Origin of the sequence: Variovorax sp. YR266 (assembly GCF_900107295.1) — a bacterium.
Lineage (GTDB): Bacteria > Pseudomonadota > Gammaproteobacteria > Burkholderiales > Burkholderiaceae_C > Variovorax.
On sequence record NZ_FNPM01000008.1, the window covers coordinates 337,795 to 391,842 of the forward strand.

The following is a 54,048-nucleotide window of genomic DNA, read 5'->3' on the forward strand; positions in this document are numbered from 1 at the left end:
GTGACGCAGGCCTTCGAACGCTTCAAGCGCGACCGTGCGCAAGAGGTGCCCGACGTGCCGTTCCAGATGCTGACTGCGCTGGAGCTGGATACGCAGGCATGGGCGCAGATCGCACAGCGCGGTTCGTGGCAGATGGTGCGTCAGAACCTGAACACCTTTGCCCGCCACGGCGTGTTCGCACTGCCGGGCCTCGCGGAAGCGGTGGCTGCCAAGCTGCGTGATCCGCAAGCGGTGGCCAAGGCCCGCGTGCTGCCGTACCAGTTGATGGCGGCCTACACCGCAACCGGCACCGAGGTGCCCCAGATGGTGAAGGAAGCGCTGCAGGACGCGATGGAACTCGCGCTGGCCAACGTGCCGGTGTTCGAGGGCCGCGTGGTGGTGTGCCCTGACGTGTCGGGCTCGATGAGCTCGCCTGTGACGGGCCACCGCGGCTCGGCGACCACTGCGGTGCGCTGCATCGACGTGGCCGCGCTGGTTGCTGCCGCTGTGCTGCGCCGCAATGCGGATGCGCGTGTGCTGCCCTTCGAGACGAAGGTGGTGTCGTTGCAGCTGAATCCTCGCGATTCGGTGATGACCAACGCAGCCAGGCTGGCGGCGGTGGGCGGTGGCGGTACTTCGTGCAGCGCGCCGCTGGCGTTGCTGAACCGCGAGAAGGCGCAAGCCGATCTGGTGGTGCTGGTGTCGGACAACGAATCGTGGGCCGACCCTGCACGTGGCCGCGGTACCGCGACCATGCAGGAATGGGCGGCGTTCAAGGAGCGCAACCCGAAGGCCCGGATGGTCTGCATTGACATCCAGCCATACGCGACCACCCAGGCGCAGGAGCGTGACGATGTGCTGAACATCGGCGGCTTCAGCGACGAAGTGTTCAAGCTGCTGGCGGTGTATGCCGCGGGTGGCCTGGGCGCCGACCACTGGGTGGGTGTGATCGAGGAGACCTCGATCTGAAAGAAAGGAGGGTGTCGCGGGCTCGGCTCGCGGCACCACCCGAGAAATTGATTGATGTCGTCGTCCGGCGAATGCAGATGTGAGTACATCCAACCATGTTTCCCTCACATCGAACGTTAGTCGCCGGACGGGGGCAAAGGGTTGAAGTGCGAATGCAGGCAGGACTACATCTGGACGCCCGGGGGTCGAACCCCAACACCAGTTCGCTGGTGGGCATGTCTTGCCATCCTCGTCGCACTCTTTTTTTGCAGCGAATGCTGACGGAACTACAGACTCCTAATCTCGTGGTCGCGGGTTCGAATCCCGCCGGTCGGAAGACCGTAGCTCAGTGGTTAGAGCACGCCGTTTCGTCGATTCTTGTCGCTGCTTTTTGTTTTGAGGTGAATGCAGGCGGGTTTACAGGTAAGAGCGTCATGGTCTTGGCCATGAAGGTCCCGGGTCCGAGTCCCGGTCTGTTTCGGCAGATAGCTCAGTTCACAACCCGCCGCTCCTGGTCACCTCTTTTTGTTTCGGGCACGCAGGCACAGAAGGGAGCGCCACTGCCAAAAATGTTGATATTGCCGGCAGCCTGGGTAAGACCAGGTACGGCGGGAAAGTCGGTTGACGAGCAAGGTTGAGGATGCAGGTGCTGGCTCCGATGACGGGTCTGTCACTGGCGCGCGTTTCCAATCGTCGACTGGGCCATCGGACTCAAGAACCATGGTCGCCGTATTGATGCGGGTTCGAATCCCGCCGTGTCCACCAGTTGGTCGTAAAGAATAGATAGATAGACAGAGAGAAAAGAAATGGAACAGAACTACAACCTCCACGAAGTCGAAAACGGCGTGCCCGTGAAGATGTGGACCCGCGGCGTGCCCGTGGAAGCCGAAGCGCAGAAGCAGCTCGAGAACGCAGCACGCCTGCCTATCGTGTTCAAGCACATCGCGGCCATGCCCGACGTGCACTACGGCATCGGTGCGACCGTGGGGTCGGTGATCCCGACCTTCAAGGCCATCATCCCGGCCGCGGTGGGCGTGGACATCGGTTGCGGAATGATGGCGTGCAAGACCACGCTGCATGCCAACGACCTGCCCGACAACCTGGGACCGCTGCGCGGCGCGATCGAGAAGGCCGTGCCACACGGTTCTAACCCCAAGCGCATGGGCCGCGATAAAGGCTCGTGGGAAACGCCACCGAACGAAACCGACGTGGCGTGGGGTGCGCTGAAGGACGAGTTCGACGCAATCTGCGAAGACTACCCGCGCCTGAAGAACACCAACAACCACAAGCACCTGGGAACGCTGGGTACGGGCAACCACTTCATCGAGGTGTGCCTGGATGAAGCGGGTTCCGTGTGGTTCATGCTGCACTCGGGTTCGCGCGGCGTGGGTAACGCCATCGGTACGCACTTCATCGAGCTTGCCAAGAAAGACGCCGAGCTGCACCAGCGCAACCTGCCCGATCAGGACCTGGCGTACTTCGAGGAAGGCGCCCAGTACTTCGGCGACTACGTGCGTGCGGTGGGCTGGGCCCAGAAGTTCGCGCGTGCCAACCGCGAAGTGATGATGCAGCGCGTGGTCGCGGCCGTGCGCAAGGTCATCACCAAGCCTTTCGAGGCGCACGTGGAAGCGGTGAACTGCCACCACAACTACGTGAGCCGCGAAACGCACTTCGGTGAAGACGTGCTCATCACCCGCAAGGGCGCGGTGAGCGCAAAGGCCGGTGAGCTGGGGATCATCCCCGGCAGCATGGGCGCCAAGAGCTTCATCGTGCGCGGAAAGGGCAACCCCGAGAGCTTCATGAGCTGCAGCCACGGCGCTGGTCGAAAGATGAGCCGTACCAAGGCGAAGAAGCTCTACACCGTGGCCGACCAGATCGCCGCGACCGAAGGCGTGGAATGCCGAAAAGACGCCGACGTGATCGACGAGATTCCGATGGCCTACAAGGACATCGACGCGGTGATGGATGCGCAGAAAGACCTGGTGGAGGTGGTTTACACGCTCAAGCAGGTTGTTTGCGTGAAAGGTTGAACGTGATGCTGTAGGAGGGGAAAGGGGCCGCGACAAGCGGGCCCGCCTTCGTAGCGTCGCATTACGAAGGTTCGAAGAAAAATGAAGAGCAACAAACAACGCCGCGCCGAGATCAAGGCGCATCGCCTCAATCGCGCTGTCGCACAGGCTGCACGCCTGCGCGCGCAGGATGTCCGACCGCTGCGGGCCGACGACGAATACTCGCCTGGACGAGAGCTGGCGGATCGGCTCGTTTTGCAGCTGCATAACAACACGTATGGAATGCTGCCCGCCTTCTACGTAGCGCGCCCTTTCACCTGCCGCGATTGCGGTGCCGAAGAGGTGTGGACCGCCAAGCAACAGAAGTGGTGGTACGAGGTAGTGCACGGCGCCATCGATAGCCGGGCGGTGCGTTGCCTTGCATGCCGCCGCGCGCGTCGCCAGTGCTTGCGGAACACCGAGCCGGGCGCGAACCTTCTGCGCGAGCAGACGGATCGCCTGCGTGCGTTGGGCGCAACGAAGCCGAATGCGCAAGCCGAAGCCGAAATCGAAGCCGCACTGCAAAGCAAGTGGTGGAGCCTGCGTGTCGTAGCGATTCAGACGCTCGGTCGTTGGGGAGGCGCGGAGAATCTCGCAAGGCTCCATGCGTTCATGGCGGCCCGTCCGGAAGGCGGACGCCGATACTTTGGTTGGGAGCGGGTCGCTGCGGACGCCGCGAGAAGCGCACTGATGTACAGGGAACGATCGACGTGATGATGAAACTGACTTTCCTGGGGACCTCCTCAGGCACCCCCACGCGCCACCGCAACGTCTCCGGACTCGCCGTGCAGACGGGGCTCAACGCCGACTGGTTCCTGATCGACTGCGGCGAGGGCACGCAGCATCGCGTGCTGCAAACGCCGCTGTCCTTGAACGACCTGGTCGCCATCTGCATCACGCATGTGCACGGCGACCATTGCTACGGCCTGCCGGGCCTGCTCGCGAGCGCGGGCATGGGCAAGCGCACGAAGCCGCTGAAGCTGATCGCGCCGCTGCCGGTGTGGGAGTGGTTCGAGGCTACGCGCGCACTGACCGACCTGCATCTGCCCTACGAGGTCGAGCACGTGGATCTCGAAGACCAGCCGCTGGTATACGAGGCGCCCGGTGTGCGCATCGACCGCCATGTGCTGCGGCACCGGGTGCCGAGCCACGCCTACCGCGTGCAGGTCGAGACTCGTCGTTCACGGCTGAAGGCCGATGCGTTGCGTGCCATCGGCCTGCCGCCAGGGCCCGCATGGCGCGCGCTGCAGACCGGCGAAGACGTGCCCTTCAACGGCGAGGTGCTGCGCAGTGCCGACTATGCAGACACGCAGGTCGACACAGCGACCGCGGTGCTGGGCGGCGACAACGCCGAGCCCGCGCTGCTGCGCGATGCCTGCAAGGGCGCGCAACTGCTGGTGCACGAAGCCACCTTCACGCAGGACGCGCTCGACAAGGTCGGCCCCGGGCCGATGCACAGTTCCGCGCGCCTGTTGGCCGAGTTTGCGCAAACCGTCGAAGTGCCGAACCTGATCCTCACGCATTTCAGCGCGCGCCACCAGAACGAAGAGGGTATGACGGCGCTGATGGCCGAGGCGCAGGCGCACTACAGCGGCAATGCGTTCCTGGCCAATGACCTGGACGTGTACGAGCTCGACAGTGCCGGCAAGGTGACAGTCACGCGGGCCTGACGAGAGAAAAGAAGAAAGAAGAATCGAAGATGAGTACCGAAGAAGAATTCCTGCGCTCCGCCCACCCGATCGAGCCCGCCATGCGCGCGCAGATCATGGAGGCCCTGCGCGACATCGAAGCGAAGCACGACGTGACTGTGCTCTTCGCCTGCGAATCCGGCAGCCGCGGCTGGGGCTTTGCCTCGCCCGACAGCGACTACGACGTGCGCTTCATCTACGTCAACCGCCTGCCGTGGTACCTCACGGTGACGCCGCGCCGCGACGTGATCGAGGTGCCGATCAGCGGCGACCTCGACATCAACGGCTGGGACCTGCGCAAGGCGCTAGGCCTGATGCGCGAGTCGAACCCGACGCTGCTCGAATGGCTGCGCTCGCCCATCGTGTACCGCGACGACGTGGTGGCGATGCCGCGTTTCCGCGCCCTGTCGGAGGCGGTGTTTTCCAACGCGCGCGGCTGGCACCACTACAGCTCGATGGCAAAGAAGAACTTCCGCGAGCACCTGCAGGCCGACGAGGTGCGCTACAAGAAATACCTCTATGTGCTGCGCCCGCTGCTGGCCGCGCGCTGGATCCGCTCGCAGCCCGGCGTGCCGCCGATGCGCTTCGCCGACCTGGCGCAGCGCACGCTCGACCCGGCGCGCGATGCGGCGCTGATCGACGAGATCAACGCGCTGCTCGAAGTGAAGATGCGCGCGGGCGAAGCCGCGACCAGCCCGCGCTGGCCCGGCATCCACGCGTTCATCGAATCCGAGCTGGCGGCCAATGCGGCGGAGCCGGTGACGCCGCTGCCGCAGGCCGAAGAGGCCGGCCTCGATGCATTCCTGCACGAGACGGTGCTGCGCTTCGAGAAGGCAAAGACGGAGGCCGCACATGATTGAACTCGACGGTTCGCAAGGCGAGGGCGGCGGCCAGATCCTGCGCACCAGCCTCGCGCTGTCGGTGGTCACGGGCCAGCCGCTGACCATCGAGAAGATCCGCGCGGGCCGCGCCAAGCCGGGGCTGATGCGCCAGCACCTTGCGTGCGTGAACGCGGTTGCCGAAATCAGTGGCGCGCAGGTTGAAGGCGCGGAGCTGGGTTCGCAGTCGCTGCGCTTCCAGCCCGGCCCGGTGCGCGCGGGCGAGTACCGCTTCGCCATTGCCAGCGCGGGCAGCTGCATGCTGGTGCTGCAGACCGTGCTGCCACCGCTGCTGCTTGCTGGCGCGACCAGCCGTGTGCACCTGAGCGGCGGTACGCACAACCCGATGGCGCCGCCCTTCCATTTTCTTGAACGTGCCTTCGCGCCGCTGGTGCGCCGCCTGGGCGCGGACCTGCAACTGACGCTGCGCCGCTGCGGCTTCTATCCGGCCGGTGGCGGCGAGGTCGAGGCGACCGTCGTGCCGGCGGCCGGCGCGCTGCAGCCCTTCGATCTGATGGCGCGCGGCGCGCACCAGTCGAACTACGCCGAATGCCTGGCGCCCGGCTTGCCGCGCCACGTGCCGACGCGCGAGCTCGATACGCTGGGCGGCGCGATGGGTTGGTCTGGCGAGCAGCTGCGCTTCGGCACGGTGCGCCAGAACGAAGGCCCCGGCAATGCGCTGATGGCCACGCTGGCGTACGAGCACGTCACCGAGGTCTTCACGGCCTTCGGCGAGAAGTCGCTGAGCGCCGAGCAGGTGGCGCACTGTCTGGTGAAGGAGCTGCGCGCGTTCCAGAAGAGCGAGGCCGCGGTCGGCCCGCACCTTGCGGATCAGCTGGCGTTGCTGCTGGCGCTCGCGGCGTGGCAGAGCAAGAAGGCCTGCGCCTTTACCTGCAGCGAGGTGACGGAGCACACGCGCACCAACTGCGCGGTGATCGAGCGCTTTCTGCCGGTGCGCTTCGCGATCACCGAGAGCCGTCAGGCTTCGACTGTGCAGGTCTCGCCGGGCTAGCTCAGGCCAGCGGCGTTGCGTTGGCGTACAGGCGCAGCAGCATCGCGCGCAGCGTCTTCACTTCCGCCGAGCTGAAGTCCGAGGTGGCCACCGCCTCGTAGTGCTGCGCGAGCGGAATCAGCTCGCAGGTCAGCGCGAGGCCGCGCTCCGTGAGCGCGATGCGCACCGCGCGCTTGTCGGTGTCGCACTTCTCGCGCGCCACCAGTTCGTTCGCCGCCAGCCGGTCGACGATGCGCGACAGCGCCGACAGATCGGTCGACGCGTGCGTGGCCAGTTCAGACAGTGTCTGCCGCGGCGTGTGCTGCAGCGACGCACACACGCGCCATTCGCTGAGGCTGAGTCCGTAGGGCTTCAATGCCTTCGCAAAGGCATTGCCCATGCGCGCGCCGGCGCGTGCCAGCAGGAAGGGAATCGCCTTCTCGAGGTCGTGATCTTGGGGCAGGGTTTTCATCTAGACATGCTTGAACAATCAAGTATATAGTCCGCCGCAATTGCTTGAATAATCAAGCAAATACGGAGACGATCATGAGCCTGAAGCCATCCCGCAGAGCTGCCCTCGTATGCGCCATCGCACTGTCTTTCCTGGGAACGACGCCACTGGCAAACGCTCAGGGAACGGCTGCCAAGTGGCCCCAGCAGGCGGTGCGCTTCGTGGTGCCGTTCCCCGCAGGGTCGGCGCCCGACGTGCTGATCCGCCATGTGGGCGCCAAGCTCGGCGAGAAGTGGGGACAAGGCGTGATCGTCGACAACAAGCCCGGCGGCAGCGGCGTGATCGGCATGAACGCGATCCTGGCTGCGCCTGCCGATGGCTACACCTTCGGCTTCGTGCAGGGCTCGGCGATTTCGGTGGCGCCCAGCACCATCAAGGGTGTGACCTACGACTTCAACCGCGACTTCGTGCCGGTCACGCTCGCGGCTGTCGCGCCTTTCATGCTCGCAGTACCGGCCAATTCGCCCTACAAGACGCTCGCGGACTTCATCGCCGCCGCACGCGCCAAGCCGCAGGGCATCGAGGTGGCAGACAACGGCCGCGGCACCGCGCCGCACCTGGCTTCGGCATTGCTTGGGCTGCAGTCGGGCGCGCAGTTTCTCGAAGTGCACTACCCGGGGGGCGCGCAGGCCATGCAGGCCACGCTGGGCGGTCAGACGCAGATGATGGTCGAGACCTACAACGTGGTCGCCGGCAACGTGCAGGGAGGGCGCATGCGCGTGCTGGCCAGCATGGGCGACCGCGTTGAGGCCGGGCTGGAGCAGTTCCCGCTCGCGAGCAAGACAGTGCCCGGTGCGGTGGCGCATGGCTGGTTCGCCGTCATCGCGAAGAAGGGCGTTGACCCGCAGGTGCTCGCGAAGCTCAACAAGGACATGAACGAGGCGCTGCTGTTGCCCGACGTGGTGGCCAAGTCGCGCGAGCTGGGCACCTACCCGCGCCCTGGCACCCCCGAACAGCTGGCGCGCTACATCGCCGACGACCGCAAGACCTGGCAGGACGTGCTGGACAAGCTCAACATCAAACCGGAGTGATTTCCCCATGAAGAACAAGATTGCGCTCGAAGAGCATTTCGCGATCGACCTGACGATCGGCGACTCGCAGGTATACGCCCGCCCCGAGGTATGGCAGGGCCTGAAGAGCAACCTGCTCGACTTCGAGCAGCAGCGCCTCGAGCAGATGGACGAGTGGGGCACCGAGCTGTCGATCCTCTCGCTCAACTCGCCGGCGGTGCAGGCCATTCCCGATGCGAAACGCGCCGTCGAAGTCGCGCAGCGCGCCAACGACGTGCTGGCCGAGCAGACGAAGCGCCATCCCACCCGCTTCGGTGGGTTCGCGGCGTTGCCCATGCAAGACCCCAAGGCGGCCGCGCGCGAGCTGGAGCGCTGCGTGACGCAGCTGGGCTTCCACGGCTTCCTGGTCAACGGCTTCTCGCAGGTGGGCGACGAGAACACCGTCGTCTATTACGACGACCCGCGCTTCACCGATTTCTGGGCCGTCGCCGCCGCATTGAAGAAGCCTTTCTACATGCACCCGCGCGACCCGCTGCTGAGCCGCGAGCCCATCTACGAAGGCGCGCACTGGCTCACCGGACCCACCTGGGCCTTTGCGGTCGAGACCGGCCTGCATGCGCTGCGCATCATGTCGAGCGGCCTGTTCGACCGGCACCCCGACCTGCAGATGATCCTCGGCCACTTCGGCGAGGGCATTCCCTTCAACATCTGGCGCGTTGACCACATCCTGCGCAAAGGCCGGCGCGGCATGCCCTGCGACAAGGAAATCGGCGACTACCTGCGCAGCAACGTGCACATCACGACCAGCGGCAACTTCCGCACGCCCACGCTGCTGTCGACGATGCTCGAAGTGGGGGCGGACCGCATCATGTATTCGGTCGACTACCCGTTCGAGAAGCATGAGGACGCGGCCCGCTGGTTCGACAAGTGCGAGATCAGCGAGAACGACCGCCAGAAGATCGGCCGCGACAACGCGCGCAAGCTGTTCGGATTGAAGTGACATGCGCACCGTGAAAGACACCCGCCCCGTGCTCGTGGCCGGCGGCGGCATCGGCGGGCTCGCCGCTGCGCTGGCGCTGGTGCGCGAGGGCTATCGCGTGAAGGTGATCGAGCAGGCCGGCCAGATCGGCGAGATCGGTGCCGGCATCCAGCTCAGCCCCAACGCCTTCGCGGCTTGCGACGCGTTGGGCGTGGGCGAGCATCTGCGCGCCAAGGCGGTCTACACCGAAGAGATGGTGATGTTCGATGCCATCGACGCGAAGCGCGTGGCGAGCATCTCGTTGTCCGATCGCTTTCGCGAGCGCTTCGGCAACCCCTATGCGGTGATCCACCGCGCCGACATCCATGGTGCGTTGCTCGAAGGCGTGAAGGCCACGACAGAAGGCATCGAGTTCCTCACCTCGACCAAGGTCGTGCACATCGAGCAGGACGACGCAGGCGTGACGCTGATCGATGCGGAGGGCGGCCGGCACGAAGGCCAGGCCGTGATCGGCTGCGACGGCGTGCGCTCGGCGGTGCGCCAACAGTACGTGGGCGACAGCATCCGCGTATCGGGCCATGTGGTGTTTCGTGCCGTGATCGACACGGCCGACTTCCCCGAGGCGCTGCGCTTCACCGCGCCATGCATCTGGGTCGGGCCCAACTGCCACCTGGTGCACTACCCGTTGAAGGGCGGCGACAAGTTCAACATGGCGGTCACCTTCCACAGCGACCAGCCCGAGGAGTGGGGTTCGATGGACGGCGACCCGGCGGAGGTGCAGCGCTACTTCCGCCCGACCTGCGAGCAGGTGCAGCAGCTGCTGCGCATTCCGAAAGCGTGGAAGCGCTATTCCACAGCCGACCGCAACCCCATCGAGCAATGGACCTTCGGCCGCGCCACGCTGCTGGGCGATGCGGCGCACCCGATGGTGCAGTACCTGGCGCAGGGCGCGTGCATGGCCTGCGAGGACGCCGTGACGCTGGGCCTCGCGCTGCGCCGCGAAGAGGGCGACTGGCCGCGCGCGCTGGCTTTATACGAACGCTCCCGCGTTGCCCGCACCGCGCGTGTCGTGCTCTCGGCCCGCGAGATGGGCCGCATCTACCACGCCAAGGGCGTCGAGCGGCTGGTGCGCAACAGCATGTGGACGGGCAGGCCGCAGGAGCGCTTCTACGACGCGCTCGAATGGCTCTACGGCTGGACGGCCGCCAACTGCCTGGGCGACGAGAAGGCCGCGTGAAATTCAAGGAAACGACATGACGACAAACGAACCCTTTCGCGGCTGGACCGTGGCCGCCCGCGTGCTGATGGCGGTGATCTTCCTGGTCGCGGGTGTGCGCAAGCTCATGACCTATGGAGCGACGCTCGGCTACTTCGCCAAGCTCGGCATCCCGCTGGCCGACGTGGTGCTGCCGTTGACCATCGCGCTCGAGATCGGCGGCGGGCTGCTGCTGATCGTTGGCTGGCGCGTGCAATGGGTTGCCGGTGCGCTGGCCTTGTTCACGCTGGCCACTGCCTTCGCAGCGCATGCGTTCTGGGCCGCCGACGCGGCGCAGTTCAATGCGCAGCTCAACAATTTCCTGAAGAACGTGGCCATGGCCGGCGGGTTCCTGCTGCTCATCGTTCAGGCGGGCGCTGGCGAGAGGGCTGCTGGCAATCGGGGCTGAGCGGAAAACTCCTTTCCGTTCCTGTCGTTGAATGAGTAGGCGGCCCGGCGGGACACTCGCCCGGCGGGCCGCCGGCGTATCGTGATGCCCGGCATCGGCCGTTCATGAACATTCGAGAGACAGACAGGAAAAAGCCATGACCACACCATCGTTCGTCTACACCAGCGTGCCCCAGCGGGTGGTGTTCGGCGCGGGCTCGCTGCAGCACCTGGCGCGCGAGATCGACCTACTAGGTGCGCGCCGGGCCCTGGTGCTGTCCACGCCCGAGCAGCGCCCGCAGGCCGAGCGCGTGGCCGACATGCTGGGCGCACACGCGGCCGGTGTGTTCGACCGTGCCGTGATGCATGTGCCCATCGAAACGGCGCGTGAGGCGCGGGAAGTGGCCGCCCGGCTGGGCGCGGACTGCGCCGTGGCCATCGGCGGCGGTTCCACCACCGGGCTGGGCAAGGCCATCGCGCTCGATTCGGGCCTTCCGATCCTCGCCATCCCGACCACCTACGCGGGCTCCGAGATGACGCCGATCTACGGCATCACCGAAGCCGGCATGAAGAAGACGGGCAAGGATTTCAAGGTGCTGCCGCGTACCGTCATCTACGACCCCGAGCTTTCGCTGGGCCTGCCCGTGGGCATGAGCGTGACCAGCGGCATCAACGCCATCGCGCATGCGGCCGAAGGGCTCTACGCGGTCGATTCGAATCCGATCATGGACCTGATGGCGCAGGAAGGCATTGCAGCACTGGGCCGCGCGTTGCCGGTGATCCGTGCCACGCCCAAGGATGCGAGTGCCCGCAGCGACGCGCTCTATGGCGCCTGGCTCTGCGGCACGGTGCTCGGCAATGTCGGCATGGCGCTGCACCACAAGCTGTGCCACACGCTGGGCGGCAGCTTCAACCTGCCGCATGCCGAGACCCACACCATCGTGCTGCCGCATGCGCTGGCCTACAACGCCGAAGCGGCGCCGCAGGCCATGGCGCGTATCGCGCAGGCGCTTGGGGGAAGCACTGCCGCGCAAGCCGTGTACGACCTTGCACGCGACAACGGTGCGCCGGTTGCGTTGCGCGACATCGGCATGAAGGAATCCGATCTCGACCTGGCCTGCGAGCATGCGCTGAAGAACCAGTACCCCAATCCGCGCCCTCTGGAGCGCGATGCGATTCGTGCCTTGTTGCAGAACGCGTGGGAAGGTGTGCGGCCCTGATTTGCGGCAGGGCCGCGTCGCCGCTTACAGGCCGGCCTGGCGCGTGAACGACACCGTCGGCTTGCTGTAGGCCGAGGGCACCTGGTCGCGGTAGAACGCGCGGCGGTCCAGGCTTTGCAGCGGGTCGTGAGCGGTGGCCACGGCCTGGTCGCGCACCGCATTGCGGTCGAGCGTGGAGTTGACGGCCAAAGTGCCTTCAGCGGCGCTGTCGGAGTAGGGGTTGCCGGCGCGCGCGGCAGCCAAGGCTTCGGCCTGCACGTCCATGCGGCTGGCGGACGAGGTGATGGCGTGCACGCCTTCGTAGGCTTCAGCGTGCGCGCCTGCTGCGCCAAGCATGGCGAATGCGGCGGCGGAGATGGCGATGAGTTGCTTGGTGTTCATGATGCGAGTCCCTTTGACTGTCAGTGTGGGCGGCGGACATTCGTCGTTGCCACGGGATGCAGTGTGAAACCGCATCGTGGTTGGCGCTGTGCGTTTGCGCACCGCTTTCGGCAACTACAGAGGAGCAGCGCTGTGCGGTGCGTAGAGCACCGCAAGAGGTTCGGAGCGTCCCCGCACGGTGAGCGTTTCGATCGCGCCCATGGCCTCCGCAACACCGGCCTGCTCGGCCGCGAACAGCGAGACGACGAGGCGCGATGCGGCCGTCTTCGAGTGGTCCTGCAGCCGGCTCGCGGTGTTGACCACTTCGCCTATAGCGGTGAAGGTGGTCGTCTCCAGGTAGCCCACTTCACCCACCGCCGCACGGCCCGCATGCAGGCCCATGCCGAACTCCAACCGCTGGCCGAACTGCGCCTCGAAGCCTTCGCTCCATGCATCCATGCGCTGGCCGATCAGCTCGGTCGCGTGCAGTGCCTGCCTGCAGGCGGTGGGCAGGTCGCATTCGAGCCCGAAGATCGCCATCACGCTGTCGCCGATGAACTGGTTCGGCACGCCGCCGCTTTCGCGCACGGCCGCGCCGACGGTGGCGAAGTAGCGGTCGAGCACATAGGCCAGGTCGAAGGGCCACTGCCGCTCCGACAGGCCCGACCAGCGCCGAAGGTCGACGAACAAGATCGCCACGTCGCGCTCGCGCCCGAAGCTGCCGACCGGCGCGGGCCGGCCTTCATTGGGCAGTGGCGCGAACAGCGGCGTGACCTCGACGTCGCCGCGCGGGCGCAGCTGGCAGGCCAGGCGCACGTCGGCCGGCGCGCGCACGCGTTCGAGCGTGCGCTGCTCGTCGCGGCCGGGTTCGCCGATGTGTTCGACCGGGCCGGCCACGCGCACGCGGCAGGTCGAGCAGCGCGCCCGTCCGCCGCAGATCGACACATGCGCGATGCCGTGCGAGCGGCTCGCTTCCAGCACGCTCCAGCCGCGCGGCACCTGCACCGTGCGGCCGGGGTAGCGCAGCGTGACCGATGGCTGCCGCGACCAGCGCGCGAAGCTGTTGCGCCCCCAGCGCGCCCCCAGCAGCGCGACCAGCGCCAGCCCGTAGAACCACTTGATGCTGCCTTCGGCCGTATTCAGCGCCTTGCCCTGTTCGGGCGTGGGAAGCACGGTCGGCGGCACGCCGCTCCACTGGAACTCGCGCCCCATGGAGACGAAGCCCATCGCCGCCGTCAGCGGCAGCACAACCGCAATGGCCAGCAGCAGGTGGGAAAAGCGTCGCCAGGCCGGCTGCGCCCGCAGTGCGAAATGCAGGCCCAGGCAGCCGTGGACCCAGGCCGCCAGCATCATCAGCAGCTGTGCGGCCGCGCCCTGCCAGTCCCACAGCCCCCAGACCACGCGCACATACGAGCCCTCGATGCCATAGGCCAGGTAGGCGCCGCGCATGGCAGTGAGGTGCGTGGCCAGCAGCAGCGGCAGCGCAAAGCCCAGCAGTACGCGCAGGCCTTCGAGCGGCGGCATGCGCAGGGTGCGGCGCTCCCACAGGGCGACCACGGCCAGCGCCAGGTGGGTGGCGGCCGCGCCGTACAGCAGCACGGTGCCTGGCAGGCTGTGCCAGAACTTCTGCACGCCGCGCAGCACGGTCTCGGCTGCGGCAAAGGAATAGATGCCCAGCGAATGGTTCAGCAGATGCGCCGTGATGTAGGCCATCAGCACCAGCCCGCTCGCCCAGCGGAGATTGCGCCGTGTCGGCGGTCTCAGGGAAAAAGGGGGAGCGTGAGGGGAACGTCTGTCCATGAACGGGTTCGAAGCGGCACCCGAGCATAATCCGCGCGCCTCTACCTAGCCCTGGCATGGCCAAACCTGAACTCACCCCTCGCTCCAGCCTCGCGCTGCGCCAGATCGCGCTGCTCGAAGGCCTTTCAGACCAGCGCCTGGACCTGCTGGCCCAGCAATGCCTGTGGCACAGCGTGGAAGCCGGCAAGCCCTTGCTGCTGCGCGCCGAGCAGCAGGGCGACCTGTTCCTGCTGGTCTCGGGCCGGGTGCGGGTGACGACCTATTCGGCCAACGGCCGGCAGGTGACCTTCCGCGATTCCGAAGCCGGCGAGCACTTCGGCGACATCGCCGCCATCGACGGTGGCCCGCGCTCCGCCGACGTGGTCACGCTCGAACCCAGCGTGGTCGCCAGCCTCGACCGCGCCGCCTTCATGGCCCTGCTGCACGATGAGCCGCTTGTGGCCCAGCGCGTGATGCTGCGGCTGGTGTCGCTGGTGCGGCAGTTGTCGGAGCGCGTCATCGACCTGAGCACCCTCGGCGTGCAGAACCGGCTGCATGCCGAGTTGCTGCGCCTGGCCCGCACCGCCGGTATCGACGGCAACCAGGCCCGGCTGGAGCCGGCTCCCAAGCATGCGGCGCTGGCCAGCCAGATCAGCACCAACCGCGAGCAGGTCACCCGCGAGCTGAATGTGCTGGTGCGCAACGGCGTGCTGCGCAAGGACGACAAGGCCCTGCTGGTGGCTGACGTCGCCCGCCTGGAGCTGATGGTCTCCCAAGTGCGGGGCGACGCCGGCTGAGCCGGAAGACGCTCAGTTCCAGCGACCCTTGACGCCGCCCACGCTGAAGCGGCCGGCACCCAGCAGCACCACCGTCAGCGCGCCGAACAGGTACAGGCCCTGCAGTTCCAGCGCCCAGCCGCCCTGCTTGGTCAGCGAGAACAGGTCGGCCATGTGCACCAGGCCGAAGGCCACCAGCATGTTGATGACCACCACGGCGGCGGCCGCGCGGGTGAAGACGCCCGCGATCATCAGCAGCGGCGCGACGATTTCGCCCACGTACACCAGGTAGGCCAGCCCACCCGGCAGCCCGGCCTTGGCCAGCATGCCGCCGATGAAGCCCACGCCGGCCGACAGCTTGAAGATGCCGTGCAGCAGCACCAGGAAGCCGATCGTCACGCGAATCAATAGCTTGCCGGAGTCGTCCAGCGCGGCGGGGGAGAGGGTGGAAAGCGGCGATGCGATCGGCGCACGCGGGGTGTTGGCGGCTGCGGCCTGGGTGTTCATGGCAGATCCTTGCTTGGTGGAAAACGGTGGTCCGCCGCGGAATGCGACGGTTGCGGTTCCAGTTTGCGAGGCCGCCGAAATGCGGGATGTGCGTTTACGCACATGTTTTGGCGAAAGGCCGTTTTGCCCGGTCAGTGGCTGCCGAAGTGGCCTGTCCACTTTCTTTCGTAGTCCATTTTTGCGAAATGCGCCGCCATGAAGTCGATGAAGCTGCGCACCTTCGCCGACAGGTGCTTACGGCTCGGGTATGCCAGGTTGATCGTCAGGTGCGGCAGGTCCCAGTCGTCCAGCGTGGGCACCAGCCGGCCGGCCACGATGTCTTCGTAGACGATGTAGGTCGGCTGCACCAGGATGCCCATGCCATCGAGCGCGGCGGCGCGCAGCACCTGGCCGTCGTTCGATTCGAGCAGGCCCGTCACCGACACCGTGTGCGTCTCCCCGCCACGGCTGAAGCGCAGCTCGTTCGGGTTGTTGGCGTAGGTGTAGATCAGCAGCTTGTGCTGCTTCAGCTCGTCCAGCGTCTTCGGAAAACCGTGCTGCGCAAAGTAGCGCGGCGATGCCGCCAGGACGCGCCGCGTCTCGCCGAGCCGGCGGATCGTCACGTTCGAATCGGGCTCGTACTCGCGCGTGCGGATCGCCACGTCGATGTTGTTGTCGATCAGGTCGAAGTAGCGGTTGGCGGCCTCCACGTGCACCGTCACGCCCGGATAGCGCTGCGTGTATTCGCGCAGCAGCGGAGCGATGTGATGGATCGAGAAAGAAAGCGAGGCCGTCACGCGCAGCGTGCCCGTCGGGTTGAGCGCGGTGGCGTTCACCGTCGACTCGGCGTCCGCCAGGTCGGCCAGGATGGTGCGGGCGCGGCCGCAGAACTCGCGGCCGGTGTCGGTGAGGTACAGGCGGCGCGTATTGCGCTCGACCAGCCGCGCGCCCAGCCTTTCTTCGAGCGCACTCAGGTGGCGGCTCGCGGCGGCGTTGGAGAGGCCCAGCGCCTCGGCCGCGCGGCTCAGGCTGCCGGCATCGGCGATCTGCACGAGCAGGGCGATTTCGGTCCAGCGGTCCATGGGGTGGTGTCTCCGGGCTTGTTTTTCAGGGCCGGACGATTTTGGCGCAGGGCAGGCTCGACCGTTCCGCTGGGCGGAAAAATCATTTGCACCCTGGTGCTTTCGTGTGAGCGGCGTGCGGCCTACAGTGCGCCGAGACAACATGGAGACAGCCACGATGCGCAACCTCAACCAGGACAACATCACCCAGGCCGTGCTCGCGCGCTTCGCCGATACCCCCAGCCCGCGCCTGCACGAGATCATGACCAGCCTGGTGCAGCACCTGCACGCCTTCGCCCGCGAGGTGAAGCTCACCGAGGACGAGTGGTTCCAGGGCATCCAGTACCTCACCGCCACCGGCCAGAAGTGCGACGACAAGCGGCAGGAGTTCATCCTGCTGTCCGACGTGCTGGGCCTGTCGATGCTCACCATCGCGATGAACAACGACAAGCCGGCCGGCTGCACCGAGGCCACCGTGTTCGGCCCCTTCTACTTCGAGGGCGCGCCCGAATACGAGCATGGCGACGACGTGGCCAACGGCGCTGTAGGCGCGCCCTGCGACGTGTTCGCCACGGTGTGCGGACTCGACGGCGAGCCGGTGGCCAATGCGGTGGTCGACGTGTGGCAGGCCGACGAAGGCGGCCACTACGACGTGCAGCACCAAGGGCTGGACCACGCAGAGAACCGCGGCCGCCTGCGCACTGCGGCCGATGGCTCGCTGCATTTCCGCAGCGTGCTGGCCGAGGCCTATCCGATCCCGGTCGATGGGCCCGTGGGCGACCTGCTGCGCGCGACCAAACGCCACCCGTGGCGGCCCGCGCATCTGCATTTCAAGATCGAGGCGCCGGGCTACGAACGGCTCATCACCCACGTGTTCCGCGACGGCGACCAGTGGCTCGACTCCGATGCGGTGTTCGCGGTGCGGCAGTCGCTGGTCGCGCCATGGAAGAAGCAGGACAACGGCCGCTGGCGGCTGGACTTCGACTTCGTGCTCAACCCGTTGAAGCAGCCTGCCTGATCCAAACAAAAAACAATGAAGGAGACAACGCAAATGACAGATACCCTGCAGCAGGAGCTGCTGATCCGCCGGATGATCGAACGCTGGGCCGTGTGGCGCGACGCTGGCGACTGGGAGCGCTTCGCCACCGTTTGGCACCCCGATGGCGTGATGATGGCCACGTGGTTCCAGGGCCCGTACACCGAGTTCATCCGCGTCACGCAGGAGGGCTGGGCCAAGGGCGTGAGCATCCTGCACTTTCTGGGCGGCTCGGCCATCGAGGTGGCTGACGAGCGCGCCATCGCGCAGACCAAGATGACCATCTCGCAGCGCGGCATGGTCGAGGGCGTGCTGTGCGATGTGGTGTGTACCGGCCGCTTCTACGACTTCGTGGAAAAGCACGGCGGCGAATGGAAGCTGCTGCACCGCCAGCCGATCTACGAGAAGGACCGCATCGACCCGGTGGACCCTGCCGCCACGGTGAAGCTCGATGCAGCCGTGCTGGCCGACCTGCCCGAAGGCTATCGCCACCTTGCCTACATCCAGCAGCGCATCGGCTACACGGTGAAGCTGGACATGCCGATGCTCAAGGGGCCGGCGGTGGAGGCGCTGTACCAGCGCGGCGCGCGCTGGCTCGCTGGCGGCGCACTCGAGCGCTGAACGGCCATGGACACCACACTCGACCGCCGCAGCGTCATGGCTGCGGCGCTGGCGATGCTCGCCATGCCGAAACTCGCGCTTGCACAAGACTGGCCTTCGAAGCCGCTCAAGCTCGTAGTGCCGCAGCCACCCGGCGGCGGCTTCGACTTTGTCGGCCGGCTGCTTGGCGAGCGTCTGTCGCGCGCACTGGGCCAGCCCGTGATCGTCGACAACCGCTCGGGTTCCGGCACGGTGGTCGGCACCGACTTCGTCGCCAAGGCGCCGGCCGATGGCTACACGCTGCTGGTCGGCTCGGTGTCGAACCTCGCGCTCAACATGGGGCTGTACAAGAACCTGCCCTACGACTCGCTGCGCGACTTCGAGCCGCTGGGGCTGGCCGTGGCCTACAGCTACACGCTGATGGCGCGGAAAGACCTGCCGCAGGCCACGCTGAAAGACGTGGTGGCGTTTGCCAAAGCCAACCCGAAGAAGCTCAACTACGCATCGGCGGGCAACGGTTCTGGACAGCATGTGATCGCGGCGGCGCTGTGGCAGCAGGCCGGTGTGGAGCTGACGCACGTGCCGTACCGCGGTGCGCAGGCGGCTTACCAAGACCTGCTTGGCGGTCGGGTCGATCTGTTCTTCGACCTTTCGCCGACGGCGCGGCCGCAGGTGGTGGCTGGCAATGCGAAGGCGCTTGCGGTTTCGGGTACATCGCGGCTGCCGACGCAGCCTGACGTTCCCACCATTGGCGAGACCGGCGTGGCGAAGCTGGAGCTTGAATCTTGGTTCGGCCTCTTCGCACCGGCGAAGACACCGCCGGCGGTGCTGGAGCGACTGCGTGCCGAGCTTGCAAAGGTCATCGCAATGCCTGAGGTGATGGATTCGTTCGTGAAGGCCGGTGGCAAGCCGCTCGCGCTGTCGCAGGCTGACACGCACGCGCTGGTGCGCAAGGACGTGGAGCGTTGGAGTCGCACGGTGCGTGAGCTGGGTATTCAGCCGGAGTAGATCGTTTTGGTTGCTCGGCTGTGTGTTGTGTTCGGGGTGCGTGCGAATGGCACCGGGTACTCCCCTCCGCGAATGTCCCCCGGCCTGCGGCCTCCTCCTTTATTTCGCTGCGGGGAGCACCCGGTGCCATTCGCAGATGGACGCGGTCGTAGTGCTGGCCGATCAACCTCAGCGCTAAACGATCACGTCGATGGGGTGCCTTGCGCAGCGAAATAAAGGAGGAGGCCGCAGGCCGGGGGACATTCGCGGAGCAAGGTACCCCGTCGGCGTGAGCGCACCCCAATCTAAAGGCCTGCTACGCTAGCGAAGCCCGCCGCCCCGGTGGGCTTTTTTCTGCGCTTCTTCTGCCCATGGCCTTTCCCCTCATCACCGACCCGCATTTCTATGCGGTCGCTATTCCCGCCGTGCTGCTGCTCGGCATCAGCAAGAGCGGTTTCGGCGCGGGCTTCGGTTCGCTCGCGGTGCCGATGATGGCGCTGGCCGTCACGGTGCCGCAGGCAGCCGCCATCCTGATGCCGCTGTTGCTGCTGATGGACGTGCTGGGCCTGGCGGCGTTCCGGCGCGACTTCGATCGCTCGCTGCTGAAGTTTCTGATTCCGTTCGGGCTGCTGGGCACGGTGATCGGCACGCTGCTGTTTCGCATGCTGTCGGCGCACACGGTGGCGGGCATCGTCGGTGTGTTCACGTTGCTGTTTCTGGCGCAGCGCCTGCTGCTTCCGCCCAAGCCCAACGATCCGCTGCCTTCGCGCGGCGTGGGCGCGGTGCTGACCACGGTGTCGGGCTTCACCAGCTTCATTGCGCATGCGGGCGGGCCGCCCATCAATGCCTATGTGATTCCGCTGCGGCTCACGCCGGTGGTCTTCACGGCCACCATGGCCTACTTCTTCTTCGTGGTGAATCTCAGCAAGTGGATTCCCTATGCGTGGCTCGGCCTGCTCGACTTTCGCACGCTGGCCACGTCGCTGGTGCTGATGCCGCTCGCGCCCCTCGGCGTGTGGGTCGGCATCCGCATCGCTCGGCGCATCGATGCGACGTGGTTCTATCGCTTCGTGTACCTGGGCATGTTGCTCACGGGCCTGAAGCTCGTCTATGACGGCTTCCTGGCCTGAGCGTGTCGGGCGAGGTCAGAGTTCGACGATGCTCTTGAAGCCACCGAAGATCATCCGCTTGGCATCGAAGGGCATGGTCTTCGGGTCCATTGCCGCGATGCGCGGGTCGGCCATGACCTTCGCGTTCACCGTGTCGCGGTGCTTGCGCGACTTGTAGACGATCCACGAGAAGGCCACGGTCTCGTCGGTCTTCAGCTTCACGCTCTGCGGAAACGAGGTCAGCTTGCCGGGCTTCACGTCGTCGGCGATGCACTCCACGTATTCGATCGCGCCGTATTCCATCCAGACCTTGCCGGCCTTGCGCGCCAGCTTGCGGTAGGCCTCGACGTTGGCGGTGGGAATGGCGACGATGAAGCCGTCTACATAACGAGCCATGGGTGTTCTCCTGAATAAAGAGTGGAACCGTTGAAGAAAGAAAACCGGCGGTTGCATGGCGTGTTGCCGCTCACGATGCCGCCGTCCCCCGGGGTGCTCCTTTTCCGTCAGCCTTTTCGTTGTTCTCCATTTGCCCAGGCATGACTGTGCGAAGCAGCAAGGCCCCGATCAAACCCGCCGCCGCCGCGAACACGGCGCCGACGAGAAACGCAAGGTTGTAGCCACCGGTGAGGGCCAGCGGCATCTGCGCGCCGGCCGCTTCCATCGATGCGCTGCGCGCTGCCGCGGCGCTGGCCAGCACGGCCAGGCCCAGCGCGCCGCCCATCATGAAAGAGGTGTTGACCACGCCCGAGGCCAGGCCCGAATCGGACGGGCTCACCTCGCTCATGGCCGCCAGCAGCACCGGATTGAAGGCCATGCCCGCGCCGAGGCCGAGCAGCATCATCCCGGGCAGCACGTCGGTCACGAAGCTGCCGTTGACCGGCGCGCGCGCGAACAGTGCCAGCCCGATGGCCGCGAGCCAGAGCCCGGCGGCCAGCGGTTTGCGAATGCCGAAGCGCATCACGATCTTGGCCGACAGGCCGAGCGAGAACACCGCCATGATCACGTTGGCCGGCAGGAAGGCCAGGCCGATCTGCATGGGCGTGTAGTTCAGCACCAGCTGCATGTACAGCGCCGAGATGAAGAACCACGCGAACATTGCCGCGGCCCACAGCACGCCGACCACGTTGGAGACCGACACGCTGCGCAGCTTGAACAGGCCCAGCGGCATCAGCGGATGCTGCACACGCGACTCGATGCCGATGAAGATGGCCAACAGCACCACGGCCGCGCCGAGCAGGCTCACCGTTTGCGTGGAGCCCCAGCCGGCCTCGTTGCCGTTGACCACGCCGTACACCGCGAGCATCAGCGACAGCGTGACGGTGATGGCGCCCGCAACGTCGAGCTTCTCGCCGTGCGCATGGCCGCGCGCGCTGGGCAGCAGCGCCACGCACAGCGCGTATACCGCAACGCCGATTGGCAGGTTCACCAGGAAGATCCAGTGCCAGCTCAGCGTGCTCGTCAGCAGGCCGCCCAGCAGCACGCCGATGCTGCCGCCGCCCGCGCACACGAAGCCGTACACGCCCATGGCTTTTGCGCGGTCGGCCGGTTCGGTGAAGAGATTCATGATGAGCGAGAGCGACACGGCAGAGACCACTGCGCCGCCCAGGCCCTGCACCGCGCGCGCCGCCACCAGCAGGCCCTGCGAGGTCGAGACCCCGCAGGCCAGCGATGCCAGCGTGAACAGTACCAGGCCCGCGAGGAACACGCGGCGGTGGCCGTACAGGTCGCCGAGCCTGCCGCCCAGCAGCAGGAAACCGCCGAAGGTCAGCATGTAGGCGTTCACCACCCAGACCAGCGAGGTCTCGGTGAAGCCCAGGTCGGTACGGATCGAGGGCAGCGCCACATTCACGATGGTGGTGTCGAGCACGATCATCAGAACGCCGAGGCACAGCACCATCAATGCGAGCCAGCGCTTTCGGCTGTCGAGTTGGTTGGTCATGGGAAGTGCAATTCCTGTAGAGCGATGGGAGGAAGGGTCAGACCAGCGGCTTCCCGCCGTTGATCAGCCACGGCGTGCCGAAGCGGTCGGTCACCATGCCGAAGCCTTCGACCCAGAAGGTCTTCTCGAAGGGCATGGAGACCTTGCCGCCGTCGGCAAAGGCGTCGAACACGCGGCGCGCTTCGGCGACGGTATCGAGCGTCAGCGCGACGCCGAAGCCCTTCATGCCTTCGTACGGCTGGCCGGGCATGGAGTCGGAGGCCATGAGCATGCCGTCGCCGTAGGCCAGGGAGGCATGCATGATGCGCTTCTTCGCCTCGGGCGGGAACTGCTCGGTGTCGGGTGCTTCGCCGATGGTCATCATCATCTGCATGGTGCCGCCGAGCGTCTTCTCGTAGAAGCGCATGGCCTCTGCTGCATTGCCGTCGAACGTGAGGTAGGCGTGGATGGGGGACATGAGGTTTCCTTGTGGGGTTACTTTTCGGTGGCCGTCTTGAGATTGGCAAGGCCTGCTTCGAAGTCCTTGCCGATCATCTGGTCCATGTTGAAGAAGATGCCCATGAGCTTTGCAACGTAAGGGCTGGGGCCATGCATGGCCCAGGTGACCTGCGTCGCATTGCCCTGAGGCTGGAGTGTGAATTCGGCCGTGTTGTGGCCTTCGAAGGGCTTGATGAAGTCGAGCTTGATCGCGACCTTCGACGAAGGCGTCGACTCCACGATCTCCATGCTCCCGGCGCCCGCCTTGTCGTTGCCCTCCCAGGCGTAGGTTGCGCCCTTGCCGCTCGCCGTGCCGCCGAAGGTGCGCTTCATGGCGGGGTCGAGCTTCTCGTAGGGCGACCATGCGCTCCAGCGGTGGAAGTCGTCGATCAGCGGAAAGATCTTGTCGGCCGGCGCGTCGATGCGCGCAGTGCGTTCCACGCGGAAGGTGTCGGGCCGGGTGGCGGCGAAGATCAGCAGTGCGGCGATCGCGAGCACGATGACGAGGGCGATTTTCTTGAGCATGTCGGGAGCTTTCTCGGGAGATGGATGGAGCGTGCGGGAATCAGGTGGGGTGCGCGACGACCAGCAGCCAGCCCACGCCGAAGCGGTCGGTCAGCATGCCGAAGTTCGAGGTGAAGAAGGTCGGCATCAGCGGCTGCATGACCTGGCCGCCTTCGGCGAGTGCGTTGAACCACTTGACGACTTCGGTGTCGGTGTTGGCGGTGAGCGCGAGCATGATGCCCTCGAACTTCGCTTGTCCCGAGCAGCGGCCATCGGAGGCCATCAACTCGGTGTCGCCGATGCGAAACACCGCGTGCATCACCTTGTTTGCATCGGGCGTGCCGCCGGCGCAACCGGCTTCGGCGTTCTCTGAAGGGGCTCCTGCAGGCGCTTCGCTGTAGCGCATGAGCTGCACGACCTCGGCGCCTAGCGCCTTCTTGTAGAAGCCGAGCGCTTCGTCGCAGCGGCCTTCGAACGAGAGGTAAGACTGGACTTTCATGGCGATTCCTTTGGATTGAAGAGGTGACTCGGAGGCCCCCGGTGTCATGGGCCGCAAACAATCGAATTACTTTGTGTACACCGTCCACAAAGAATAGCAGGGATAATGGACAGTGTCCACATGGAATTGCAATGAAGCTCAACAACGTCCCCGACAGCCTGCCACCCGCCCGCAGCACTTATCGCCACGGCGACCTGCGCCGGGCGCTGCTGGACGCGGGCATTGAACTGGCGCGCGACGGCGGCCCCGGCGCGGTGGTGCTGCGCGAGGCCACGCGGCGCGCGGGCGTGGTGCCCAACGCGGCGTACCGGCACTTCGGCAGCCGGCAGGAGCTGTTGCTCGCGGTGCGCGAGGCGGCCCTGGCCGCGGCGGCGACCGCGATGGAGAAGGAGCTGGCGGTGCTGCCCTGCGACCAGCCGCCGGCAGACTTCGCACGGGCGCAGGTGCGCGCCGTCGGCACCGCCTATCTGCGCTTCGCGCAGGCCGAGCCGGGTCTGTTCCGCACGGCCTTCGTGATCTCCGATGAGGGCAGCGGCGAACTCGGCCCGGGCAAGGCGGGCGCCGGTGGACTGGACCCATTCCAGCTGCTGGGCAAGGCCATCGACCGGCTGGTGGATGCCGGCGTGCTCGACCCGGCGCGGCGCCCGAATGCCGAATACCTCGCGTGGAGCGCGGTGCACGGGCTGGCGCTGCTCATCATCGACGGGCCGCTGCGCGAGATGCCGGCCGAGGCTGCCCACAGCCTTGGCCAGCAATTGATCGATATGGTCGAGCGGGGCCTCTGAGCCCCCTTCAAAACGCTAGAAATAGATCTTCTGCAGCAACCGGATCAGCGTCTCGCGCTCCCGCGCAGTGAGCTTGGCGCTGGCATCGGCTTCGAGCTGGATCACGGTCTGCTCGGCCTCGCGGACCAGCGCCTCGCCAGCCGCCGTGAGATGCAGCCCGACGGCGCGGCCGTCATGCGGGTGGGGGCGGCGTTCGATCAGGCCCCGGCTGTCCAGCGTGGCCACCAGGCTCACGAGGTTCGGCGGCAGGATGTCCAGCGCGTTGCACAGCTGCCGCGACGTGGCGCCCGGGTTGTGCGCCAGCAGCGACAGCACTGAAAAGTCGATCTGCTTGAGCCCGTAGGGCGCCATGCGCTCCGCAAAGAAGGCGCTGACGATCAGCCACGCTCGGCGCGCGTTGTAGCCGACCAGGGTTTCGAGCATGCGTGCGTCGAGCCGGTCCTGCTTGCCTTGCGGCACTACGGCCTGCTCGCCTTTCGCGGGGGCGGATTTCGGGGAGGGTGGCATGGCCCGAGCGTAACCGCGAGTGGATGCATGCGAGCGATTCGAGTGGCTAGTTGGCGACACCCGGGGGCGTCGCGGCATGGTGGCTCAGGGCCACCGTCTCGCAGGCCCGCTTGACGATGCCAAGCCGCATTTCGAACTCGGGCAGCACCCAGCGGCGAAAGGCGGCCGCCGCCCGGGCCTTGTCAGCGTCCTGCGGCGCCACTGCCTCGATGCGCGCCCAGGCCCACGCCATCATCGCGAGCATCGTCACGCGCAGGTAGTCGTCGGCCACCTCGTAGGGCAACACGGGGTTGGCATGCGCCGCCATCGCGATGGTGGTGCCCAGGTAGCGCAGCTGCGCCAGCCGGCGCTGCACGTCGGCATCGGCCTCGCGCGAGGCGTCGAGCGTGTCGCGCAGTTCGAGCAGCACGGCCGACATGCCCACGCCGCCGTCGGGCAACACCTTGCGCACCAGCAGGTCGATGGCCTGGATCTCGTTGGTGCCCTCGTAGATCATGGTCACGCGCGCGTCGCGCACGATCTGCTCGATGCCCCACTCGCGCACGTAGCCGTGGCCGCCGAACACCTGCAGGCATTCGCTCGCCCCGTAAAAAGCCTGGTGCGTGCACGCGGCCTTCAGCACCGGCGTGACGAACGAACACCAGCGCTGCGCTCGCTCGCGTGCCTTCGGGTCGGAGTCATGCGCGGCGACGTCGAGCATCAGCGCACTGCGGTAGGCGAGGGTGCGCGCACCGTCGATCCAGGCGCGCTGCGTATCGAGAATGCGGCGCACGGCCGGGTGCTCGGCGATCAGGTCGGCCGGCTCGCTGCCGCGGCTGGCGGGCACGGGGCCGGGGGCGCGCATCTGGCGGCGCTCGGCGGCATAGGCGTCGGCCTTCTGCCAGGCGGCGTCGAGCAGGCCGATGGCCTGCAGCGCCACGTGCAGGCGCGCCGAATTCATCATCACGAACATCGCAGCCAGACCGCGGCCGGGCTCGCCGACCAGCCAGCCGGTGGCGTCGTCGAAGCGCATCGTGCAGGTGGGGCTGCCGTGCAGGCCCATCTTTTCTTCCATGCGTTCGCAGTGCACCGCGTTGCGTGTGCCGTCGGGCAGCAGCTTGGGTACCAGCACCAGCGACAGGCCCTTGGGGCCGGCCGGCGCATCGGGCAGGCGACACAGCACGAGATGCACGATGTTCGGCGTCAGGTCGTGTTCGCCGCCGGAAATGAAGATCTTGCCGCCGTTGACCCGCAGGCTGCCGTCGGCCTGCCCCACCTGCGGTGTGGCGCGCGTGCGCACCTGCCCCAGGTCGCTGCCCGCATGGGCTTCGGTGAGGCACATGGTGGCGAGCCACTCGCCGGTCGCGATCTTCTGCAGATAGCGCTGCTTCAGCTCCTCGCTGCCGTGGTGCTTGAGGCAGGCGTACGCGCCATGCAGCAGGCCGGGCGCCATCGTGAGGCCATGGTTGGCGGCGGCCAGCCATTCGTAGAGCACCGCTTCGAGCACCGCGGGCAGGCCCTGGCCGCCGTCTTCCGTCGCGGCCGACAGCGCGGGCCAGCCGCCGTCGACGAAGGCCTGGTACGCCTCGCGAAAGCCCGGCGGCGAGACCACTTCGCCGTCGACAAAGCGGCAGCCGATCTCGTCGCCGCCACGGTTGATGGGTGCCACCACCTCGCCGACGAAGCGGCCTGCCTCTTCGAGCACTTGCGATTGCAGGGCCTCGTCGACTTCGGCAAAGGGCGCGAGCGTGGCCAGGCGCGCGGGCGCGTCGAGCACGGCATTGAGCAGGAAGCTGACGTCTTCGGGGCGGGGCTGGTAATCCATCGGGGGCTCGGTAACTCGGTATCAGGGCGTCGGGAGCTTGCACGCGAAGCTGCTCGCGCGCTCGGTGTCGCCGCCGATATAGGTTGCGACTTGCGGGTAGGGGCACAGCGGCCGCGTGCGTTGCGCCGACCAGTTGGCCGGCACCTCGGCGTTGGGCATCGGCGTGCCCGCGCCGCGCGCCGAGGCGGTGACCGATGCGGGCGCCTTGCCCTGCTCGACCCAGTCGACCAGCGCGCTCAGCATGTCGAACTGGTCGGTGGCCGGGCCGCCCGCGCAATGGTTCATGCCGGGCACCGGGAAGTAGCGTGCGAACGACGAGGCATCGCCGCCATTCGCGGCCTGCACACGGTCGTACCAGGCCTGCGTGTCGTCGGACGAGAACACCGGGTCGCTGGTGCCGTGGTAGACGATCATGCGGCCTCCGCGGTTGCGCAACGCGCCCAGGTTGGCCGCGTCGGGCGGCGTCATGAACGACAGGGCCGATTCGCGGAACACGCCATCGGTGGCCGCGATGCGCGGTGCGTCGCGGTCCATGTCGAAGCCCAGTGTGAAGGGCAGGCCCTGCGGCCGGTCGGCCAGTGGCGGCGTGCTGAAGATGAAGCCCACTGCACCCGCGTCGCGCGTCGGCGGGCTCGCGAACTTCCACTCACGCCAGTTGGCGCCGCTCACGCCTGCGTCGAACGGGAAGCTGCTGTAGATCGCCTGGCCCGCACTGTTGCGCGCGCCCTTGAACACGTCGGCGAGCGCCTTCTTCTGCGGCGCGCTGAGGCATATGCCGTCACGCGTACCCGCCGCGCAGGTGGGCACCGCCGTCTGGATGTCGAAGCGCGTCTTGCAGGCATTGACGTTCGACACGATGCCGTCGGCCAGGCCGTCGAGCGCGTCGCAGCGCTGCAGCACCTTGTCGGCCACCAGCTTCAGCTCGGCCGGCGTGAACGCGCTCTGCAGGTCGGGCTGGCCTGCGGGTGTCTTCGCGCTGGCCACCGCCGCGTATTGCTGCGCGCCGTAGAGCTGCGCGACTGCCGCCTTCGGCAGGTTGAAGCCGGGGTCGCCCGCGAGGATGCCGTCGTACTGGTCGGCCGAGCGCACGGCAGCCACCATCGCGTGCCGCCCGCCGTTGGAGCAGCCACCGAAGTAGGAGCGGTCGGGTCCGCGGCCGTAGGCCTTGGCGATCAGGTTCTTGGCCATCGGCGTGAGCTGCGCGACGGCGTTGTAGCCGTAGTCGAGCCGCGCCTGCGGGTCGAGCCCGAAGCGCGGGCCCATCGAACCCGCGTGGCCGGCGTCGGAACTGATGACGGCAAAGCCCATCTGCAGCGCGCTGCTGCGCGGGCCGCCACCGCCGATGCCGCCGAGCGCCGGCACCACGACGCCGTCGAGCCCGCCGTTGGCCTGGTAGAAGAAGCGGCCGTTCCATGCAACGGGCAGCCGCATCTCAAAGCCGATGGCATAGCGCTGGTTGTCGACGGGGCTCGTGCGCTCGTTCATGCGACCCTGCACGAGGCAGTGCGCGGGCGCGCTCATGGCCACGCCGCCGACCGTGACGGTGCCGGCCGGCACGTCAGTGACCGAGGTGTAGACCGTGCCCGGCAGCGCGGCGCGGGCGGCAAGGTCGGTGCAGGCCTGGAGCGTGCCGGGCCGCGCGGCTGCCAGCGGCGCATGCGGTGCTGCATTCGATGCCGCGGGCCGGCCCGCGCAGGCCGCGAGCAATGCGGCAACGCCGAGCGCGGTTGCGCACAGGCCGAGGTGGACGTGGCTCTGTCGGGTCATCAAGTTGTCTCCTTGCCGCGCATGCCGCGGCTTTCTTTTCTTCTCGTCAGGCGGCTTTTCTTGCCGCGCCCAGGTAGGTGTCGATCACGCGTGAGTCGACCGCGAGTTCTTGCGCTCTGCCTTCCAGGCTCACGCTGCCCATTTCGAGCACGTAGCCGTGGTCTGCCACTTCGAGCGCGGCGCGCGCGTTCTGCTCCACCAGCAGGATCGTCACGCCCGTGGCGCGCAGCGCATCGACCGTGCGGAAGATCTCCTGCACCACCAGCGGCGCCAGGCCCAGGCTGGGTTCGTCGAGCATCAACAGCGTGGGGCGCGACATCAGCGCGCGGCCCACTGCCAGCATCTGCCGCTCGCCGCCCGACAGCGTGCCGGCCAGCTGAGCGCGGCGCTCCTTCAGGCGCGGGAACAGCGCGTACACCTCGTCGATGCGGTCGCGCCACTGCCTGTTGCGCAGTCGCACCTGGCGGAATGCGCCGAGCACGAGGTTGTCTTCCACCGGCATGGTGCCGAACAGCTCGCGCTTCTCGGGCACCAGCGCGATGCCGAGCATCACGCGCTCCTCGAGCGACAGCGCGGAGATAGGCTGGCCCTTGAACTCGATGACGCCCTTGGCGGGCAGCACGCCCATCAGCGCATTGAGCAGGGTGGACTTGCCGGCGCCGTTCGGGCCGATCACAGTGACGACGCTGCCCTGGTCGGCCTGCAGGTCAATGCCGTGCAGCACTTCGGCGCGGCCGTAGCCGGCGTGCAGGTCGCGGATGCGGAGCAAGGGGGTTGTCATTTCAGTGCTCCGTGCCCAGGTACGCGGCGCGCACCTTGTCGCTGTTCTGCACCTCGGCGGGCGTGCCCTCCATCAGGTGCGTGCCGAATTCCATCACCACGATGTGGTCGCAGATGTCCATCACCAGTCCCATGTCGTGCTCGACCAGCAGGATGCTCATGCCTTCGCCGCGCAGTTGCCGCAGCACCTTGCCCAGCGCTTCCTTTTCCTTGTGGCGCAGGCCGGCCGCGGGCTCGTCGAGCAGCAGCAGGGCCGGGTCGGCGCACAGCGCGCGTGCAATCTCAAGCAGGCGCTGCTGGCCCATCGCGAGGTTGCCAGCGAGTTCGTGCAGCAAGTCGCCCATGCCCACGCGCTGCAGCTGGCGCTCGGCCTCGCGGAACAGCGCGCGCTCTTCGGCGCGGTCGATGCGCAGCATGGCTGCAATGGCGCCCTTGCGCCCGCGCAGGTGCGCGCCCAGAGTCACGTTTTCCAGCACCGTCATGTCTGCCACCATCTTCACGTGCTGGAAGGTGCGCGACACGCCGCGCTGCGCGATCTGCCGTGCGCCGAGCCCGCCGATGGCCTCGCCGCGGAAGCGCACGGCACCGCCCGAGAGGCCGAGCACGCCGGTCACCAGGTTGAAGGTGGTCGACTTGCCCGCGCCGTTCGGCCCGATCAGGCCGACGATCTGGCCGGCGCGCGTCTGGAAGCTGATGTCGTTCACCGCCACCAGCCCGCCGAAGGTCTTGCGGATGGCCTGCACGTCGAGCACGACTTCGCCGGCTGCTGGCTTGGCGCGCGCGGGCAGGTCTTTCGCGCCTTGCCAGTCGACGCTGCGGCGCGGACGCGGCAGCCGCCGGTCGACGAATGCCCAGAGCCCTTCGGGCAGGTACTTGAGCACCAGCACGATCATGATGCCGAACACGATCAGCTCGTAGCTGCCGGCCGTGCCGATCAGCTTGGGCAGCAGCACCTGCAGCTGGTCTTCGAGCAGCTTGACCACACCCGAGCCGGCAATCGCGCCCCACACGTGGGCCGCGCCGCCGAGCACCGCCATGAACAGGTACTCGATGCCCATCTTCAGGCCGAAGGGCGAGGGGTTCACCGTGCGCTGGAAGTGAGCGAACAGCCAGCCCGAGATCGACGCGAGCATGGCCGCCAGCACGAAGATGCCGATCTTGAAGCGCAGCGTGTTCACGCCCATGGCCTCGGCCATCTGCGAGCCGCCCGCCAGCGAGCGGATGGCGCGGCCGCTGCGCGAGTCGAGCAGGCGGATCACCGCGAACGCAGCAAGCAGCGCGAAGATCCACACCACCGCATAGAACATGCGCTGCTGCCCGACCTCGAAGCCGAACACGGTGAGGCCCTTCACGCCCAGGATGCCGTCGTACTTGCCGAGTGCATCGAGGTTGCCCATGAGGTAGTACAGCGACAGCGCCCAAGCGATGGTGGCCAGCGGCAGGTAGTGGCCCGACATGCGCAGCGTGATGGCGCCGATGATCGCAGCGCTGAGGCCAGTGAGCGCTAGCCCGATGAAGAGCGTGACCCATGGCGAGAGGCCGGTGTTCACCGTGAGGTAGGCGGTGGTGTACGCACCGATGCCCACGAAGGCCGCCTGCCCGAAGGAGGTGAGGCCGCCCACGCCGGTGAGCAGCACCAGGCCGAGCACGGGCAGCGTGTAGATGCCGATGTAGTTGAGCTGGATGATCCAGAAGTCGGGCAGCGGCAACAGCGGCAGCGCGATCAGCACCAGGATCAGCGCGAGCGGGCCCCAGGTGCGCAGCGCGCTCTTGTCGGATGCCGGTGCCGAAGAGGAAGGGTTCAGGAGCACTTCCATTTTCAGTTGTCCATTGCGCTGTGCGCGACCCACGGCCCATGAGACCGGCGCGGCCAAGGCGCGGAACACCGCGGAACCGGCTCTGCCGGGCCGCTGGTGTTGCCCCCGGTGAGGGGGAAGGAGAAGCGACACGAAGTGCGCGAAGCCTGGGGGAGTTTCATTTCAATGCTCTTCGTCCGAATGGCCGCTGGTCAGCGAGCGCCACAGCAATACCGGCAGGATGATGGTGAACACGATCACTTCCTTGAACGAGCTGGCCCAGAACGAGCCGAACGCCTCGATGACGCCCACTGCCAACGCACCGAGCAGCGCACCCGGATAGCTGGCGAGACCGCCGATCACACCAGCCACGAAGCCCTTCAGGCCGATGAGAAAACCCGAGTCGTAGAACACCGTGGTGGTCGGCCCGATCAGCAGGCCCGAGAGGGCGCCGATCAGCGCCGCCATCGCGAAGGTGAGCTGCCCGGCCGCCTGCGTCGAGATGCCCATCAGCCGAGCGCCCAGCCGGTTCACCGCCGTGGCCCGCAGCGCCTTGCCGTACAGGCTGCGCTCGAAGAACAGCCACAGCAGCACGATCAGCGCGGCCGATACGCCGAAGATGATCAGCGCCTGCCCGCTCACGTTGAGCGGCCCGAGCGCCATGCGCTCGTCCCAGAACGGTGGGTTGCGAAAACCCTCCGCGCCGAAGAACAGCAGGCCCAGCCCGGTCATCGCAAAGTGCACGCCCACCGAGACGATCAGCAGCACCAGCGAACTCGCGCCAGCCAGCGACTGATACGCCACGCGATACACCAGGGGCCCGAAGGCCGTGACGATGAACACCGTGAGCAGGGCCTGCACGCCGATCGGCAGGTTGCGCGGGCCGGCCCAGGCCGACACCGCGCAAATGATGGCGGGGAGGGCGAATGTGCGCAGCGCCGCCTTCAGCCCGCTCGCCGCGCTGCCGCTGTGGCGCCAAGTGGTGGCCAGGTCCATCAGCGCGGCAACGCCGGCCAATATGAGTAGCAGCCACACCGTGCCCGGCGTCTTGCCGGTCTGGAAGATCGCCAGCGTCAGCGCGCCGTACGCCACGAATTCGCCCTGCGGGATAAAGATGACGCGGGTCACCGTGAAGACGAGCACGATGCCCATGCCCAGCAGGGCATAGATCGCGCCATTGGTGAGGCCGTCCAGCGTCAGGATGCTGGCGATTGAAAGATCCATGGCGTGCGGTCGTGGCGAAGGATTACTGTTCGACCTTGAAGGCGCCGTTCACCACCTTGAGCATCACGCCGGTCTCGGTCGTGTAGCCCCAGTGGTCCTGCGCCGTCCAGTTGAGCACGCCGTGCGCGAGCACCGTGCGGCCCATGCTTTCGAGCGCGTCGCGCAGCGCGGCGCGGAACTCCGGCGTGCCGGGCTTGGCCTTCTTGAGCGCGACCGGCACGGCCTTTTCGAGCACAGTGAGCGCATCGGCCGAATGGCCGGCGAACTGGTTGCGCGAGCCGGGGCCGTAGACCTTTTCGTAGCCCTGCACGAAAGCGACCGCGGCGGCCTTCGACGGGTGGCTGTCGGGCAGTTGCTCCGCCACGGTGGCGGGGCCCGACACCACGAAGGTGCCTTCGGCGTCCTTGCCGGCGGTGCGCATCAGGTCTTGCGTGGCGGCGGCGTGAGTCTGGTAGACCTTGCCCTTGTAGCCGCGCTCCATCACTGCCTTTTGCGGCATGCCGGCACCGCTGCCCGAGGCCACGATCAGGATCGCATCCGGGTTGGCTGACGTGAGCTTCAGCACCTGGCCGGTCACGCTGGTGTCGGCGCGCGCGAAGCGCTCGGTGGCGACGATCTTGATACCGTTCTTGGCGGCCTCGGCGGTCAGCGCCTTCAGCCACAGTTCGCCGTAGGCGTCGGTGTAGCCGAGGAAGCCGACCGTCTTCACGTTCTGCTTCTTCATGTGCGCGACCACCGCGAAGGCCATCACGTCGTTCGACTGCGGAAGGCGGAAGAACCACTTGTCCTTGCCCGGCGGCAGGCCGGCGGGTGCGGTGGAGATCTGCGGCGTGCCCGCTTCGGCCGTCACGTCGGCCATCGGGATGGCGACCGGCGTGGCGCTGGAGCCGACGATGACGTCGGCCTTGTCTTCGGTGACGAGGCGCTGCGCGTCTTTCACGCCGGTGGTTGGGTCGGTGGCATCGTCGAGCACGACGACCTTCAGCGTTTCGCCCGCGATGGTCTTGGGCCAGATCATGATGCCGTTCTTCACCGGAATACCCAGGCCCGAGGCAGGGCCCGTGAGCGGCTGCACCACGCCGATGGTGATGTCGGCATGGGCTATGCCGACCATGCCGGTGGCCATGAGCGCCAGCATGGCGGCGAGGGTGGTCTTCTTGAAGGTCATCGATGTCTCCTGATACGTTGTGAGGCGAGAACTTGGGAACGCGAAAAGGTGCGGCTCAGCGCGGCGCCATGCGCAGTGCGCCGTCGAGGCGGATCACCTCGCCGTTGAGGTGCCCGTTGGTGACGATGTGGCAGGCCAGCTCGGCGAACTCCGAGGGCTTGCCCAGGCGCGGCGGGAAGGGAATGGATGCGGCCAGTGAATGTTGCACCGCCTCGGGTAGTTCCAGCAGCAACGGCGTGGCGAACAGGCCCGGTGCCACGGTGCACACGCGAATGGCGTGCTGCGCAAGGTCGCGCGCCATCGGCAGCGTCATGCCGACCAGGCCGCCTTTGGAGGCGCTGTAGGCCTGCTGGCCCACCTGGCCGTCGAAGGCGGCGACCGAGGCGGTGAAGAGCATCACGCCCTTTTCGCCGTTGTCGAGCGCATCGAGCTTCGCGCAGCGCGCGGCGAAAAGGCGCGCCATGTTGTAGCCGCCGATCAGGTTGATGTTGACCACGCGCACGAAGTCTTCGAGCGGCGCGGGGTTGCCGTCCTTGCCGACGATGCGCTTGGCGCTGCCGATGCCGGCCACGTTCATCAGGATGCGCGCGGTGCCGTGCGCGGCCTCGGCCTTGTCGAGCGCGGCGTTCACGCTGTCGGTGTCGGTGATGTCGCAGACGCAGGCGACGCCGCCGATCTCCGCCGCCACCTTTTCAGCGAGCGCGGCATTGCGGTCGAGCACTGCGACCTTGGCGCCCAGGCGTGCGAGTTCGCGTGCGGTGGCTTCGCCGAGGCCCGATGCGCCGCCGGTGACGAGGGCGGCTTGTCCTTCGATCTTCATTCTTGTGTCTCCTGGATGGGGTTAGCGGGGCTTGACGGTGAAGGGCAGGGTGCCGTCGTGCATTGCATCGGCCAGCGCGGCGCGATGCTTGAGCACGGCGCGCTGGTTGATGGAGCCCTTGTCGGTCACTTCGCCCTTGTCGATGGACGGCGGCTCGGCCATCAGGTGCAGCCGTGCAATGCGGTTGGCACTGCCGGTGGCGCTCGCGGCCAGCGTGTCGGCGACCTGCTGGAAGTGCGCCTGCACCGGCGCGCTCTCGAGCACTTGCTGCATGGTGGCGTCGGGGGCCAGGCCGGCGAGCTGCCGCACCTTCTGCGTAGGGAAGATCAGCGCGCCGACTTCCTTCAGGTTGATGCCGGTCAGCACCGCGTCCTGCACGTATGGCGCGCCGGCCGCGATGATCTTCGCGCGCATGGGGCCCACGCTCACGAAGGTGCCGGTGGCGAGCTTGAAGTCTTCGGCGATGCGGCCGTCGAAGCGCAGGCCGCGGTGGATGTTGCCGTCGTCTATCCACTTCACGGCGTCGCCGGTAGAGAAGAAGCCTTCGTCGTCGAAGGCCTCGGCCGTGGCATCGGGCGCGCGCCAGTAGCCGGGCGTGATGTTGGGGCCGCGGTAGCGCACCTCGGTCTTGCCGTCGACGTCGATCAGCTTGAGCTCGATGCCGGGTGCGGGCAGGCCCACGTCGCCCGACTTCACGTCGGGGCCGGTCACGTAGAGCGCGAAGGGGCCCGACTCGGTCATGCCGAGGCCGGTGCCCATGACGATGCGCTCGCCGACTTCCGACTCCTGCGTCTTGTGCAGGCTGTCCCACACGGGCTGCGACAGCGCGGCGCCCGAGTAGAAGAACATCTTCACGCGCGACAGCAGGTTGCGGCGCAGCACCGCGTCGGTTTCCATGGCGTGCGCGATGGCCTCGAAGCCGGTGGGCACGTTGAAGTAGATGGTGGGCGCGATCTCGCGCAGGTTGCGCAGCGTCTCGGCCATGCCGCCGGGCGTGGGCTTGCCGTCGTCGACGTAGAGCGTGCCGCCGTTGTCCAGCACGATGCCCACGTTGTGGTTGCCGCCGAAGGTGTGGTTCCATGGCAGCCAGTCGACGAGCACGGGCGGCTCTTCGCCCAGCGCTGGAATCGACTGGCGCAGCTGCTGCTGGTTGGCGCACCACATGCGGTGCGTGTTGATCACGGCCTTGGGCATCTTGGTGGAGCCCGAGGTGAAGAGGAACTTGGTGATGGTGTCGGGGCCGGTCGACTGCATGGCCGCGTCGATGGCCGGCGTGGCGGGTGTCGAGGCCAGAGCGTCGAGCGAGGTGGTGGCGCGGCCTTCGAGCTGGCCTTCTGCAATGACGACTTCGGTCTCTGCGGGAACGACGGCAGCGATGGCGCGGCCGTAGCGCGCGGCATCGGTGGCGAACACGAGGCCGGGGCTCAGCGTGTCGAACACGTGGCGCAGCTTCTCGAAGTCCTGGCTCACGAGCGAGTAGGGCGGCGACACGGGGCAGTAGGGCACGCCGGCGTAGAGGCAACCGAGTGCGAGCAGCGCGTGATCGATGCCGTTCTCGCTGAGGATGGCCACAGGGCGCTCGGCATTCAGGCCGCGGTTCAACAGGGCTTGTCCGATACCGCGGGCCTTCTGCAGCGCCTCCGCGTAGCTCACGCGGATCCAGTCGCCGGTGCTGCCGTCGGCCAGCCGTTCGCGGCGGGCGATGAAGGTGCGATCGGGCGTCTGTTCGGCCCAGTGCGCGAGGCGGTCGGTCATGCGCTCGCGGTAGGTTTCGAGCTGCGTCTCGGCGGTCAGGTACTGCGTGCCCGGTGCGCCGTCGCGCAGCACGGCGCGCGTCACGCCGAAGGCCAGGGGGCGGTATCGGATGGCGGTCATGTCTTGCTCACCTTCGCGCCCCGGCCTTCGAGGAAGTCGCGCACGCGTTCCTTGGCTTCGGGGGCGGCCTGTGCGATGCCGGCCATCAGCGCTTCGGTGAAGAAGCCATGGTCGGCCGACTGTTCTGCAATGCGCGGCAGTGCGTGCATCAGCGCGTAGTTGGTCAGCGGCGCGTTGGTGGCGATGCGCTTGGCGAGTTCGAAGGCCTTGTCGAAGGCCGTGCCTTCGTCGACCAGGTACTGCGCGAAGTTGGCGCGCTCGCCGTCCTCGGCGTTGTAGACGCGGCCGGTCATCATCATGTCGGTCATGCGGGCCACGCCGATCAGCTTGGGAATGCGCACCGAGCCGCCGCCACCCACGAAGATGCCGCGCGAGCCTTCGGGCAGTGCGTAGAAGGTGCTGCGATCGGCCACGCGGATGTGGCAGGCGCTGGCCAGTTCGAGCCCGCCGCCGACCACCGCGCCGTGCAGCGCCGCTACTACCGGCACCGGGCCATGCTGGATGAGATCGAGCGCCGCGTGCCACATGCGCGAGTGCTGCAGGCCCTGGCCGGCGTCGCGCTCTTTCAGCTCGCTCAGGTCGAGGCCGGCGCAGAAATGCGGGCCTTCGCCGTCGATCACCGCGGCGCGCACCGTGGAAGGCAGTTTCTCGAAGGTGTCGCGCAGCGCGAGGATCAGGCCGTCGGACAACGCGTTGCGCTTGGTGCCGCGCGTCAGGCGAACGATGGCGACTTCGTCGCGGAGCTCGATGTGAAGGTCTGGATTGGTCATGATGGTGTTCGGGGTTGCGTTGGATTATGGTTATGAGAAATAATCAATTCAAGGCATTTGGACCTGCCCGATGCTAGGGACTTACCCGTACTGGAGACAAACACATGGACCACCAGAACCTGATCGCGATCGACATCCACACCCACGCCGAGGTGAGCTGCTGGAACCCTTTCGACAACTACGGCGAGGAATACGACCGCGCCGCCGACAAGTACTTCGGCTCCAGCGGCCGGCCCACCATTGCGGAGAGCGTGGCGTACTACCGTGAAAGAAAGATCGGCCTGGTGATGTTCATGGTCGACGCCGAATCGAACATGGGCCGCCGCCGCATCCCGAACGAGGAGATCGCCGAGGCCGCGCAGAAGAACAGCGACATCATGATCGCCTTCGGCAGCATCGATCCGCACAAGGGAAAGATGGGCGCACGCGAGGCGCGCCGGCTCATCGAGGAGCACGGCGTGAAGGGCTTCAAGTTTCACCCGACGGTTCAGGGCTACCACCCCTACGACAAGATGGCATGGCCCATCTACGAAGTGATTGCCGAGTACGGCCTGCCGGCCATCTTCCACACCGGCCACAGCGGCATCGGCTCTGGCATGCGCTGCGGCGGCGGGCTGCGGCTCGAATACAGCAACCCGATGCACCTGGACGACGTGGCCATCGACTTCCCCGACATGCAGATCGTGATGGCGCACCCCAGCTTCCCCTGGCAGGACGAGGCGCTGAGCGTGGCCACGCACAAGCCCAACGTGTGGATCGACCTGTCGGGCTGGAGCCCCAAGTACTTTCCGAAGCAGCTGGTGCAGTACGCCAACACGCTGCTGAAGGACCGCATCCTGTTCGGCAGCGACTACCCGCTGATCACGCCCGACCGCTGGATGCGTGACTTCGAGGCGGCGGGGTTCAAGCCCGAGGTGATGCCGGGCATCCTGAAGGGCAATGCGGTCAGGCTGCTGAAGCTGGCGGCCTGACCGGCCCGCTACGCGTCCGCTTCTTCCTTCGGCGCGGTTTCCTCGCCGTCCAGCCGGTCCCAGTCGCGCCCCGAGCGGCGCTGCCGCTCCTCGCGCTCGCGCGCCATCTGCTCCTCGAACTGCTGCCGGCCCGCCTTGTTGGCGGCGATCAGCTTGGCGCGGTCCTTGTAGTGAGGATAGATCTCGTCGCTGAGCTTGATATTCCGGCGGCGAAAGCGCATGGTCGATTCGCGCGCTTCATGCGCCGGCCAGCCCAGCGCTTCGAGCGTCGCACGGGCGCTGCGCAGCGACGATTCGAACACCTCGCGCTCGACCTCCGTCACGCCGCGGTCGCGCAGCTGGAACAGGTGCGTCACGTTGCGTGCCCGCGCGATGATGCGGGCCTGCGGAAAGTTCTCCTTCACGAGATCGACGATTTCGAGCGACTGCTCGATGTCGTCCACCGCCACCACGATGGCTTTTGCCGTGCCGGCTCCCGCGGTGCGCAGCAGGTCGAGCCGGGTGGCGTCGCCGTAGAACACGCGAAAGCCGAACTGGCGCAGGCCTTCGACGGTGTCGGCGTCGTGGTCGAGCACCGTCACGCGCAGGCCCTGCGACATCAGCATGCGCCCGACGATCTGGCCGTAGCGGCCGAAGCCGCAGATCAGCACCTTGGCGTCCTGCTGCTCCGAAATTTCTTCGAGCTGCGGGCCCTGATTGCGGCTGTAGCGCGGCAGCACGAACTTGTCGAGCAGCACCAGCAGCAGCGGCGACAGCAGCATCGACAGCGCCACTGCGCCGATCAGCAGCGATGTGATCTCGGGCGGCAGCACATCGGGCCCCGCGGCCTGGAACACCACGAATGCGAACTCGCCGCCCTGCGCGAGCAACAGCGTGAACACGGGCCGCTCCTGGTAGGCGATGCCCATCGCCTTGGCGAGCGAATAGATCACCACCAGCTTGATGACCATGAAGCCGACCACCAGCATCGCCATGACCCACGGGCTCGCGATCAGCACGCCGAAGTTGATCGACATGCCCACGGCAATGAAGAACAGGCCCAGCAGCAGGCCCTTGAAGGGCTCGATGTCGGTTTCGAGCTCGCGCCGGTATTCGCTTTCTGCCAGCAGCACGCCGGCGAGAAAGGCGCCGAGCGCCATCGACAGGCCCACCAGCTGCATCAGCGCCGCGATGGCCACCACCAGCAAGAGGGCGGCGGCGGTGAAGATCTCGGGCGTGTCGCTGCGCGCGATCCAGCGCAGGATGGGGCGCAGCAGCAGCCGGCCGCCGAGGATGATGCCGCCGATCACGCCGAGGATCTTCGCGGCTTCCAGCGCCCGCTCCAGCCCGGTGATCGACTGCTCGGCCGCGGTGGCGCCGGCAAGCAGCGGCAGCAGCGCGAGGATGGGGATGGCCGCCACGTCCTGGAACAGCAGGATCGAGAAGCCGGCCTGCCCGCTGGGCGTCTTTAGCAGGTTGCGCTCGCCGAACACCTGCAGCGCGATGGCGGTGGACGACAGCGCCAGGCCCAGCGCGGCCACCAGTGCCACGCGCCATTCGGCGCCCACGGCCCAGCCCACGGCGAACAGCACCACGGCGCAGCTCAGCACCTGCGCTGCGCCCCAGCCGAAGATGGGACGGCGCAGGCTCCACAGGCGCTTGGGTTCGAGTTCGAGGCCCACGAGAAACAGCATCAGCACCACGCCGAACTCGGCGAAATGCAGCACGTCCTCGACGCTGGACACGAGCCCCAGTCCCCAGGGGCCGATGGCGATGCCGGCCACAAGGTAGCCGATGATCGAGCCGAGGCCCAGGGCCTTCGAAAGCGGCACCACCAGCACGGCGGCGCCAAGATAGATAAGGCTGCTGGTCAGCCAGGCGGGTGCGTGTTCCATGCTCAGGCCGCCTTCTTGCCGTGGTTGTCTGCGGAGGCGTTCGCAAGGCCGTGGGTCACGGCGGCATGGAAGGCGCTGGAGGCCGCCTTGTCGAGCTCATCGATCTCGGCCGGCCGGTCGCTCTCGGGCACGGGGCAGGCCACGCAGGCGTCGATCTCCTCGATCTCGGGCCAGTCGGGGTAGCTGCCCAGGCGCTGGGCGAAGGTTTCGACATGCGACTTCACATCCGCCTCGCTGGCGCTGCGCGCGCCGTAGAAGATCAGCGGCGGCAGAAAGCGCATGCCGCACAGCGCGGCGGTCTGCTCGTAGGGCGGCAGGAAGGCGTCGAAAAAGTAGCGGTGGTAGTTCTGCGGGTGGTAGCTCGCTTCGGGGCTGCCCGTGGTGGCGACCAGCCACAAGTCCTTGCCCTGCAGGGCCGTGCCGCCGGGACCATAGGCCCAGCCGTAGCTGAGCACGTCGTCGACCCAGAGCTTCTGCAGCGCGGGCATCGAGTACCACTGGATCGGGTGCATCAGCACCACGAGGCTGGCCTGGGCGAGCCGGGCCTGCTCGGCCTCGACGTCGATGGCGAAGTCGGGGTAGCTGCCGTAGAGGTCGTTCACGTCGACGCCGGGCACTGCGCGCGCGGCGGCGAGCATGCGGCGGTTGACTCGGGAGTCGCGCCAGTGCGGGTGCGCCGCCAGCACGTAGATGCCGCTGGAATTGCCGCCGGAGCTGTCGGCGGGATTTCCCATGGATGTTGTTGTCGTCATCCCGCGAACATATCTCAGTCGGGGCCGATGCGTCGGGCAAAAACGCGCCAGCGACTACCATTCCAGCTGTCCCAGTTCTGGAGGAGAGCTTTATGCCGGTGGTTCTGGTCGCCAATCCCAAGGGTGGGGTCGGCAAGTCGACGATCGCGACGAATGTCGCGGGCTATTTCGCAAGCCGTGGTCATGCCGTGATGCTGGGCGACGTGGATCGCCAGCAGTCTTCGCGGCTCTGGCTGGGCCTGCGTCCGCCGCTGGCCAGGCCCATCGCCACTTGGGAGGCCACGGGCGAGAGCACGGTGGTGCGGCCGCCGCGCGGCACCACGCACGCGGTGCTCGACACGCCGGCCGGCCTGCACGGCTGGCGCTTCAAGGAGGTGCTGGCACTGGCCGACCGCGTGATCGTGCCGCTGCAGCCGAGCATCTTCGACATCTACGCGACACGCGATTTCCTCGACCGGCTGCAGGAGAACCGCCGCGCCGAGAAAACGAAGATCGGCCTCGTCGGCATGCGCGTGAACGCCCGCACGCTGGCGGCCGACCGGCTCCACGAGTTCATCGCCGGGCTCGGCGTGCCGGTGATCGGCGAGCTGCGCGACACGCAAAACTACGTGCAGCTCGCGGCGCGCGGGCTCACGCTGTTCGACATCGCTCCCGGCCGTGTGCAGCGCGACCTGGAGCAGTGGCAGCCGATCTGCGAATGGCTCGACGCCTGAGCCGCCAGCCTGCTCCCGGTTTTCCCTGAGCCCGGTTGTCGCCCGCCCGACAGCCGTGCGGGCGCCCCAGACGCCAGAATGCCTCGCATGACAAAAAAGACATTCCAGACCCTTCAGGATCTCGCTGCCTGCGTCGGCCAGGAAGTCGCCGTGAGCGACTGGATCACCATCACGCAGGAGCAGGTCAACCAGTTCGCCGAGGCGACGGGTGACCACCAGTGGATCCATGTCGACATCGAGCGAGCCAAGGCCGGCCCCTTCGGCGGGCCGATTGCCCACGGTTTCCTGACGCTGTCGCTGCTGCCGCGCTTCTACGAAACGGCACTCGACGTGGTCGAGTCGCGCATGGGCGTGAACTACGGCTTGAACAAGGTGCGCTTCATGTCGCCGGTGCCGGTGGGCAAGCGCCTGCGGGCTCGCATGAAGCTGCTGACCTCAGAGGCGATTGCCAACGATGGCTTCCAGATGACCTGGGAAACCACCATCGAACTCGAAGGCGCCGCCAAGCCGGCCTGCGTGGCCGAGTCGGTGGTGCGCCGCTACCGCTGAGAAAGCGGCAGCCTTCCCTCTTTCTTCTTACATCCGGCGCTCGGCCACTTCGCCGTAGGTGGCCGCACCCTGGCGGGTGATGCTCAGTGCACTGGCGCGCACCGCATTGCGGTCGACGTTGCCGCTCCTGGCCTGCTGCACGCCGGTGCCGCCGTTGCTGATCTGCAGCGGCTGGCGCGCTTCGGCCTGCACTTGCGCGCGCGACAGCGTCGACTGGAAAGACGCGGGCGGCAGCGGGTTCTGTTCACCCTGGAAGGCCTGGGCGCTGCTGGCGAGGGCGAGCGTGGCGAAGGCGGAAAAGGCAATCGACTTGATGGCATTCATGGCAAGACTCCTTGGGGCAAGGTGGTGGATGGACCAGATGCCGAGTCGCTTTTGCGGCCGGCATGTCTTCCATACGGCGCGTCTTGCCGATCGGATGTGCCCCTGATGTTCGAAGGGGCGACCGCTTCAGCCGAAGCTGTTCTGCCGCCAGGCCTCGAACACCGTCACGGCCACCGCATTCGAGAGGTTCAGGCTGCGCTGCCCTTCGCGCATCGGCAGCCGCAAGCGCTGCGGCTCGGCGAAGCTGTCGCGCACGGCGGGCGGCAGGCCGCTGGTCTCCGAGCCGAACACCAGCCAGTCGCCGGGCTGGAAGCGCACGTCGTGCACGGCCCGCGTGCCGCGCGTGGTGAGGGCGAACATGCGATCGGCGGCAGGCTGCTCGGCGGCGAGCAGGGCCTGCCAGTCGGCATGGCGCTTGACCTCGGCGTACTCGTGATAGTCGAGCCCGGCGCGGCGCAGCAGGCGGTCGTCCATCGAAAAGCCCAGCGGCTCGACCAGGTGCAGCGTGCAGCCGGTGTTGGCTGCGAGCCGGATCACGTTGCCGGTGTTCGGCGGGATTTCGGGGTGGACCAGGACGATATGGAACATGCGCCCATTGTCGGCGCGCCGCATCGAAGGCTCAGCGCGGCGGATCGGTCCGGGCCAGCACGACGGCGGTGATGTGGGCCGCACCAGCCAGCCGCAGCACCTCGGCGGCCGTGAACAGCGAGGCGCCGCTGGTCATCACGTCGTCGACCAGCAGGCCGCGCAGCTTTTCGGCGCGCAGCGGCTCCACCGCGAAGGCGCCGTGCAGGTTGCGTAATCGGTCGGCGCGCGAAAGGCCGCTCTGGGCGGGCGTCTCGCGGGTGCGCAGGAGCAGGGTGGCGTCAGTCTTGGAAGGTGCCAGCCGCCGCGCCAGTTCGTGCGCCTGGTTGAAGCCGCGTTCGCGCAGCCGGCGGGGCGCCAGCGGCATCGGCAGCACGACGTCGCAGGCCTCCAGGGCCGGCTCTACCCAGGGCGCGCTGCGCAGCAGCGTGGCGAACGGCCCGGCCCAGCCTGCCTCGCCACGGAACTTGAAGGCTGCGATGGCGTCCGGCCACGGCCACGCGTAGGTGCAGGCCGCGAGGCAGGCGTCCAGCGGCGGCGGGTGCTTCACGCATTCACCGCAGCGGCTCACGCCCTCGGGCACGGGCAGGGCGCAGCTGCCGCATCGCGCGGTGGGCGGTGCGAAGCGGGCCACGCAGGCATCGCACACCGGGCGCGAAGGCCAGGCGCGGCAGACCGCGCACTGGCTGGGCAGCCGCGCAAGCAGCGAAGTGAGGGCCCCGAAAGGCCTGAAAGGCAGGAAAGGCCACAGGGCCCGATGGCTGAGCATTGCCTCAATATACTCACGGCCCCATGGCCACCGACCCCTCACGACGACCGCCGACCATCGATGCCACGGCGGCGGCCCGCTGGCGCCGGCTTGCGCCTGCCGACGGCTCCCCCTGGCTGCACGAGGAAATCGGCCGCCGCATGGAAGACCGGCTGCAATGGATCAAGGCCCAGCCCCGGACTTGGGCCGACTGGGCGCCGCTGCGCAGCGGCCTCGAGGCGCACGAGCTCGTCGCCCGCCGCTACAAGGACGCCGCTTCTTTCGTGATCGAACCCGAGCCCGGGCTGGCCGCCGCAACCGGCCAGGCGCTGAGCGCGCCGTGGTGGAGCGCGCGCCGCTGGCAAGCCGGTAAGGCGCGCTTCGACGCACCGCCTGAAGACGGCGTCGACCTGCTCTGGGCCAACATGTCGCTGCACATGGCGGCCGACCCCGAAGCGCTCATTTCGCACTGGCACAAGCTGGTGGCGACCGACGGTTTTCTCATGTTCTCCTGCCTCGGGCCCGACACGGTGCGAGAGCTGCGCGCACTGCATGCCCGCCTCGGCTGGCCGGCCGCGGGCCATGAGTTCACCGACATGCACGACTGGGGCGACATGCTGGTGCACGCCGGCTTCGCCGAGCCGGTGATGGACATGGAGCGCATCGTGCTGACCTGGGCCACGCCCGAAGCGGCGCTGGCCGAGCTGCGCACGCTGGGCCGCAACCTGCACCCGGCGCGCTTTGCGGCGCTGCGCGGCAAGGCCTGGCACCAGTCATTGAAGAAGGCGCTGCCCGAGCTCGCGCCGGCCGAAGAAGGAGGCGGGCGCATCGCGCTGACCTTCGAGGTTATCTACGGCCACGCGTTCAAGCCGGCGCCGCGCGTGTCGTTGTCGGCCGAAAGCGCGGTGTCGCTGCGCGAGATGCGCTCGATGCTGCAACGAGGTCGTCCGGGCGCTTGATCGCCCGTTCGATCTCCTGTTGATCGTGCGGCAAAAACGCATGGCGCACGAGCCGTTTTTTGCCTACTAGTAGTGACCCGTAGGCGTCCCATAGGGCACTCGGGCGCAGATATCTACCCGCTACAATCCGCCGTTGCGTGAAACTCGCGGGTATTGTCCCGCGATCGAGGGGTGTCGAATCCTGTTTGTACGAGGGGTTTGGCGACCGTCGACGCACCGATTTGCTGAACTCGCCCGTGTCGAATTCCGTGTTTCGATTTGCCACCGTTTCAGGCCAGAGCATCCACTGGTTCCTGAAGCGGAATTGCTCGGTGACGCCGAGCCAGCTGGGCTGGCTCTACGCCTCGCTGTGCGTGGTATCGCTCGGCATCGGCACCCTGTTCTGGCTGCACGGTGCGCCGCTGGTACTGCCTTTTGCCTGGCTTGAACTGGCCGCTGTCGGATTTGCGTTCATGGTCTATGCACGGCATGCGACCGACGGCGAAAAGATCGCGCTGCAGGAAGGGCGGCTCGTCGTGGAGCTCGAGAACGGCGGGCACTACGAACGCACGGAATTTCTTCCGCACCAGGTGCGGATCGAACCCCAGACCGGCGATCGCTCGCTGATCGAGGTCTCGGGGCAGGGTCGATCGGTCAGGGTGGGGCGCTATGTACGCCCGGAGTTGCGTGCGGCGTTGGCCCGCGAGATTCGCATGGCGTTGCGTGGCGCCTGAGGGGGCTCGCGCAGTGCTGCACGGTTGGGTTTGTCGAAAAAATTGAAGAAACGTGAACACGATGAAGAGCATTTGGCGCAATAAGTACAGGCCGGCGAATCTGTTGCTGGCGGCCGGCGCGGCTTTCAGCAGCGCGGCGCACGCAGTCAACGATCTGCCCGGCGGCCCCTCGGTGCGCCAGTTGAATCTTCCGGTCGGCGTGACCAAGATCGCGCAGGAGCAGCATCTGCTCCACACGATCATGATGATCCTGTGCACGGTCATCTTCGTCGCCGTGTTCGCGGTCATGTTCTATTCGATCTGGAAGCACCGCAAGTCGGTCGGCCACAAGGCGGCCAACTTCCATGAATCGGTGGTGGTCGAGGTCATCTGGACCATCGTGCCCTTCCTCATCGTGATCGTGATGGCGCTGCCCGCCACCAAGGTGCTGGTGGCCCAGAAGGACACCACCAACGCCGACCTCACGATCAAGACCACGGGCTACCAGTGGAAGTGGGGCTACGACTACCTGAACGGCGAAGGCGAGGGCCTGGCCTTCATCTCCACGCTCGACAGCTCGCAGCGCGCCATGTCCGATGCAGGCGCCAAGGGCGCGATGCCCGACGACTACCTGCTCAAGGTCGACAACCCGCTGGTGGTGCCGGTCAACAAGAAGATCCGCATCATCACCACCGCGAACGACGTGATCCACGCCTTCGCCGTGCCGCAGCTGGGCCTCAAGCAGGACGCGATCCCCGGCTTCGTGCGCGACACCTGGTTCCGCGCCGAGACTGTGGGCGACTACTACGGCCAGTGCCAGGAACTGTGCGGCAAGGAACACGCCTACATGCCGATCCACGTGAAGGTGGTCTCGTCCGCCGACTACACGACCTGGGTGGCAGCCAAGCGCAAGGAAGCCGCCGCCAAGCTCGACGACCCGACCAAGGTCTGGGCGCTGCCCGACATGCTGGTGCGCGGCGAGAAGGTCTACGCCGCCAACTGCGCCGCCTGCCACCAGGCCAACGGCAAGGGCGCTGGCCCGATCAAGCCGCTCGACGGCTCCCCGAAGGTGACCGACGCCGATCACAAGATCCAGCTGACGGTGCTGCTCACCGGCCAGAACAACGGCGCGATGCCTTCCTGGAAGCAGCTGAGCGATACCGATCTCGCGGCAGTGGCCACGTACACCAAGAACAGCTGGTCGAACAAGACGGGCCAGCTGGTGCAGCCGGCCGAAGTGCTGGCCCTGCGCGCCAAGTGATGCGGCAGCAGCGCCCCGCGACGAAGAAATTGCAAGGAACAACGAAATGAGTGCAGTCCTCGACCCCCACGGTCACGCAGTCCCCGGCGACCACGCACACGACGAGCATCACGATCACCATGCGCCCACCGGCTGGCGCCGCTGGGTGTTCGCGACCAACCACAAGGACATCGGCACGCTCTACCTGCTGTTCAGCTTCACGATGCTGATGGTGGGCGGCGTGCTCGCTCTGCTGATCCGCGCCGAGCTGTTCCAGCCCGGCCTGCAGCTGGTGAACCCCGAGCTCTTCAACCAGTTCACCACCATGCACGGCCTGATCATGGTGTTCGGCGCCATCATGCCGGCCTTCGTGGGCTTCGCGAACTGGATGATCCCGCTGCAGGTGGGCGCCTCCGACATGGCGTTCGCGCGCATGAACAACTTCAGCTTCTGGCTGCTGATCCCGGCGGCGCTGATGCTGGTGGGCTCGTTCTTCATGCCCGGCGGCGCACCCGCTGCCGGCTGGACGCTGTACGCGCCGCTCACGCTGCAGATGGGCCCCTCGATGGACGCCGGCATCTTCGCGATGCACATCATGGGCGCCTCGTCGATCATGGGTTCGATCAACATCATCGTCACCATCCTCAACATGCGCGCCCCCGGCATGACGCTGATGAAGATGCCGATGTTCTGCTGGACCTGGCTCATCACCGCCTACCTGCTGATCGCCGTGATGCCCGTGCTCGCCGGCGCCATCACGATGACGCTGACCGACCGCCACTTCGGCACCAGCTTCTTCAACCCCGCCGGCGGCGGCGACCCGGTGATGTACCAGCACATCTTCTGGTTCTTCGGCCACCCCGAGGTCTACATCATGATCTTGCCGGCCTTCGGCATCATCAGCCAGGTGGTGCCGGCCTTTGCCCGCAAGCGCCTGTTCGGCTACGCCTCGATGGTGTACGCCACTTCGTCGATCGCCATCCTGTCGTTCATCGTGTGGGCGCACCACATGTTCACGACCGGCATGCCGCTCACCGGCCAGCTGTTCTTCATGTACGCGACCATGCTGATCGCGGTGCCTACGGCCGTGAAGATCTTCAACTGGATCGCGACCATGTGGCAGGGCTCGATGACCTTCGAGACGCCCATGCTGTTCGCGGTCGGCTTCATCTTCGTGTTCACGATGGGCGGCTTCACCGGCCTGATCCTGGCCGTTGCGCCCATCGACACGCAGCTGCAGGACACCTACTACGTGGTGGCCCACTTCCATTACGTGCTGGTGGCCGGCTCGCTGTTCGCCATGTTCTCGGGCTTCTACTACTGGGTGCCCAAGTGGACCGGCGTGATGTACAACGAAACGCGCGGCAAGGTGCACTTCTGGTGGTCGCTGATCTCGTTCAACGTGACCTTCTTCCCGATGCACTTCCTGGGCCTGGCCGGCATGCCGCGACGCTATGCCGACTACCCGATGCAGTTCGCCGATTTCAACGCCGTGGCGTCGGTCGGTGCGTTCTTCTTCGGCTTCGCTCAGGTGTACTTCTTCCTCTTCATCGTGCTGCCCACCATGCGCGGCAAGGGCGAGAAGGCCACGCAAAAGCCGTGGGAAGGCGCCGAGGGCCTCGAATGGGAAGTGCCTTCGCCGGCACCGTTCCACACCTTCGAGAACCCGCCCAAGCTCGACGCGACCGCCACCAAGGTGATCGGCTGATCGCCCGGTGACTGAATCGAAAGCACGATGACACCCGAACAGAAAAGGAACAACCGCCGCATGGGGCTCACGCTGGCCTCCATCGCGGTGGTGTTCTTCATCGGCTTCATCGTTCGCATGGTCTGGTTCAGCGGCCGCTGAACCGCCACCCACGCAACGAACGGGAGCACACGCATGAGCCTCGGTCCACGCATCCGCCGCGCCAATGTCCGCATGGTCGGCAAGCTGGCCGTCGTGGCCTGCGGCATGTTCGCGTTCGGCTATGCGCTGGTGCCGATGTACCGCGCCATCTGCGAGATGACCGGCATCAACATCCTCGCGCTCTCCGAGCTCGAAGTGCCGGGCGGTGCCAGCGGCGGCAAGAACGTGCGCGTGCCCGACAACACGCAGGTCGACATGACTCGCACCATCACGGTCGAGTTCGACTCCAACGTGCGCGGCGGCCTCTGGGACTTCAAGCCTGCGGAGCGGACCATCCAGGTGCACCCGGGCCAGCTCAACACGGTGATGTACGAGTTCCAGAACGTGCAGAACCGCCGCATGGCCGCGCAGGCCATTCCGAGCTACGCGCCGCAGCAGGCCGCGCCGTACTTCAACAAGCTCGAGTGCTTCTGCTTCAACCAGTACACGCTCGATCCGGGCGAGAAGAAGCAGTGGCCGGTCGCGTTCGTGATCGACCCCAAGATTTCCAAAGACGTGAAGACCATCACGCTGTCGTACACCTTCTTCGAAGTGGGCGGCAAGACACCCGCGGCGCCGGTGGCCGCTGGTGTGAATCCTGCGCCGGTGGCCGCCGTTTCGAACACCGCCAATGAGCCGCGCTCGTGACCGATCCGCAGAACCAGCCAAGGCCCCGGCCGAAGGCTTCGCTGTGGGACACAGTGAAGGCGGTGGGCTGGTCGTTCTTCGGTGTTCGCAAGAACAGCGCCTACCAGGAAGACCTGGGCAAGCTGAACCCGCTGCACATCATCGCGGTGGCGTTCGTGGCCGTGATCGTCTTCGTGGTCGCGCTGGTGCTGCTGGTGCGCCATGTGGTCGCATCGGCCGCAGCCTGACTGACGAAAAAGCATTCCGCGACAGTAAGCAGAATCCATTGAATCGAGAGAAGAAAGAAAGCCAGGAGCTGATATGAGTTCAACCACCCACGGCACCACGCCCTACTACTTCGTGCCCGGACCGTCTGCCTATCCGGTCTCGGCCGCGATCGGCCTGTTCTTCGTGATCCTGGGTGCCGCGCAATGGATCAATGGCCACGAGTGGGGCGCGTGGTCCCTGCTGGCGGGCATGCTGATCTGGCTCGGCACGCTGTTCGTGTGGTTCCGCACCGCCATCGGCGAAAGCGAGAGCGGCCAGTACGGTCACAAGGTCGACCTCTCGTTCCGCTGGAGCATGAGCTGGTTCATCTTCTCGGAAGTGATGTTCTTCGGCGCGTTCTTCACCGCGCTGTGGTGGGCCCGCACCCATTCGCTGCCCGCGCTCGGCAGCCTGGACAACGCGATCCTCTGGCCCGACTTCAAGGCTGTGTGGCCCAGCGTCGCCGCAGGCGCGACCGCTTCGCCGGCCGGCATCGTCGAGCCCTTCCAGACCGTCGGCCCGTTCTGGCTGCCCACGATCAACACCGCGCTGCTGCTGAGCTCGGGCGTGACGCTCACCATTGCCCACCATGCGCTGCGTGCCGGCCACCGTGCACAAACGATCCGCTTCATGTGGCTCACCGTGCTGCTCGGCATGATCTTCCTGGGCGTGCAGGGCTACGAGTACCACCACCTGTACACCGAACTGAACCTCAAGCTCAGCTCGGGCACCTACGGTTCGACTTTCTTCATGCTGACGGGCTTCCACGGCCTGCACGTGTTCATCGGCATGCTGATGCTGCTGTTCATCACGCTGCGCCTGCGCAAGGGCCACTTCACGCCGGAGCGCCACTTCGGCTTCGAAGGCGCGGCCTGGTACTGGCACTTCGTGGACGTGGTCTGGCTCGGCCTCTACATGCTGGTCTATTGGCTTTGAGCGAAGAACCTCGCGGCATTCCACGAAAAAGGCGCCGTAAGGCGCCTTTTTCATGGTTCTCGTGGAACGAGCACCATCTACTTGCCGAGCGGGAGTCCGGTGGGCTGGATGTAGCCGAGTTTCCAGGCGAGCAGCATGCAGAGGAACAAAAACACCGACAGGCCGATCCGAAAGGTGAGCGCTCGCGCCATGCCGCCGCTCTTGGCGCGCCCGTTGCGCCCGTCCTTCAGCATGAAGTACAGGGCGAACGCGAGGCTCGCGAAGATGCCCAGGAACACCAGGGCGACGAAATATTTCATGACCCGCATTATCGGCCGCACGCCCCGTTCTCTCCAGTGACCCCTGAACCCTTGTATTCCGAAGACCGGCGCCGCCCGGGCCGTTTCTGGCTGATCACCATCGCCGCCGTGCTGACCGTGGCGGCCACCGTTTCGCTAGGCCGCTGGCAGCTCTCGCGCGCCGCGCAGAAGGAAGCGCTGCAGGCCGACATCGACGCCCAGAAGCTCAAGCCGGCGCTGACCCAGGCCGAATTCCTGGCGCTGGAGAAAGCCTCCGACTCGCTGCACCGTCCGGTGCGCCTGCGCGGGCTCTGGCTGCCAACGCAGACCGTGTACCTCGACAACCGCCAGATGCACGGCACGCCCGGCTTCTACGTGCTGACGCCCTTCGCCCTCGAAGGCACCGAGCAGGCGGTGATGGTGCAGCGCGGCTGGATCCAGCGCAATTTCGTCGATCGCACGCAGCTGGGTGCGGTCGAGACGCCAGCCGGCATCGTCGAGGTCACGGGCCTGATCGAGCCGCCGCCGAGCCATCTGCTGGAGCTGGGCACGTCCGCACCGACGCCCGTGCCCGCCGCCTCTGCACCCGCCACGGCAGCCTCCGCGCCGGCCGCCCCGGCACCGGCCGCCGAAGGGTATTCGCCCATCCGGCAAAATCTCGACCTGGAGGCCTTCCGTGCCGAGACCAAACTGCCGCTGCGCACCGACGTGTCGCTGCAGCAGAGCGGACCGGCTTCCGAGGGCCTGCAGCGCGACTGGCCGGCCCCGGCGCTGGGCCTGGAGAGGCACTACGGTTACGCATTCCAGTGGTTCGGCCTGTCGGCCCTCGTCGTCATCCTCTATGTCTGGTTCCAATTCATCACACCCTTCCGCCGCTCAAGGCGCCGCGCACGCGATGGCCGCTTCTGACGAGCCGCTGGGCCTGACGGTGCATTCGATGCCGTCGCCCAACCAGGCGCTCGACGGTGCGGAGGGCCGGCGCACGGTCGTCGGGCGCTGGAAGATGATCGCCGTGATGCTGATGTGCGCGGCGCCGGTCATTGCCTCGTACTTCACCTACTACGTGATCCGGCCCGAAGGCCGCAGCGTCTATGGCGAGCTGATCGATCCGCAGCACGAGCTGCCGAAGCTGATCGCCACCGACCGCAACGGCGCTCCGGTCGACTTCGCCACGCTCAAGGGCCAATGGCTGCTGGTGGCCGTGGCCGATGCCGCCTGCGACGCGCTGTGCGAGCAGCAGCTCTACCTGCAACGGCAACTGCGTGAAAGCCTGGGCCGCGAGAAAGACCGCATGGACCGCGTCTGGCTCGTGAGCGACGCCGCTCCCGTGCCTGAGCGCCTGAACAACGGCCTGCACGGCGCCACCGTGCTGCGCGTGCCGGCCGACCAACTGGCCAAGTGGCTCGCGCCTGTGCAGGGCCACTCGCTGGCCGAGCACCTGTACGTGGTCGACCCGATGGGCAACTGGATGATGCGTTTCCCCGCCCGCATGGACGCCGCCGGCGCCGGCCGCGCCAAGCGCGACCTCGATCGCCTGCTGCGCGCCTCGGCGTCGTGGGACGAACCGGGCCGCTGAGACCTCGCATGGACACGAGCTCGCTCTACGATCTGAAGCCCATCGCCTGGCTCATGGCCGCCGGCGTGCTGATCGCGCTCGGCCCGCTGGTGTGGGTGTGGCGCCGCAACGCGGGCGCAGGCCCGGCGCGGCGGCTGCATGCGCTGACCGTGCTCACGCTGTTTCTCACTTTCGATCTCACGCTGTTCGGCGCCTTCACGCGGCTCACCGACTCGGGCCTGGGCTGCCCCGACTGGCCCGGCTGCTACGGCAATGCCAGTCCGGCCGGCGCGCGCCACGAGATCGCGATGGCGCAAGCCGCACAGCCGACCGGCCCGGTGACGCACAGCAAGGCCTGGGTCGAGATGGTTCACCGCTACCTGGCAACGGGTGTCGGCGTGCTGATCCTCGTGCTGGCCCTGGCGACCTGGCTGGTGCGCTGGTGGCCTTCCATTGGGCCCAAGGCCGGCAACGCGCCGCAGCCTCCGCCTGCCATCGCGCAAGTTGTGCTGAATCCTTGGTGGCCGACGGCGACGCTCGTTGGCGTGAGCTTGCAAGGCGCATTCGGCGCGCTCACCGTCACCTGGAAATTGTTCCCGGCCATCGTCACCACGCATTTGATGGGCGCCATCGTGCTGCTGGCGCTACTGTGCATCCAAGCGGTGCGCTACCAGCAGAGCGCGGCGCAGCGACTGCCCACGCCCGTGTCGCCCGCACTGCGCAACGGCCTCATCGCGACTACTGTGCTGCTCGTGCTGCAGATCGCGCTCGGCGGCTGGGTCAGCACCAACTATGCGGTGCTGGCCTGCACGCAGTTCCCGACCTGCCAGGACAGCTGGTGGCCAGCCATGAATTTCGCGCAGGGCTTCGAAATCTGGCGTCACCTCGGCGTGACCGGCGAAGGCCAGCCGCTCGATTTTTCCGCGCTCACCGCGATTCACTACGCGCATCGGCTGATGGCCTATGCCGTGTTCGTCGCGCTCGGCGTGCTGGCATGGCGCCTGCGCCGCATCGAGACACTCCGCCCGCAGGCGCGATGGCTCGCGGGCCTGGCGCTGCTTCAGCTGGCCACGGGCCTTGGCAACGTGCTGCTCGGCTGGCCGTTGGCCGCGGCCGTGCTTCATACCGGCGGCGCCGCAGCGCTGGCCGTTGTGCTCACCTGGGCCCTGTGCGAGAGCCGGCGCGACCTGGCGACGCAGACTGCGCGCGCCAGTGACAATGCACCAGGTCACAACAACAATCAAAGGAAGGCCGCCGCGTGAGCACCCCGATCCCCGTTCAGCAAACCAGTACCGCGAATGTGCTGCGCCAGTTCTACGCGCTGACCAAGCCGCGCGTGGTGCAGCTGATCGTGTTCTGCGCGCTGATCGGCATGGTGCTGGCCGTGCCCGGCCTGCCTTCGTGGGCCGATGTGCAGCGCGCCGTGCTGGCCTGCATCGGCATCTGGCTGGTGGCGGGTGCAGCGGCGGCGTTCAACTGCCTGGTCGAGAAGGGCATCGACGCCAAGATGAAGCGCACCGCCTGGCGCCCCACGGCGCGCGGGCAGCTCAGCGATCTGCAGGCGCTGATTTTCTCGGCGCTGCTGTGCGCTGCCGGCTCGGTGCTGCTGTGGTTCACGGTCAATCCGCTCACCATGTGGCTGACCTTTGCCACCTTCGTCGGCTACGCGGTGATCTACACCGTGATCCTCAAGCCGTTGACGCCGCAGAACATCGTGATCGGCGGTGCGTCGGGCGCGATGCCGCCGGTGCTGGGCTGGGCCGCGATGACAGGCGACGTGGGGCCCGAGGCGCTGATTCTTTTCCTCATCATCTTCCTGTGGACGCCGCCGCACTTCTGGGCGCTGGCGCTCTACCGCGTGGAGGACTACCGCAAGGCCGGCCTTCCGATGCTGCCCGTCACGCACGGCAACGAGTTCACGCGGCTGCAGGTGCTGCTCTATACCTTCATCTTGTTCGCGGCCTGCCTGATGCCCTTCATCTACGGCATGAGCGGCTGGCTGTACCTGGCGGTTGCCGTTGCCGTGAGCATCGGCTTCACCGGCTATGCGTTTGCGCTGTGGCGCAACTATTCCGACACGCTGGCGCGCAAGACCTTCCGCTTTTCGCTGATCCACCTGAGCGTGCTGTTCCTGGCGCTGCTCGTCGATCACTACATTCACTGACCACGTTTCCATGAACAAGCGCAACGCTCTTCGACTGATTGCCGCGGGCGCCGGCTGGGTGGGCGTGACCGCCACCCTCGGCCTGGGCCTCTCGGCCTGCAGCGAGACCAAGCAAAGCTTCAC

The 54,048-nt window shown here is 67.0% G+C and carries 59 protein-coding genes (2 of these 59 cut by a window edge); 33 read left to right on the top strand and 26 right to left on the bottom strand.

Features of this window, described 5'->3' with window-relative positions; translation table 11 throughout:
• From BLW48_RS22155 to rtcA, 6 genes are all read left to right on the top strand, one after another.
• On the top strand, window positions 1–948 hold the 3' portion of the coding sequence (locus BLW48_RS22155; protein ID WP_093177501.1) for a vWA domain-containing protein. 606 nt of this gene lie to the left of the window's left edge; 948 of the gene's 1,554 nt are visible here — the last part of the coding sequence; the start codon falls outside the window, past its left edge; it ends in the stop codon at window positions 946–948.
• A 785-nt stretch (window positions 949–1,733) separates the two neighbouring features.
• Entirely contained in the window at window positions 1,734–2,957 is a 1,224-nt protein-coding gene (locus tag BLW48_RS22160) for an RtcB family protein (protein ID WP_093079613.1), read from the top strand.
• A gap of 81 nt (window positions 2,958–3,038) precedes the next feature.
• Complete coding sequence (locus tag BLW48_RS22165; protein WP_093177503.1) at window positions 3,039–3,689, top strand: zinc-ribbon domain containing protein; 651 nt, start codon at window positions 3,039–3,041, stop codon at window positions 3,687–3,689.
• Window positions 3,689–4,645 (top strand): ribonuclease Z, encoded by a 957-nt coding sequence (locus tag BLW48_RS22170; protein ID WP_093177505.1) that lies wholly within the window; start codon window positions 3,689–3,691, stop codon window positions 4,643–4,645. The genes BLW48_RS22165 and BLW48_RS22170 overlap by 1 nt, the downstream gene beginning before the upstream one ends.
• Window positions 4,646–4,674: 29 nt before the next feature.
• Window positions 4,675–5,523, top strand: coding sequence for a nucleotidyltransferase domain-containing protein (locus tag BLW48_RS22175; RefSeq protein WP_093177507.1), 849 nt, complete (start codon window positions 4,675–4,677; stop codon window positions 5,521–5,523).
• Window positions 5,516–6,553, top strand: coding sequence for an RNA 3'-terminal phosphate cyclase (rtcA, locus tag BLW48_RS22180; RefSeq protein ID WP_093177509.1), 1,038 nt, complete (start codon window positions 5,516–5,518; stop codon window positions 6,551–6,553). Before BLW48_RS22175 ends, rtcA begins: the two co-directional genes overlap by 8 nt.
• Window position 6,554: 1 nt before the next feature.
• On the opposite strand, the gene BLW48_RS22185 is transcribed toward rtcA, so the two are convergent.
• Window positions 6,555–7,004, bottom strand: coding sequence for a MarR family winged helix-turn-helix transcriptional regulator (locus tag BLW48_RS22185; RefSeq protein ID WP_093177510.1), 450 nt, complete (start codon window positions 7,002–7,004; stop codon window positions 6,555–6,557).
• 74 nt (window positions 7,005–7,078) lie between these two features.
• On the opposite strand from BLW48_RS22185, the gene BLW48_RS22190 reads away from it, so the two are divergent.
• The 5 genes from BLW48_RS22190 (at window position 7,079) to BLW48_RS22210 (ending at window position 11,894) form a co-directional block, all read left to right on the top strand.
• Window positions 7,079–8,074, top strand: a complete 996-nt coding sequence (locus BLW48_RS22190; RefSeq protein WP_093177512.1) for a Bug family tripartite tricarboxylate transporter substrate binding protein — start codon at window positions 7,079–7,081, stop codon at window positions 8,072–8,074.
• 7 nt (window positions 8,075–8,081) lie between these two features.
• Window positions 8,082–9,053 (top strand): amidohydrolase family protein, encoded by a 972-nt coding sequence (locus BLW48_RS22195; protein WP_093177513.1) that lies wholly within the window; start codon window positions 8,082–8,084, stop codon window positions 9,051–9,053.
• A gap of 1 nt (window position 9,054) precedes the next feature.
• Window positions 9,055–10,269 (top strand): 3-hydroxybenzoate 6-monooxygenase, encoded by a 1,215-nt coding sequence (locus tag BLW48_RS22200; protein ID WP_093177515.1) that lies wholly within the window; start codon window positions 9,055–9,057, stop codon window positions 10,267–10,269.
• A 16-nt stretch (window positions 10,270–10,285) separates the two neighbouring features.
• The gene (locus BLW48_RS22205) at window positions 10,286–10,696 is read left to right on the top strand and encodes a DoxX family protein (RefSeq protein ID WP_093177517.1); all 411 of its coding nucleotides are present in this window, start codon (window positions 10,286–10,288) and stop codon (window positions 10,694–10,696) included.
• Between the two features lie 136 nt (window positions 10,697–10,832).
• Window positions 10,833–11,894, top strand: a complete 1,062-nt coding sequence (locus BLW48_RS22210; protein ID WP_093177518.1) for a maleylacetate reductase — start codon at window positions 10,833–10,835, stop codon at window positions 11,892–11,894.
• Between the two features lie 24 nt (window positions 11,895–11,918).
• On the opposite strand, the gene BLW48_RS22215 is transcribed toward BLW48_RS22210, so the two are convergent.
• Both BLW48_RS22215 and BLW48_RS22220 read right to left on the bottom strand, forming a co-directional pair.
• A complete protein-coding gene (locus BLW48_RS22215) occupies window positions 11,919–12,275 on the bottom strand; it encodes an alpha/beta hydrolase (RefSeq protein ID WP_093177520.1) in 357 nt (118 codons plus the stop codon).
• Between the two features lie 114 nt (window positions 12,276–12,389).
• Window positions 12,390–14,054 (bottom strand): adenylate/guanylate cyclase domain-containing protein, encoded by a 1,665-nt coding sequence (locus BLW48_RS22220; RefSeq protein WP_093177521.1) that lies wholly within the window; start codon window positions 14,052–14,054, stop codon window positions 12,390–12,392.
• A 56-nt stretch (window positions 14,055–14,110) separates the two neighbouring features.
• Here BLW48_RS22220 and BLW48_RS22225 point away from each other — a divergent pair, with 56 nt between their 5' ends.
• Window positions 14,111–14,830, top strand: a complete 720-nt coding sequence (locus BLW48_RS22225) for a Crp/Fnr family transcriptional regulator (protein WP_093177523.1) — start codon at window positions 14,111–14,113, stop codon at window positions 14,828–14,830.
• Window positions 14,831–14,842: 12 nt separating this feature from the next.
• Here the strand turns inward: BLW48_RS22225 and BLW48_RS22230 are convergent, their stop codons facing one another.
• Window positions 14,843–15,316 (bottom strand): DoxX family protein, encoded by a 474-nt coding sequence (locus BLW48_RS22230; protein WP_093177524.1) that lies wholly within the window; start codon window positions 15,314–15,316, stop codon window positions 14,843–14,845.
• Between the two features lie 131 nt (window positions 15,317–15,447).
• Window positions 15,448–16,377, bottom strand: a complete 930-nt coding sequence (locus BLW48_RS22235; RefSeq protein WP_093177526.1) for a LysR family transcriptional regulator — start codon at window positions 16,375–16,377, stop codon at window positions 15,448–15,450.
• A 157-nt stretch (window positions 16,378–16,534) separates the two neighbouring features.
• Here BLW48_RS22235 and BLW48_RS22240 point away from each other — a divergent pair, with 157 nt between their 5' ends.
• The 4 genes from BLW48_RS22240 (at window position 16,535) to BLW48_RS22255 (ending at window position 20,109) form a co-directional block, all read left to right on the top strand.
• On the top strand, window positions 16,535–17,374 hold the full coding sequence (locus tag BLW48_RS22240; protein WP_093177527.1) for an intradiol ring-cleavage dioxygenase: 840 nt from the start codon (window positions 16,535–16,537) through the stop codon (window positions 17,372–17,374).
• Window positions 17,375–17,407: 33 nt separating this feature from the next.
• On the top strand, window positions 17,408–18,013 hold the full coding sequence (locus BLW48_RS22245) for a nuclear transport factor 2 family protein (RefSeq protein ID WP_093079576.1): 606 nt from the start codon (window positions 17,408–17,410) through the stop codon (window positions 18,011–18,013).
• Window positions 18,014–18,019: 6 nt separating this feature from the next.
• Window positions 18,020–19,000, top strand: a complete 981-nt coding sequence (locus tag BLW48_RS22250) for a Bug family tripartite tricarboxylate transporter substrate binding protein (RefSeq protein ID WP_093177529.1) — start codon at window positions 18,020–18,022, stop codon at window positions 18,998–19,000.
• A 350-nt stretch (window positions 19,001–19,350) separates the two neighbouring features.
• The gene (locus BLW48_RS22255) at window positions 19,351–20,109 is read left to right on the top strand and encodes a sulfite exporter TauE/SafE family protein (RefSeq protein WP_093057601.1); all 759 of its coding nucleotides are present in this window, start codon (window positions 19,351–19,353) and stop codon (window positions 20,107–20,109) included.
• Between the two features lie 15 nt (window positions 20,110–20,124).
• Here the strand turns inward: BLW48_RS22255 and BLW48_RS22260 are convergent, their stop codons facing one another.
• The 5 genes from BLW48_RS22260 to BLW48_RS22280 all read right to left on the bottom strand — a co-directional run bounded on the left by BLW48_RS22260 (window position 20,125) and on the right by BLW48_RS22280 (window position 23,507).
• Window positions 20,125–20,484, bottom strand: a complete 360-nt coding sequence (locus BLW48_RS22260) for a DUF1428 domain-containing protein (RefSeq protein ID WP_093057602.1) — start codon at window positions 20,482–20,484, stop codon at window positions 20,125–20,127.
• 70 nt (window positions 20,485–20,554) lie between these two features.
• Window positions 20,555–22,027 (bottom strand): DHA2 family efflux MFS transporter permease subunit, encoded by a 1,473-nt coding sequence (locus BLW48_RS22265; RefSeq protein WP_093057603.1) that lies wholly within the window; start codon window positions 22,025–22,027, stop codon window positions 20,555–20,557.
• Window positions 22,028–22,064: 37 nt separating this feature from the next.
• Window positions 22,065–22,484, bottom strand: a complete 420-nt coding sequence (locus BLW48_RS22270) for a VOC family protein (protein WP_093057604.1) — start codon at window positions 22,482–22,484, stop codon at window positions 22,065–22,067.
• 17 nt (window positions 22,485–22,501) lie between these two features.
• Entirely contained in the window at window positions 22,502–23,029 is a 528-nt protein-coding gene (locus BLW48_RS22275; RefSeq protein WP_093177530.1) for an SRPBCC family protein, read from the bottom strand.
• Between the two features lie 40 nt (window positions 23,030–23,069).
• Window positions 23,070–23,507 carry a VOC family protein gene (locus tag BLW48_RS22280; RefSeq protein WP_093177531.1) on the bottom strand — a complete coding sequence of 146 codons (438 nt, stop codon included), beginning with the start codon at window positions 23,505–23,507 and terminating at the stop codon, window positions 23,070–23,072.
• A 131-nt stretch (window positions 23,508–23,638) separates the two neighbouring features.
• Here BLW48_RS22280 and BLW48_RS22285 point away from each other — a divergent pair, with 131 nt between their 5' ends.
• Window positions 23,639–24,292 carry a TetR/AcrR family transcriptional regulator gene (locus tag BLW48_RS22285; protein ID WP_093057607.1) on the top strand — a complete coding sequence of 218 codons (654 nt, stop codon included), beginning with the start codon at window positions 23,639–23,641 and terminating at the stop codon, window positions 24,290–24,292.
• Between the two features lie 15 nt (window positions 24,293–24,307).
• On the opposite strand, the gene BLW48_RS22290 is transcribed toward BLW48_RS22285, so the two are convergent.
• The 10 genes from BLW48_RS22290 to BLW48_RS22335 all read right to left on the bottom strand — a co-directional run bounded on the left by BLW48_RS22290 (window position 24,308) and on the right by BLW48_RS22335 (window position 36,803).
• Window positions 24,308–24,799 (bottom strand): MarR family winged helix-turn-helix transcriptional regulator, encoded by a 492-nt coding sequence (locus tag BLW48_RS22290; RefSeq protein ID WP_093079558.1) that lies wholly within the window; start codon window positions 24,797–24,799, stop codon window positions 24,308–24,310.
• A gap of 46 nt (window positions 24,800–24,845) precedes the next feature.
• Window positions 24,846–26,603: an acyl-CoA dehydrogenase family protein gene (locus BLW48_RS22295; protein ID WP_093177533.1), complete on the bottom strand. Its 1,758-nt coding sequence runs from the start codon at window positions 26,601–26,603 to the stop codon at window positions 24,846–24,848.
• A gap of 21 nt (window positions 26,604–26,624) precedes the next feature.
• A complete protein-coding gene (locus BLW48_RS22300; RefSeq protein WP_093177534.1) occupies window positions 26,625–28,370 on the bottom strand; it encodes a tannase/feruloyl esterase family alpha/beta hydrolase in 1,746 nt (581 codons plus the stop codon).
• Between the two features lie 46 nt (window positions 28,371–28,416).
• Window positions 28,417–29,151, bottom strand: a complete 735-nt coding sequence (locus BLW48_RS22305; protein WP_093177536.1) for an ABC transporter ATP-binding protein — start codon at window positions 29,149–29,151, stop codon at window positions 28,417–28,419.
• A 1-nt stretch (window position 29,152) separates the two neighbouring features.
• Complete coding sequence (locus BLW48_RS22310; RefSeq protein WP_093177537.1) at window positions 29,153–30,967, bottom strand: branched-chain amino acid ABC transporter ATP-binding protein/permease; 1,815 nt, start codon at window positions 30,965–30,967, stop codon at window positions 29,153–29,155.
• Window positions 30,968–31,129: 162 nt separating this feature from the next.
• Entirely contained in the window at window positions 31,130–32,170 is a 1,041-nt protein-coding gene (locus BLW48_RS22315) for a branched-chain amino acid ABC transporter permease (RefSeq protein ID WP_093079547.1), read from the bottom strand.
• Between the two features lie 22 nt (window positions 32,171–32,192).
• Window positions 32,193–33,338, bottom strand: a complete 1,146-nt coding sequence (locus BLW48_RS22320; protein ID WP_093177538.1) for an ABC transporter substrate-binding protein — start codon at window positions 33,336–33,338, stop codon at window positions 32,193–32,195.
• 55 nt (window positions 33,339–33,393) lie between these two features.
• Window positions 33,394–34,158 carry an SDR family NAD(P)-dependent oxidoreductase gene (locus BLW48_RS22325; protein ID WP_093057615.1) on the bottom strand — a complete coding sequence of 255 codons (765 nt, stop codon included), beginning with the start codon at window positions 34,156–34,158 and terminating at the stop codon, window positions 33,394–33,396.
• A gap of 21 nt (window positions 34,159–34,179) precedes the next feature.
• Window positions 34,180–36,033, bottom strand: a complete 1,854-nt coding sequence (locus BLW48_RS22330) for a feruloyl-CoA synthase (protein ID WP_093177540.1) — start codon at window positions 36,031–36,033, stop codon at window positions 34,180–34,182.
• Window positions 36,030–36,803: a crotonase/enoyl-CoA hydratase family protein gene (locus tag BLW48_RS22335; protein ID WP_093057617.1), complete on the bottom strand. Its 774-nt coding sequence runs from the start codon at window positions 36,801–36,803 to the stop codon at window positions 36,030–36,032. Before BLW48_RS22335 ends, BLW48_RS22330 begins: the two co-directional genes overlap by 4 nt.
• A 104-nt stretch (window positions 36,804–36,907) precedes the next feature.
• Between BLW48_RS22335 and BLW48_RS22340 the strand changes: the two genes are divergently transcribed.
• Window positions 36,908–37,774, top strand: a complete 867-nt coding sequence (locus BLW48_RS22340) for an amidohydrolase family protein (protein ID WP_093177541.1) — start codon at window positions 36,908–36,910, stop codon at window positions 37,772–37,774.
• Between the two features lie 8 nt (window positions 37,775–37,782).
• Here the strand turns inward: BLW48_RS22340 and kefC are convergent, their stop codons facing one another.
• The gene (kefC, locus tag BLW48_RS22345; protein ID WP_093057619.1) at window positions 37,783–39,648 is read right to left on the bottom strand and encodes a glutathione-regulated potassium-efflux system protein KefC; all 1,866 of its coding nucleotides are present in this window, start codon (window positions 39,646–39,648) and stop codon (window positions 37,783–37,785) included.
• 2 nt (window positions 39,649–39,650) lie between these two features.
• Window positions 39,651–40,400: a glutathione-regulated potassium-efflux system oxidoreductase KefF gene (locus tag BLW48_RS22350; RefSeq protein ID WP_093177543.1), complete on the bottom strand. Its 750-nt coding sequence runs from the start codon at window positions 40,398–40,400 to the stop codon at window positions 39,651–39,653.
• A 92-nt stretch (window positions 40,401–40,492) separates the two neighbouring features.
• Between BLW48_RS22350 and BLW48_RS22355 the strand changes: the two genes are divergently transcribed.
• Together BLW48_RS22355 and BLW48_RS22360 are read left to right on the top strand one after the other, a co-directional pair.
• Entirely contained in the window at window positions 40,493–41,113 is a 621-nt protein-coding gene (locus BLW48_RS22355) for a ParA family protein (protein ID WP_093177544.1), read from the top strand.
• 78 nt (window positions 41,114–41,191) lie between these two features.
• The gene (locus BLW48_RS22360; RefSeq protein WP_093057622.1) at window positions 41,192–41,662 is read left to right on the top strand and encodes a MaoC family dehydratase; all 471 of its coding nucleotides are present in this window, start codon (window positions 41,192–41,194) and stop codon (window positions 41,660–41,662) included.
• Between the two features lie 27 nt (window positions 41,663–41,689).
• Here the strand turns inward: BLW48_RS22360 and BLW48_RS22365 are convergent, their stop codons facing one another.
• The 3 genes from BLW48_RS22365 to BLW48_RS22375 all read right to left on the bottom strand — a co-directional run bounded on the left by BLW48_RS22365 (window position 41,690) and on the right by BLW48_RS22375 (window position 43,340).
• Entirely contained in the window at window positions 41,690–41,986 is a 297-nt protein-coding gene (locus BLW48_RS22365) for a DUF4148 domain-containing protein (protein WP_093177546.1), read from the bottom strand.
• A 126-nt stretch (window positions 41,987–42,112) separates the two neighbouring features.
• Window positions 42,113–42,574: a tRNA (uridine(34)/cytosine(34)/5-carboxymethylaminomethyluridine(34)-2'-O)-methyltransferase TrmL gene (gene trmL, locus BLW48_RS22370; protein ID WP_093177600.1), complete on the bottom strand. Its 462-nt coding sequence runs from the start codon at window positions 42,572–42,574 to the stop codon at window positions 42,113–42,115.
• 31 nt (window positions 42,575–42,605) lie between these two features.
• A complete protein-coding gene (locus tag BLW48_RS22375; protein WP_093177547.1) occupies window positions 42,606–43,340 on the bottom strand; it encodes a ComF family protein in 735 nt (244 codons plus the stop codon).
• 23 nt (window positions 43,341–43,363) lie between these two features.
• On the opposite strand from BLW48_RS22375, the gene BLW48_RS22380 reads away from it, so the two are divergent.
• The 8 genes from BLW48_RS22380 (at window position 43,364) to BLW48_RS22410 (ending at window position 49,928) form a co-directional block, all read left to right on the top strand.
• A complete protein-coding gene (locus BLW48_RS22380; RefSeq protein WP_093177548.1) occupies window positions 43,364–44,278 on the top strand; it encodes a class I SAM-dependent methyltransferase in 915 nt (304 codons plus the stop codon).
• Between the two features lie 236 nt (window positions 44,279–44,514).
• Window positions 44,515–44,991: a DUF2244 domain-containing protein gene (locus BLW48_RS22385; protein WP_093057649.1), complete on the top strand. Its 477-nt coding sequence runs from the start codon at window positions 44,515–44,517 to the stop codon at window positions 44,989–44,991.
• A gap of 61 nt (window positions 44,992–45,052) precedes the next feature.
• Complete coding sequence (gene coxB, locus BLW48_RS22390; protein ID WP_093079525.1) at window positions 45,053–46,231, top strand: cytochrome c oxidase subunit II; 1,179 nt, start codon at window positions 45,053–45,055, stop codon at window positions 46,229–46,231.
• A 46-nt stretch (window positions 46,232–46,277) separates the two neighbouring features.
• A complete protein-coding gene (ctaD, locus tag BLW48_RS22395) occupies window positions 46,278–47,918 on the top strand; it encodes a cytochrome c oxidase subunit I (protein ID WP_093057627.1) in 1,641 nt (546 codons plus the stop codon).
• Between the two features lie 27 nt (window positions 47,919–47,945).
• Complete coding sequence (locus BLW48_RS35655) at window positions 47,946–48,059, top strand: cytochrome oxidase small assembly protein (RefSeq protein WP_019656111.1); 114 nt, start codon at window positions 47,946–47,948, stop codon at window positions 48,057–48,059.
• A gap of 33 nt (window positions 48,060–48,092) precedes the next feature.
• Complete coding sequence (locus BLW48_RS22400) at window positions 48,093–48,746, top strand: cytochrome c oxidase assembly protein (RefSeq protein ID WP_093079523.1); 654 nt, start codon at window positions 48,093–48,095, stop codon at window positions 48,744–48,746.
• Entirely contained in the window at window positions 48,743–48,973 is a 231-nt protein-coding gene (locus BLW48_RS22405) for a DUF2970 domain-containing protein (protein WP_093057629.1), read from the top strand. The genes BLW48_RS22400 and BLW48_RS22405 overlap by 4 nt, the downstream gene beginning before the upstream one ends.
• Window positions 48,974–49,046: 73 nt before the next feature.
• Window positions 49,047–49,928, top strand: coding sequence for a cytochrome c oxidase subunit 3 (locus tag BLW48_RS22410; protein ID WP_093177550.1), 882 nt, complete (start codon window positions 49,047–49,049; stop codon window positions 49,926–49,928).
• 77 nt (window positions 49,929–50,005) lie between these two features.
• Here the strand turns inward: BLW48_RS22410 and BLW48_RS22415 are convergent, their stop codons facing one another.
• The gene (locus tag BLW48_RS22415; protein WP_093057631.1) at window positions 50,006–50,236 is read right to left on the bottom strand and encodes a twin transmembrane helix small protein; all 231 of its coding nucleotides are present in this window, start codon (window positions 50,234–50,236) and stop codon (window positions 50,006–50,008) included.
• Between the two features lie 27 nt (window positions 50,237–50,263).
• Between BLW48_RS22415 and BLW48_RS22420 the strand changes: the two genes are divergently transcribed.
• The 5 genes in view from BLW48_RS22420 to BLW48_RS22440 are tightly spaced (at most 10 nt apart) and all read left to right on the top strand, a layout consistent with a single transcriptional unit that may run on beyond the window.
• Window positions 50,264–51,115 carry an SURF1 family protein gene (locus BLW48_RS22420; protein WP_093079518.1) on the top strand — a complete coding sequence of 284 codons (852 nt, stop codon included), beginning with the start codon at window positions 50,264–50,266 and terminating at the stop codon, window positions 51,113–51,115.
• Window positions 51,102–51,782, top strand: coding sequence for a hypothetical protein (locus tag BLW48_RS22425; RefSeq protein WP_093057633.1), 681 nt, complete (start codon window positions 51,102–51,104; stop codon window positions 51,780–51,782). The genes BLW48_RS22420 and BLW48_RS22425 overlap by 14 nt, the downstream gene beginning before the upstream one ends.
• A gap of 8 nt (window positions 51,783–51,790) precedes the next feature.
• Window positions 51,791–53,023 carry a COX15/CtaA family protein gene (locus BLW48_RS22430; RefSeq protein WP_093177551.1) on the top strand — a complete coding sequence of 411 codons (1,233 nt, stop codon included), beginning with the start codon at window positions 51,791–51,793 and terminating at the stop codon, window positions 53,021–53,023.
• A complete protein-coding gene (gene cyoE, locus BLW48_RS22435) occupies window positions 53,020–53,925 on the top strand; it encodes a heme o synthase (protein WP_093057635.1) in 906 nt (301 codons plus the stop codon). Before BLW48_RS22430 ends, cyoE begins: the two co-directional genes overlap by 4 nt.
• A 10-nt stretch (window positions 53,926–53,935) precedes the next feature.
• Window positions 53,936–54,048: the beginning of an SCO family protein gene (locus BLW48_RS22440; protein WP_093057636.1), read on the top strand. Its footprint extends 505 nt past the window's final position; the window shows 113 of its 618 coding nt (coding positions 1–113); the start codon lies at window positions 53,936–53,938; its stop codon lies off the right edge, out of view.

Excerpts from the sequence above, each read along its gene's own strand:
- BLW48_RS22160 (WP_093079613.1), top strand. The coding sequence starts at position 1,734 with ATGGAACAGAACTACAACCTCCACGAAGTCGAAAACGGCGTGCCCGTG.
- BLW48_RS22165 (WP_093177503.1), top strand. The coding sequence starts at position 3,039 with ATGAAGAGCAACAAACAACGCCGCGCCGAGATCAAGGCGCATCGCCTC.
- BLW48_RS22170 (WP_093177505.1), top strand. The coding sequence starts at position 3,689 with ATGATGAAACTGACTTTCCTGGGGACCTCCTCAGGCACCCCCACGCGC.
- BLW48_RS22175 (WP_093177507.1), top strand. The coding sequence starts at position 4,675 with ATGAGTACCGAAGAAGAATTCCTGCGCTCCGCCCACCCGATCGAGCCC.
- rtcA (WP_093177509.1), top strand. The coding sequence starts at position 5,516 with ATGATTGAACTCGACGGTTCGCAAGGCGAGGGCGGCGGCCAGATCCTG.
- BLW48_RS22185 (WP_093177510.1), bottom strand. The coding sequence starts at position 7,004 with ATGAAAACCCTGCCCCAAGATCACGACCTCGAGAAGGCGATTCCCTTC.
- BLW48_RS22190 (WP_093177512.1), top strand. The coding sequence starts at position 7,079 with ATGAGCCTGAAGCCATCCCGCAGAGCTGCCCTCGTATGCGCCATCGCA.
- BLW48_RS22195 (WP_093177513.1), top strand. The coding sequence starts at position 8,082 with ATGAAGAACAAGATTGCGCTCGAAGAGCATTTCGCGATCGACCTGACG.
- BLW48_RS22200 (WP_093177515.1), top strand. The coding sequence starts at position 9,055 with ATGCGCACCGTGAAAGACACCCGCCCCGTGCTCGTGGCCGGCGGCGGC.
- BLW48_RS22205 (WP_093177517.1), top strand. The coding sequence starts at position 10,286 with ATGACGACAAACGAACCCTTTCGCGGCTGGACCGTGGCCGCCCGCGTG.
- BLW48_RS22210 (WP_093177518.1), top strand. The coding sequence starts at position 10,833 with ATGACCACACCATCGTTCGTCTACACCAGCGTGCCCCAGCGGGTGGTG.
- BLW48_RS22215 (WP_093177520.1), bottom strand. The coding sequence starts at position 12,275 with ATGAACACCAAGCAACTCATCGCCATCTCCGCCGCCGCATTCGCCATG.
- BLW48_RS22220 (WP_093177521.1), bottom strand. The coding sequence starts at position 14,054 with ATGGACAGACGTTCCCCTCACGCTCCCCCTTTTTCCCTGAGACCGCCG.
- BLW48_RS22225 (WP_093177523.1), top strand. The coding sequence starts at position 14,111 with ATGGCCAAACCTGAACTCACCCCTCGCTCCAGCCTCGCGCTGCGCCAG.
- BLW48_RS22230 (WP_093177524.1), bottom strand. The coding sequence starts at position 15,316 with ATGAACACCCAGGCCGCAGCCGCCAACACCCCGCGTGCGCCGATCGCA.
- BLW48_RS22235 (WP_093177526.1), bottom strand. The coding sequence starts at position 16,377 with ATGGACCGCTGGACCGAAATCGCCCTGCTCGTGCAGATCGCCGATGCC.
- BLW48_RS22240 (WP_093177527.1), top strand. The coding sequence starts at position 16,535 with ATGCGCAACCTCAACCAGGACAACATCACCCAGGCCGTGCTCGCGCGC.
- BLW48_RS22245 (WP_093079576.1), top strand. The coding sequence starts at position 17,408 with ATGACAGATACCCTGCAGCAGGAGCTGCTGATCCGCCGGATGATCGAA.
- BLW48_RS22250 (WP_093177529.1), top strand. The coding sequence starts at position 18,020 with ATGGACACCACACTCGACCGCCGCAGCGTCATGGCTGCGGCGCTGGCG.
- BLW48_RS22255 (WP_093057601.1), top strand. The coding sequence starts at position 19,351 with ATGGCCTTTCCCCTCATCACCGACCCGCATTTCTATGCGGTCGCTATT.
- BLW48_RS22260 (WP_093057602.1), bottom strand. The coding sequence starts at position 20,484 with ATGGCTCGTTATGTAGACGGCTTCATCGTCGCCATTCCCACCGCCAAC.
- BLW48_RS22265 (WP_093057603.1), bottom strand. The coding sequence starts at position 22,027 with ATGACCAACCAACTCGACAGCCGAAAGCGCTGGCTCGCATTGATGGTG.
- BLW48_RS22270 (WP_093057604.1), bottom strand. The coding sequence starts at position 22,484 with ATGTCCCCCATCCACGCCTACCTCACGTTCGACGGCAATGCAGCAGAG.
- BLW48_RS22275 (WP_093177530.1), bottom strand. The coding sequence starts at position 23,029 with ATGCTCAAGAAAATCGCCCTCGTCATCGTGCTCGCGATCGCCGCACTG.
- BLW48_RS22280 (WP_093177531.1), bottom strand. The coding sequence starts at position 23,507 with ATGAAAGTCCAGTCTTACCTCTCGTTCGAAGGCCGCTGCGACGAAGCG.
- BLW48_RS22285 (WP_093057607.1), top strand. The coding sequence starts at position 23,639 with ATGAAGCTCAACAACGTCCCCGACAGCCTGCCACCCGCCCGCAGCACT.
- BLW48_RS22290 (WP_093079558.1), bottom strand. The coding sequence starts at position 24,799 with ATGCCACCCTCCCCGAAATCCGCCCCCGCGAAAGGCGAGCAGGCCGTA.
- BLW48_RS22295 (WP_093177533.1), bottom strand. The coding sequence starts at position 26,603 with ATGGATTACCAGCCCCGCCCCGAAGACGTCAGCTTCCTGCTCAATGCC.
- BLW48_RS22300 (WP_093177534.1), bottom strand. The coding sequence starts at position 28,370 with ATGACCCGACAGAGCCACGTCCACCTCGGCCTGTGCGCAACCGCGCTC.
- BLW48_RS22305 (WP_093177536.1), bottom strand. The coding sequence starts at position 29,151 with ATGACAACCCCCTTGCTCCGCATCCGCGACCTGCACGCCGGCTACGGC.
- BLW48_RS22310 (WP_093177537.1), bottom strand. The coding sequence starts at position 30,967 with ATGGAAGTGCTCCTGAACCCTTCCTCTTCGGCACCGGCATCCGACAAG.
- BLW48_RS22315 (WP_093079547.1), bottom strand. The coding sequence starts at position 32,170 with ATGGATCTTTCAATCGCCAGCATCCTGACGCTGGACGGCCTCACCAAT.
- BLW48_RS22320 (WP_093177538.1), bottom strand. The coding sequence starts at position 33,338 with ATGACCTTCAAGAAGACCACCCTCGCCGCCATGCTGGCGCTCATGGCC.
- BLW48_RS22325 (WP_093057615.1), bottom strand. The coding sequence starts at position 34,158 with ATGAAGATCGAAGGACAAGCCGCCCTCGTCACCGGCGGCGCATCGGGC.
- BLW48_RS22330 (WP_093177540.1), bottom strand. The coding sequence starts at position 36,033 with ATGACCGCCATCCGATACCGCCCCCTGGCCTTCGGCGTGACGCGCGCC.
- BLW48_RS22335 (WP_093057617.1), bottom strand. The coding sequence starts at position 36,803 with ATGACCAATCCAGACCTTCACATCGAGCTCCGCGACGAAGTCGCCATC.
- BLW48_RS22340 (WP_093177541.1), top strand. The coding sequence starts at position 36,908 with ATGGACCACCAGAACCTGATCGCGATCGACATCCACACCCACGCCGAG.
- kefC (WP_093057619.1), bottom strand. The coding sequence starts at position 39,648 with ATGGAACACGCACCCGCCTGGCTGACCAGCAGCCTTATCTATCTTGGC.
- BLW48_RS22350 (WP_093177543.1), bottom strand. The coding sequence starts at position 40,400 with ATGACGACAACAACATCCATGGGAAATCCCGCCGACAGCTCCGGCGGC.
- BLW48_RS22355 (WP_093177544.1), top strand. The coding sequence starts at position 40,493 with ATGCCGGTGGTTCTGGTCGCCAATCCCAAGGGTGGGGTCGGCAAGTCG.
- BLW48_RS22360 (WP_093057622.1), top strand. The coding sequence starts at position 41,192 with ATGCCTCGCATGACAAAAAAGACATTCCAGACCCTTCAGGATCTCGCT.
- BLW48_RS22365 (WP_093177546.1), bottom strand. The coding sequence starts at position 41,986 with ATGAATGCCATCAAGTCGATTGCCTTTTCCGCCTTCGCCACGCTCGCC.
- trmL (WP_093177600.1), bottom strand. The coding sequence starts at position 42,574 with ATGTTCCATATCGTCCTGGTCCACCCCGAAATCCCGCCGAACACCGGC.
- BLW48_RS22375 (WP_093177547.1), bottom strand. The coding sequence starts at position 43,340 with ATGCTCAGCCATCGGGCCCTGTGGCCTTTCCTGCCTTTCAGGCCTTTC.
- BLW48_RS22380 (WP_093177548.1), top strand. The coding sequence starts at position 43,364 with ATGGCCACCGACCCCTCACGACGACCGCCGACCATCGATGCCACGGCG.
- coxB (WP_093079525.1), top strand. The coding sequence starts at position 45,053 with ATGAAGAGCATTTGGCGCAATAAGTACAGGCCGGCGAATCTGTTGCTG.
- ctaD (WP_093057627.1), top strand. The coding sequence starts at position 46,278 with ATGAGTGCAGTCCTCGACCCCCACGGTCACGCAGTCCCCGGCGACCAC.
- BLW48_RS35655 (WP_019656111.1), top strand. The coding sequence starts at position 47,946 with ATGACACCCGAACAGAAAAGGAACAACCGCCGCATGGGGCTCACGCTG.
- BLW48_RS22400 (WP_093079523.1), top strand. The coding sequence starts at position 48,093 with ATGAGCCTCGGTCCACGCATCCGCCGCGCCAATGTCCGCATGGTCGGC.
- BLW48_RS22410 (WP_093177550.1), top strand. The coding sequence starts at position 49,047 with ATGAGTTCAACCACCCACGGCACCACGCCCTACTACTTCGTGCCCGGA.
- BLW48_RS22415 (WP_093057631.1), bottom strand. The coding sequence starts at position 50,236 with ATGCGGGTCATGAAATATTTCGTCGCCCTGGTGTTCCTGGGCATCTTC.
- BLW48_RS22425 (WP_093057633.1), top strand. The coding sequence starts at position 51,102 with ATGGCCGCTTCTGACGAGCCGCTGGGCCTGACGGTGCATTCGATGCCG.
- BLW48_RS22430 (WP_093177551.1), top strand. The coding sequence starts at position 51,791 with ATGGACACGAGCTCGCTCTACGATCTGAAGCCCATCGCCTGGCTCATG.